Here is a 55755-nt window from a genome sequence, read left to right as displayed (position 1 = left end):
CGGCAAGCCGGTGCGGATGAGCAAGCGCGCGGGCACCGTGATCACGATGCAGGACCTGGTGGACGCGGTCGGCGTGGACGCGGCCCGGTACGCGATGACCCGCTCGTCGGCGGACTCGTCCCTGGACATCGACCTCGACCTGCTGCGCAAGCGGAGCAACGACAACCCGGTCTTCTACGTCCAGTACGCGCACGCGCGGCTGTCGTCGGTGCTGCGCAACGCCGCCGACCTGGGCGTCACGCCCGGTGAGGCGGTCGAGGAGCTCACGCACGACCGCGAGGGCGACCTGATCCGCACCATCGGCGAGTTCCCGCGCGTCGTCGCCACCGCCGGCGAGCTGCGCGAACCGCACCGCGTCGCGCGCTACCTGGAGGAGCTGGCGGGCACCTACCACCGGTTCCACGAGGCCTGCCGCGTGCTGCCCAGGGGCGACGAGGAGACGACCGAGCTGCACCGGGCGCGGCTGAGCCTGTGCGCGGCGACCCGCCAGGTGTTCGCCAACGGCCTCGCGCTGCTGGGCGTGACCGCGCCGGAGCGCATGTGATGCGCGCGCACCCGGCCGGTCCCCGGCACGCCGACGTCCTCATCCCCTCCAACACCGCGGGCAACCGCCCCGCCACGGCCGCCGACCTGGACGCGATGCACCCGCAGGTGTGGCCGCGCCACGCCGAGCGCGGCGACGACGGCGCGGTGCGCCTGGCGGGCGTGGACGTGCGGCAGCTCGCCCAGGACCACGGCACCCCGCTGTTCGTGATGGACGAGGGCGACTTCCGCGCGCGCTGCCGCGAGCACGCCGAGGCGTTCGGCGACCCGACCCGGGTCCACTACGCGTCCAAGGCGTTCCTGTCCGTCGCGGTGGCCCGGTGGGTCGCCGAGGAGGGCCTGAGCATCGACGTGGCCAGCGGTGGCGAGCTGGCCGTGGCGCTGCGCGCGGAGTTCCCGCCCGAGCGGATCGCGCTGCACGGCAACAACAAGTCCGTGGCCGAGCTGACCGCCGCGGTCGAGGCCGGCGTCGGCGTGGTCGTGCTGGACTCGTTCTACGAGATCGCCCGCCTGGACCAGGTCGCCCGCGAACGCGGACGCGTGCAGCCGGTGATGATCCGGGTGACGGTCGGCGTCGAGGCGCACACGCACGAGTTCATCGCCACCGCGCACGAGGACCAGAAGTTCGGCTTCTCGCTGTCCTCGGGCGACGCGGCCGAGGCGGCGCGCCGGGTGCTGAAGTCCGACGGGCTGCGGCTGATCGGCCTGCACAGCCACATCGGCTCGCAGATCTTCGACGCCAGCGGCTTCGAGGTCGCCGCGCGCCGGGTCATCGGGCTGCTCGCGGAGCTGCGCGACGAGCACGGCGCCGGGATCCTCGAGCACGTCACGACCGTGGACCTCGGCGGCGGCCTCGGCATCGCGTACACCGCCGACGACGACCCGCCGCCGCCCGCCGAGCTGGCCCGCCAGTTGCACAACATCGTGGCCAAGGAGTGCGAGCACGCCGAGCTGCCCGCGCCGAAGATCGCGGTCGAGCCCGGCCGGGCCATCGTCGGCCCCGGCACGGTGACGCTGTACGAGGTGGGCACCATCAAGGACGTCCAGCTCGACGCCGGCGTGGTCCGCCGGTACGTGAGCGTGGACGGCGGCATGAGCGACAACATCCGCACCGCCCTCTACGACGCGGTCTACGACTGCAAGCTGGTCTCGCGCGCCGCGGGGGAGGGCGCCCGGCCCGTGCTGTGCCGCGTCGTGGGCAAGCACTGCGAGTCCGGCGACGTGGTCGTGCGCGACTGCTGGCTGCCCGACGACCTCGCGCCCGGCGACCTGATCGCGGTCGCCGCCACCGGCGCGTACTGCTACTCCATGGCCAGCGGCTACAACCGGCTCCCCCGCCCCGCGCTCGCCGCGGTCGTGGACGGCCAGGCCCGGTTGCTGCTGCGCCGGGAGACCGAGGAAGACCTGTTCCGCCTGGAGGTATGAGAAGTGGCAAGCCACGAGGGCAAACCGATCAGGGTCGCGTTGCTGGGCTGCGGCACGGTCGGCACCGAGGTGGTCCGGCTGCTCACCGACCAGGCGGCCGACCTCACCGCGCGGGTCGGCGCGCCGGTCGAGGTGGCCGGCATCGCCGTGCGCAGGCCGAACAAGCACCGGGACGTGCCGGCCGAGCTGCTGACGACCGACGCGGAGGCGCTGGTGGCCTCCGACGACGTGGACGTGGTCGTGGAGGTCATCGGCGGCATCGAGCCCGCCCGCACGCTGCTGCTGGCCGCGCTGCGCGCGGGCAAGTCGGTGGTGACCGCGAACAAGGCGCTGCTGGCCGAGCACTCGGCCGAGCTGTTCGAGGCCGCCGACAGCTCCGGCGCCGACCTGTACTTCGAGGCCGCCGTGGCGGGCGCGATCCCGCTGCTGCGCCCGCTGCGCGAGTCGCTGGCCGGCGACCGCATCACGCGGGTGATGGGCATCGTCAACGGCACCACGAACTTCATCCTGTCGGGCATGGACTCCACCGGCGCCGGTTACGCCGAGACCCTGGAGGAGGCGACCAGGCTCGGGTACGCCGAGGCGGACCCGACGGCCGACGTGGACGGGTTCGACGCCGCGTCCAAGGCCGCGATCCTGGCGTCCCTGGCCTTCCACAGCCGGGTCACGGCCGCCGACGTGCACCGCGAGGGCATCGCCTCGGTCAGCGCCGCCGACATCGCCGCCGCCAAGGCGCTCGGCCGCACGGTGAAGCTGCTGGCGATCTGCGAGCGGGTAGCCGTGGGCGGAGCCGAGGACCAGACGACCGTCAACGGAGCCGAGGACCGGCCGACCGCCGACGGCGCCCCGGCCACCGAGGGGATCTCGGTCCGGGTGCACCCGGCGATGATCCCCACCTCCCACCCGCTGGCGAGCGTGCACGGCGCGTTCAACGCGGTGTTCGTGGAGGCCGACGCGGCCGGCGAGATGATGTTCTACGGACAGGGCGCGGGCGGCGCCCCGACCGCCAGCGCGGTGCTCGGCGACCTCGTCGCGGTGGCCCGCAACCGGGTGCACCAGGGGCGCGGGCCGCGTGAGTCGGCCTACGCGGCGCTGCCCGTGCGACCGATGGGCCAGACGCCCACGCGTTATCACATCAGCCTCGACGTCGCCGACCGGGCGGGCGTGTTGTCGCAGGTGGCGGCGGTGTTCGCGGAACACGACGTGAGCATCGCGGCCGTGCGGCAGGAGGGCCGGGTCGACGACGCCAGCCTGGTGATCGTCACCCACGCCGCGACCGACGCGGCACTGCGGTCGACCGTGGACAAAATCGGCGGGCTGCCCGTGGTTCGGGAAGTGGTCAGCGTGATGAGGGTGGAAGGCGAAGAAACATGACGATCCAAGCAGGCGTGCGACCGGGGTGGCCCGGCATCATCCACGCCTACGCGGACCGGATCGAACTCCCCGAGGGCGCCAAGGTCGTCACCCTCCACGAAGGCGGCACGCCGCTGGTCGCCGCCGGGCACCTGTCGGAGCTGACCGGCTGCCAGGTCTACGTCAAGGTCGAGGGCGCGAACCCGACCGGCTCGTTCAAGGACCGCGGCATGACCGTGGCCATGACGCACGCGCTGGCCAGCGGCATCCGCGCGGTGATCTGCGCGTCGACCGGCAACACCTCCGCCAGCGCGGCGGCGTACGCGGCCAAGGCGGGCCTCACCGCCGCGGTGCTCGTGCCGCGGGGCAAGATCGCGCTGGGCAAGCTCGCCCAGGCGGTCGCGCACGGCGCGCGGATCCTGCAGATCGACGGCAACTTCGACGACTGCCTGGAGCTGGCGTCCAAGACCGCGACCGAGTACCCGATCACGCTGGTCAACTCGGTCAACCCGGTGCGGCTGATCGGCCAGAAGACCGCCGCCTGGGAGATCTGCGACGTGCTGGGCCGCGCGCCCGACGTCCACTGCCTGCCGGTCGGCAACGCGGGCAACATCACCGCGTACTGGCGTGGTTACTCGGACTACTACAGGGACGGTGTCACCGACTCCGCGCCCCGGATGTTCGGGTTCCAGGCCGCGGGCTCCGCGCCGCTGGTGCTCGGGCAGCCGGTGGCGGACCCGGAGACCATCGCGACCGCCATCCGGGTGGGCAGCCCGGCGTCGTGGACCGGTGCGGTGGCCGCCAAGGAGGAGTCCGGCGGGCTGTTCGAGGCCGTGACGGACGAGAAGATCCTGGCGGCCTACCGGCTGCTGGCCTCGACCGAGGGCATCTTCGTCGAGCCCGCGTCCGCGACCAGCGTGGCGGGCTTGCTGGCCACGGTCGCCGACGGTCGGCTGCCGAAGGGCTCCACGGTCGTCTGCACGGTCACCGGCCACGGCCTGAAGGACCCGGACACGGCCCTGCTGGGCATGCCCGAGGTCGAGCCGGTGCCGGTGGACCCCGGCGCCGTGGCGACCGCCCTGGAGCTGGCGTGAGGGCCCTGGCGGCCCGTTGCGTCCGCGTGAGGGTGCCCGCGTCCACGGCGAACCTCGGCTCGGGGTTCGACGCGCTGGGCATGGCGCTGGGCCTGCACGACGAGCTGGAGTTCGCCGTGACCGACGGCGGCCTGGTGGTGGAGGTGTCCGGCGAGGGCGCCGCCGACGTGCCGACCGACGAGCGCCACCTGGTCGTGCGCGCGTTCCGGGCGGCGTGCGAGCTGGTCGGGGTCCAGGCGCCGGGGCTGAGGCTGACGTGCCGCAACGCCATCCCGCACGCGCGTGGCCTCGGCTCGTCCGCGGCGGCGATCGTGGCCGGTGTGGCGGCCGGTTTCGCCCTCGCCGGTCGCGAGTCGGACACGAGCGCGTTGCAACTCGCCGCGGAGTTCGAGGGGCACGCCGACAACGCGGCGGCGGCGATGTTCGGCGGCGTGGTGATCGCGTGGACGCAGGGTGACCGCTACCGCGCGGTCCGTGTGGACCCGCACCCCGGTGTGACGCCGGTCGTGCTGGTGCCTTCGGAGGAGTCGTCCACCCACACGACCCGCGGTCTGCTGCCGTCGAAGGTGCCGCACGAGGACGCGGCGTTCGCGGCGGGGCGGTCCGCGCTGGCCGTGCACGCGCTGACGGCGGACCCGTCGCTGCTGGTCGAGGCGTTGGACGACCGGCTGCACGAGCCCTACCGGGAACCCGCCTGGCCTGCGACGACGCGGTTGGTGCGGTCCCTGCGCGAGGCCGGGGTGCCCGCCGCGGTGTCCGGTGCGGGACCCACGGTCCTGGCCCTGCCACCGGGCGGGGTGCTGCCGCCCCAAGTGGACACGACCGGGTTCGAGGCGCGTCGGGTGCCGGTCGACCTGGCCGGAGTCCGGGTTGCGCCACTCGGCTGAGTGATGCGACGCGCCGCACCCCGGTTGTTGCACCCGGCCGGACCGGCGTCTACCCTCGGGGCCATCAGTCACCGCGCGCACGGGCGCCGGTGTGGTGCCCGGACGTTCGTTCCGGGTCGCATTCCTCCAGTGACCTGGCTCTGTGCCGTATGGACGGGGCCGACGCTGGAAGGCACCCGCTCGCCGTGTGACCGAAGTCCGGTACCGGAGGACTCCGCTTTCGTGCGCGTTCCGCGCCGTCGCCAGGTCCGCCTGAACCGGGACGAAACTGCCGCACCGCATTCCGTCGGACGGCAGGTCCGCTGGAACGCGTAGGAGGCGCGCTCCGGTCAGGAAGGACATGTGTGACCAACACCGATGTACTGAGCAGCCAAGCTCCTGCTGCTCCCAACCCCGCTGCCAGTTCCGGAGCCGAGGAGAACGCTCTGACCACCCCTTCGAACGGCAGCGCCACGCCGCGCAAGCGCGCGGGCCTCTCTGGAATGGTGCTGGCCGAACTCCGTGAACTCGCAGGTCAGCTGGGCATCACCGGCACGGCCGGCCTCCGCAAGGGCGACCTGATCGCCGCCATCAAGGAGCGGCAGGGCGGCACCTCCGGTCGGGGCAGTGCCGCGACGCCGCCCAAGGCCGAGAAGAAGGCCGAGGCTCCCAAGGCGGTCGTCGAGAAGGCGCCCGTGGTGGAGAAGGCCGCCGCGGCCCCCGCTCCGGTGGAGAAGCCGACCCAGCAGCAGCTCGACGTGACCGACCGTCCCGCCGAGGAGGAGGGCGGCCGTCGCGGCAACCGCCGCCGCCGTTCCTCCAACCGGCCGGCGGGCAGCCCCGAGGCTCCCGCCGCGGACGCCCAGCAGGCGCAGGCCGTGGCCGACCGGCCCGCTCAGGCGGACCGCGTCCAGGCCGACCGCCAGCAGGGCGACGGCCGCCAGCAGGGCGAGCGCGCCGAGCGCCCGGACCGCGGCGAGCGGTCGGACCGGGGTGACCGGCAGGACCGCGGTGACCGCCAGGACCGCTCCGAGCAGCGCGAACAGCGCCAGGACCGGGGCGACCGCGGCAACCGCGGCGACCGGCAGGACCGGGGCGGGCGTGACGACCGCGGCGACCGGGGTGGCCGCGACCGCGACCAGAACCGCAACCGCCAGCAGAGCGGTCCGGGCGACGACGACGAAGAGGGCGGCCGTCGCGGTCGCCGCTTCCGCGACCGTCGCCGTCGCGGCGGCCGCGGTGACGAGGGCGGTCCGGCCACGGACACCGAGGTCCGCGACGACGACGTGCTGCTGCCCGTGGCGGGCATCCTCGACGTGCTGGAGAACTACGCGTTCGTCCGCACCTCGGGCTACCTGGCCGGGCCGAACGACGTGTACGTCTCGTTGTCGCTGGTCCGCAAGTACGGGCTGCGCCGCGGCGACGCCCTGATCGGCGCCGTGCGGCAGCCGCGCGACGGCGAGCAGCAGCGGCAGAAGTTCAACCCGCTGGTGCGGGTGGACAAGATCAACGGCCTCGACCCGGAGGAGTCCCGCAACCGGCCGGACTTCACCAAGCTGACGCCGCTGTACCCGAACGAGCGCCTGCGCCTCGAGACGGAACCGCACATCCTCACCACGCGCGTCATCGACCTGGTGATGCCGATCGGCAAGGGCCAGCGGGCCCTGGTCGTGTCGCCGCCGAAGGCGGGCAAGACCTCGGTGCTCCAGTCGATCGCGAACGCGATCACGAAGAACAACCCCGAGTGCCACCTGATGGTGGTGCTGGTGGACGAGCGCCCGGAAGAGGTCACCGACATGCAGCGGTCGGTGAAGGGCGAGGTCATCGCCTCAACCTTCGACCGCCCGCCGTCGGACCACACCACGATCTCGGAGCTGGCCATCGAGCGGGCGAAGCGCCTGGTCGAGATGGGTCACGACGTGGTCGTGCTGCTGGACTCGATCACCCGGCTGGGTCGTGCCTACAACCTCGCGGCCCCCGCGAGCGGCCGGATCCTGTCCGGTGGTGTCGACTCGACCGCGCTGTACCCGCCCAAGCGGTTCCTGGGCGCGGCCCGCAACATCGAGGGCGGCGGCTCGCTGACCGTCATCGCGACGGCCCTGGTCGAGACCGGGTCCGCGGGTGACAGCGTGATCTTCGAGGAGTTCAAGGGCACCGGCAACGCCGAGCTCAAGCTCGACCGGAAGATCGCGGACAAGCGGACCTTCCCGGCGGTGGACGTCGACTCGTCCGGTACCCGCAAGGAAGACCTGCTGCTCTCGCCGGACGAGCTGGCGGTCATGCACAAGCTGCGCCGGGTGCTGCACGCCCTGGACAGCCAGCAGGCCATCGACCTGCTGCTCGACCGCCTCCGCAAGAGCCGGACGAACATCGAGTTCCTGATGCAGGTGGCCAAGACCACCCCGGGCGGGGACAACGACTGACCCCGTCCGACCTCCGAAGGCCCGTCCGGCACCCACGCCGGGCGGGCCTTCGGGCGTCCGGGGTGGTCCTCAGCAGGGCGGCGTGGGCGAGGCGACGCCCGCCTCGACGAGCGCGGCGGTGCGGCGGCGTTCGAGGAAGTAGTGGGCGACCAGCAGCGCCACGACCGGCACGCCGAGGCCGACGACGGCCGCCACGGGCACGCGCACGCCGTCCAGCAGCACCCCGACCACCAGCACGGACGTCAGGTACGGCCAGCGCAGCCACCCGCGCTGCCACCGGGCGGTCCACCCGACCGCACCGGAGGTCGCGACGGCGACGGCGACGCCCGCGCCGACCACGGGGCTCGACAGGGCGGGCTGCCCCGGAGCGCCCACCAGCAGGCCACCCAGCCCGGTGAGGCCCAGGACGGCGATGCTGAACAGGAACGGCACGGCCAGCCACGAGGACAGCGACAGGGGACGCCCGACAGTGCAGAACACACCGACAGTGTTGCGTCCACGCAGCGTGGGCCGCTGCTGTCTGTAGTTCAGCGGTTACCTCGTGCGCCAAATGGTCGACCACCATCGGCGAGCGGTTGTGACCCCGGCCACGGGGAACAAGCGTGCGAAGCCGCGCGTTGCAGTCCGTGACGGCCGATCTGGCACACTGTCTGGTCGAGCCCGGCTCCGGTTCACCTCGCACGATCCCGACGAGGACCCGGCGGCCAATCGAGGAAAGGGACAAGACGTTGAAGACCGGCATCCACCCCGAGTACGTGACGACCGAGGTCACCTGCGGCTGCGGCAACACCTTCAGCACCCGCAGCACCAAGACGTCCGGCGCCATCCACGTCGAGATCTGCTCGAACTGCCACCCGTTCTACACGGGCAAGCAGAAGATCATGGACACCGGTGGCCGGGTCGCGCGCTTCGAGGCCCGCTACGGCAAGCGCGCCAAGTAGCTGCCCCGACGGCGTCCACCCCGAATCCGCGGGTGGGCGCCGTTGTCGTCTCCACACCCCGAAGCACCCTCGCCAGACGTTGAGACCGGAGCAAGATCGTGACGCTGGACGCCCTGCTGGCCGAGCACGCCGAGCTGGAAGCCAGGCTCGCCGACCCCTCGGTGCACGCCGACCAGGCGGGCGCGCGGAAGCTCGGCAAGCGCTACGCCGAGCTGACCCCGATCGTGAAGACCGCCCGTGAGCTGGAGCAGGCGAGGTCCGACCTGGAGACGGCCCGCGAGCTGGCCGCCGAGGACGCGGTGTTCGCCGAGGAGGCCGAGCAGCTGGCCAGGACCGTGCCGGCGCTGGAGTCCAAGCTGACCGAGCTGCTCCTGCCGCGCGACCCGCACGACGGCGCGGACGTCGTGCTGGAGATCAAGTCCGGTGAGGGCGGCGAGGAGTCGGCCCTGTTCGCGGGCGACCTGCTGCGCATGTACCTGCGGTACGCCGAACGGCACGGGTGGAAGGCCGAAGTGCTCGACGGCACGGACTCCGACCTGGGCGGCTACAAGGACGTCACGGTGGCCATCAAGAGCCGCGTGGACACCCCGGACGGCGTGTGGTCGCGGCTGAAGTACGAGGGCGGCGTGCACCGCGTGCAGCGGGTGCCGGTGACCGAGTCGCAGGGCCGCATCCACACCTCCGCCGCGGGCGTCCTGGTGTTCCCCGAGGTCGACGAGGTCGAGGTCGAGATCGACGAGAACGACCTGCGCGTCGACGTGTTCCGCTCCTCCGGCAAGGGCGGGCAGAGCGTCAACACGACCGACTCCGCGGTGCGCATCACGCACCTGCCCACCGGCATCGTGGTGTCCTGCCAGAACGAGCGCAGCCAGCTGCAGAACAAGGCGCGCGCGATGCAGGTGCTCCAGGCCCGGCTGACCGCGTTGGCCGAGGAGAAGCAGCAGCAGGAGGCCTCGGACGCCCGGCGCACCCAGATCCGCACGGTGGACCGCTCCGAGCGGGTCCGGACCTACAACTTCCCGGAATCGCGCATCTCCGATCACCGGGTCGGGTACAAAGCCCATAACCTGGACCAAGTGCTCGACGGCGACCTGGACGCGGTGCTGGACGCCCTGGCGGCGGCCGACCGCGCGGAGCGACTAGCCGCCGGGTGAGGCGAGACGAGGGGGCGCGCGATGGCGGAAATCCTGGTGAACCCGCGGCGCGCCCCGCTCGACGCCGTGCTGGAGGTCCGGGTGGTCGACCTGCCACCGGACGAACGGGTCGAGGTGCGCGCGTCGACGGGCGACTGGTCGTCGTCCGCGGTGTTCGTGGCCGACGAGCGCGGGGTGGTGGACCTGACCCGGCACGCGCCCGTCGAGGGCGGCTACTCCGGCGTCGACCCGATGGGGTTGTTCTGGTCGATGACCCGGACGGGTGAGCCGAGCGGCCCGACGCTGGTCGAGGTCGTCGGGGTCGACAAGGTGGAAGTGGACCGGTTGACCGTGCCCGACGGGGTCAGGCGGACCGAGGTGCGCGAGAACGGCCTGGTCGGCGTGCTGTTCGAGCCCGACGACGACCGGGTCCACCCCGGGGTGCTCGTGCTGGGCGGGTCCGAGGGCGGGGTGCACGAGCTGGACGCGGCCCTGCTCGCCGGGCACGGGTTCGCGGCGTTGGCGACGGCGTACTTCGGCGTGCCGGGCGTGCCGGACGACCTGGTCGAGATCCCGCTGGAGCACTTCGGGACGGCCCTGGAGTGGCTCGGCGCGCGGGCCGGGCAGGTGGGTGTCGTGGGCGGGTCGCGCGGCGGCGAGGCGGCGTTGCTGGTCGGTGCGACGTTCCCGCAGGTCAAGGCCGTGGTGAGCGTGGTGGGCAGTGGTGTGGTCACGCAGTGCATCGGGCCCGGCTCGCGGTTGTTGCGGAAGCTGGACCACGAGGCGGCGTCGTGGACGTGGCAGGGCAGGCCGCTGCCGTACCTGCCGTACTCGGTCCCCGACGAGCTGCGCGAGCAGGTGGTCTCGGGCGAGCCGGTGCGGCTGAGCTCGGCGTTCGACTTCGCCGACGGCATCCCGGAGGACACCGAGATCCCGGTCGAGCGGATCGCGGGCGGTGTGTTGCTGCTCTCATCCGGGCAGGACCGGTCGTGGCCGTCGGCGGAGCTGAGCGAGGTCGCCTGGCGCCGGCTGACCGACCGCGGGCACGCGCACCGGCACGAGCGCGTGGTGTACCCCGAGGCAGGACACCTGATCGCGGGGCCGCCGCACCGGCCCACCACCGACGTCGTCGTCCCGGGGCCCGGCGTGGACTTCGCGATGGGCGGCACGCCCGCCGCCACGGCCGCCGCTCGCGCCGACGCGTGGCGTCGGACGGTTGAGTTCTTGTCGGACCAACTGGGCACCTAATGTGTCGCTCATGAGCGCACACTTTGACGTCGTGGTCCTCGGTGCGGGGCCAGGCGGGTACGTCGCCGCGATCCGGGCGGCCCAGCTGGGGCTGAAGACGGCGGTCATCGAGGAGCGTTACTGGGGCGGGGTGTGCCTGAACGTGGGCTGCATCCCGTCGAAGGCGCTCCTGCGCAACGCGGAGCTCGCGCACCTGTTCACCCACGAGCAGAAGACCTACGGCATCCAGGTCGACGGCACGGTGAAGTTCGACTACGGCGTCGCCTACGACCGCAGCCGCAAGGTCGCGGACGGGCGCGTCAAGGGCGTGCACTTCCTGATGAAGAAGAACGGCATCACGGAGTACAACGGCCGGGGCACGTTCCTCGACGCGAACACCATCCAGGTGGGTGACGAGAGGGTCACGTTCACGCACGCGATCATCGCGGCGGGCGCGACGACCCGGCTCCTGCCGGGCACGAAGCTGTCCGAACGGGTGGTGACGTACGAGGAGCAGATCCTGTCGCAGGACCTGCCGGAGAGCATCGTCATCGCCGGCGCGGGCGCCATCGGCGTCGAGTTCGCGTACGTGCTGCACAACTACGGCGTGAAGGTCACCATCGTCGAGTTCCTCGACCGGGTGGTGCCGCTGGAGGACGCCGAGGTGTCGGCGGAGCTGGCCAAGCGGTACAAGCGGCTCGGGATCGACGTGCGGACGTCCACGAGGGTCGAGTCCATCGACGACTCCGGGCCGCGCGTGCGGGTGACCGTGTCCAAGGACGGCGCCGAGGAGGTCCTGGAGGCCGACAAGGTCCTGCAGGCCATCGGCTTCCAGCCGCGGGTCGAGGGCTACGGGCTGGAGAACACCGGCGTCCAGCTGACCGAGCGCGGCGCGATCGCCGTCGACGGTCGTGGCCGCACGAACGTGGAGAACATCTTCGCGATCGGCGACGTGACGGCGAAGCTGATGCTCGCGCACGCCGCCGAGTCCATGGGCATCATCGCGGCGGAGACCATCGCGGGCGCGGAGACCATGGAGCTGGACTTCGTGATGATCCCGCGGGCGACGTACTGCCAGCCGCAGATCGCCTCGTTCGGGTGGACCGAGGCGCAGGCGCGCGAGCGCGGGTTCGACGTACAGGTCGCGAAGTTCCCGTTCACCGCGAACGGCAAGGCGCACGGCATCGGCGACTCCGCCGGGTTCGTGAAGCTGATCAGCGACGCCAAGTACGGCGAGCTGCTCGGCGGTCACCTGATCGGACCGGACGTGACCGAGCTGCTGCCCGAGCTGACGCTGGCCCAGCAGTGGGACCTGACCGTCCACGAGGTGGCGCGCAACGTGCACGCGCACCCGACGTTGGGCGAGGCGGTCAAGGAAGCCGTGCACGGCCTGGCCGGGCACATGATCAACTTCTGACCGGCTTAGGCTGGGTCCATGACCCGACACCCGCTGCGGACGGCCATCAACGAAGCCGAGCGCCTGCTGGCCGCGGCGGGTGTCGACAGTCCCCGGGTGGACGCCGAGCTGCTCGCCGCCCACGTGCTCGGCGTCGAGCGCTCGCGCCTGCCGCTGATCCCGCTGGTCGACCCGCCGGTGGTCGACGCGCTGCACAAGGCCGTGCGGGAGCGCGCGACGCGCGTGCCGTTGCAGCACATCACCGGCCGGGCCCACCTCGGCGGCGTGGACCTGGAGGTCGGTCCGGGCGTGTTCATCCCGCGCCCGGAGACCGAGCTGGTGCTGGAGTGGGCGCTGTCCACTCTGGAGTCGAAGGACCCGGTGGTGGTCGACCTGTGCACGGGTTCCGGCGCCCTGGCGCTGGCCGCGGCGCACCGGTTGCCGGCCGCGTCCGTGCACGCGGTCGAGCGTGACCCCTCGGCGTTGGCCTGGGCGCGGCGCAACGCGGACGCCCGCGCCGCCGCGGGCGACACGCCCATCACCCTGCACGCGGGCGACGTGACCGAGCCGGACCTGCTGTCCGACCTGGACGGACAGGTGGACCTGGTGCTGTGCAACCCGCCGTACGTGCCGGACGGCACCGAGGTGCAGCCGGAGGTCGCCGACCACGACCCGCGGCACGCGGTGTTCGGCGGTCCGGACGGGCTGGAGGTGATCCGGCACGTCGTGGCGGTCGCCGCGCGGTTGCTCAAGCCCGGTGGGCACGTGGCGATCGAGCACGACGACAGCCACGGCGTGGTCGTGCCCTCGCTGCTCTCCTCGCGCCGGGTGCTCACCGACGTCGCCGACCACCGCGACCTGGCGTGGCGACCGCGCTTCGCGACCGCGCGCCGGGTATGAGCGCGCCTGCATCTTGACGTCATCACTACCAGGCATCATGATGTCCTCATGCGCACGACGCTGACACTCGACGACGATGTCGCCCGCTTGGTGGACGACGCGGTCCATCGCGAGCGACGCCCGATGAAGCAAGTCGTCAACGACGCACTCCGCCAGGCATTGGCGCCACGCCCCTCCCGGCAGGAGCCTTACCGGTTGGTGCCGCACGAATCCGCGTTGCGGCCGGGGTTCGACCTCGCCGGGTTCAACCGGCTGGCCGACGAGTTGGAGGACGAGGCGATCATCGACAGGACGCGGCGTCACCCGTGATCGTTCCCGACGTCAACTTGCTGCTCTACGCGGTCATCTCGGGTTTTCCGCAACACACCCGTGCGCGTGCATGGTGGGAGGAAACCCTCAACAGCCACATCACGGTTGGCCTGACCCAGCCCGCACTGTTCGGCTTCCTGCGCATCGCCACGAACGGGCGCATCCTCGAGTCGCCTCTGCCGGTCGGAGAGGCCGTCGACTACGTGAGCGAGTGGCTGGCCCAACCCAACGTCGAACTCCTCACCCCGGGCGCGGACCACCTCAGGATCGCCCTCGAACTGCTCAAGGACATCGGCACCGCCGGGAACCTCACCACCGACGTCCAGTTGGCTGCCTACGCCCTTGCGCACGACGGCGAGATGCACTCCAACGACACAGACTTCGCCAGGTTCCCCAATCTGAAATGGGTCAACCCGCTCCGGTGATCACGCTGGACTCCCGGCCGTCGCGGGGGCCGGTGACGACCGCGCGCCGGGTCTAAGGGGTGGCGCGCTCGACCATCCCGGCCAGGCGCGACCGGGTCAGCTCCCACTCCTCGGGCGGGCCCGCGGCATAGAGGACGTATTCGACGCCGCCGGTTTCCCAGAACGCGGTGGCGACCCGTTTCGCGCCCGACGGCGTGTTCTCGTCGAATTCCCAGGTGACGGCCGGGTGATTGCGGATCGTCGTCGCGCTGAGCGTGACGCGGCGGTGGCCGGGTTCGCGTTCCCGGTCCGCGGCGGCGCGCGCGATGCGGTCCAGCAGCGGTGTCGACGGGTCGGTGACCGGTGCGCCGCCGAGTCGCAGTTCCCGGCGCGGTGACGTCGGGTCGGTGACGACGAGGGTGGTGGCGACCGTGCCGGTGGCGACCGCCCACCCGGCCGGGATCACGGTGGTGAGGCCGCCCGGCGCTTCGACCCGCCGCAGGTCCGGCGGGAGGGCGGCGGTGGTCGTGGTGGTCGTGGGCGGTGGCGCGGTGGTGGTCGTGGTGATGACGGGCAGGGTGGGCGCCGCCGCGGCGGAGGTGCCGGGTGCGGTCGTCGGGGGACTCCGGTCCAGCGTCAGGTAGCCCGCGGTTCCGGCCAGGACGACGTACGCGGCGGCGGCCGACAGCGCCAGGGGGAGGGCGCCCATCGGGTTTCTCGCATTCACCGGACGCCTCGCCATCGGGATAATCTGGACGTCAACGCTCCGCCGAGTAAATCGGAGAACCCGCGATGGCTGTCAATGGGCCGAACGAGTGGAGCGAACTGCGGGAATGGCTGGCGGCGCGCATCACCCGCGTCGACCTGACCGAATTCGGCGATGCCGACCGGGTGCGCCTGTCCCGCGCGCTGACCGCGCTGACGTCGGCGTTGGGCGAGGGCCACGACGGCGAGAGCCACCTGGCCGCGGCCGTGGTGCGCGCGGAGCTGGCCCGTGGCGGCGCGCCCCGTGCGGACGACGTGCTGCGCACGCACCTCGCCCTCGCGCTCGCGGCCCGGACGGCGGAGGTGCGCGCCGTCACGCCGGGGGGTGCGCTGGTCGTGACGGGCGCGCGTCAGGCGGCCGAGTGCCGTGCGCTGGCCGAGGAGGTCCTGGCGCTCAGCCCGCACCCGGAGTTGATCGCGTTCGCGACCGACCTGTGCCGGAGGTTGGACGAGGCGCGGCGGTGGCGGTGGGTCGAGCCGGACGTGTGGACGGCGGCGGTGGTGGGGCTGGCCGTGCTCGTGCTGCCGTTCGTGGGCAGCGCGATCGGCAACCCGGCGGTGACCGCGGCCGGTGTGCTGGTGGGCGCGGCGCTCGTGTTCGGGTTCGTGGTGGCGCACCGGAAGCGGAAGTGGGCGGTCGACGCGGACGCGGCGTTCGGCCGCGGTGGTTCGTGACCGGGCCGCGGAACGCGCCCGCCGCTCCGTGCCCGCCGCTCGCCGTCCGGGTGTGACCTCGGCCGCTGGGCCCGGTCGCGCTGTGCTTGGATCAGCAGGGTGAGCACGATCTACGATTGTGGTGTCCAGACCGATCGCGCGGCGGGCCTCGAAGCCGCCGCGGGAGCGGTGCGGGGCGGGCGGCTGGTCGTCCTGCCCACGGACACCGTGTACGGCATCGGGTGTGACGCGTTCGACGCGGCGGCCGTTCGTGCCCTGTTGGAGGCCAAGGGGCGCGGGCCCGACATGCCGGTCCCCGTGCTGGTCGGCTCGTGGACCACGATCGACGGGTTGGTCCTCGGGGTGCCCCGGCAGGCCCGCGCGCTGATCGAGGCGTTCTGGCCGGGCGGGCTGTCGCTCGTGCTGCCGCACGCGCCCTCGTTGGCGTGGGATCTCGGTCACACCCGCGGCACCGTGATGCTGCGGATGCCGTTGCACCCGGTCGCGTTGGAGCTGCTCCGCGACGTCGGTCCGATGGCCGTCTCCAGCGCGAACAAGTCGGGCTTCCCGCCGGCGGGCACCGTCCAGGAGGCCTGGGACCAGCTCGGCGAGGAGGTCGGCGTCTACCTGGACGGCGGACCGGCCACCGAGAACACCGCCTCCACCATCGTCGACCTGACCGGACCGGACCCCGTGGTCCTGCGGGAGGGCGCGGTGCCGATCGGCGAGGTCTCGAAGGCCCTCGGCGTCGAAGTCGAGGTCGCCCGCTAGTGGATCTTCCCGATCGGAGTAGCGTGGTACTCCCGTCGCCCGAACCAGCCCGACTGGATCAGCTGCAGCAAGATCCACCCGACACCCCATCGCCGAGGGGCTAGCCTGCCGTGGGCCAGTTGCCTGCCGTGTCCAACGTCCTCCCCGTCCGGGAGTACCTGCTCGTCGCGCTCACCGCCGCCGTCGTGACGTTCCTGCTCGTCGGCCTGGTGCGCGCGCTGGCGTTCCGGATCGGCGCGGTCGCCTACCCCCGCCAGCGCGACGTGCACGTCCAACCCATGCCGCGGATGGGCGGGCTCGCGATGTACGGCGGGGTGCTCGGCGGCATGCTCCTGGCGCACCAGCTGCCGGTGCTGCGCTCGGCGTTCGACTTCTCCTACGACCCGTACGCGGTGATCGTGGGCGGTGGCGTGATCGTCCTCGTCGGGGTGCTGGACGACCGGTTCGAGCTGGACTCCCTGACGAAACTCGCCGGCCAGGTCACCGCGGCGGGCATCCTCGTGCTGTTCGGCCTGCAGTGGCTGCTGTTCTGGGTGCCGTGGGGCGACGACGGCGAGGGCACCGGCTCGCTGCTCTCGCTGGACCAGAACCAGGGCGCGATCCTGAGCGTGCTGCTGGCCGTGACCATGGTCAACGCGATGAACTTCGTGGACGGCCTGGACGGCCTGGCCGCGGGCATCGGGCTGATCGCGGCGGCGGCCACCTGCGTGTTCTCCATCGGGCTGCTGGCCAACAACGGCGGTGACGTGGGCGCGTACCCGCCCGCGCTGATCGCGGCCACGCTCGCGGGCGCGTGCCTGGGCTTCCTGCCGCACAACTTCAACCCGGCGCGGATCTTCATGGGCGACTCGGGGTCGATGCTGATCGGGCTGATGCTCGCGGCGGCGACGATCTCGGCGTCGGGGAAGATCAACTACGAGTCGGTGCGGGCCACGGACGTCCTGGGCCTGCTGTCGCCGCTGGTCGTGGTCGCCGCGGTCCTGTTCGTGCCGTTGCTGGACCTGCTCATGGCCGTGGTCCGGCGGACCCGGCGGGGCGAGAGCCCGTTCTCCGCGGACAAGATGCACCTGCACCACCGGCTGCTCGAGATCGGGCACTCCCAGCGCCGCGCGGTGCTGCTGATCTACTTGTGGGCGGGCGTGCTGGCGTTCGGCGCGGTCGCGTTGACGCTGTTCGACGTCGTCGTCGTGGTGTGGTGCCTGGCCATCGGACTTGTTCTCGCGCTGTTGGTCTCCGCGATACCCAGACTTCGCGAAGTGCGCCGCACATGACCCCCGATGGTGGGGTGAGGACCAAGGCTTCTTTACACTCGGTCTCGACCAGTGGACGGTGTTCGACCCTTTGGGGGTGACATGAGCCAGGACAAGACGGAGTGGACCCACGAAGCCGTCGTGCAGCGACTCGCGGGCGAGATGTACCGCGCGGCGCTGTGGGCGGCGCTCGCGACGGTGGTCGCGGGCGCGATCCTCTGGACTGTGCTGGCGGGGGTCCCCGGCCTGGTCGCGGCGCTGATCGGCGGTGCCATCGCGTGCCTGTCGTCGGCCGCGACGCTGCTGCTCATGCACCGCACCGCCGCGATGCCGCTCCAGGTGATCATGGTCGCGGCGTTCGCCGGGTTCCTGGGCAAGCTCATCCTGCTGTTCGCGGTGATGATGCTGCTGCGCCAGTTCCCCGTGCTGCACACCAACGCGCTGGCCCTGACCATGGCCGCGACCATCCTGGTGGCCACCGCCATGGAGGTGCGCGCCTCCAAGCGCAGTCGCAGTCAGATCGTCATCCCGACCCCTGGAAACACCTGATCTACCGGCTGGTACGGTGCGCGCAGGACGGGACACCCAGGTAGGTGGGGTGCCTCTCGCGGGCGCTTGCGGTCCGTAAGGTACGTTAAGTCCCGATCGTGACGATTCCCCCGGCGGAGTGAACGCCGGCCGGGAGAACCGGAAGGAACACAGTGACCACGTTGGTGCTGGCCTCGGGTGGCGAGTTCGTCGCACCCGGTGTGAAGGACTTCTTCCCCCCGGCGATCTTCGGCTCGGTCGACAAGCCGATGGTGCTGCTGGTCCTGTCGGTCCTCATCATCGGGGCGTTCTTCATCCTGGCGACCCGAAACATGAAGCTCGTCCCGGGTAAGTTCCAGTTCCTCGCCGAGTCGGCCTACGACATCGGGCGCAACTCGATCGCGCGTGAGCAGATCGGTGGCAAGGACTTCAAGCCCTTCGTTCCGCTGATCCTGACCGTCTTCACGTTCATCCTGGTGAACAACCTGTTCGGGCTCATCCCGTTCGTCCAGTTCCCCACGATGGCGCACATCGGCTTCCCGCTCGCCGTCTCGGTCCTGGTCATCTACCCGGTTTACCACTTCGTGGGGTTCAAGCGCCACGGTTTCGTCGGCTACCTGAAGCACGCCACCATGCCCCCCGGCGCGCCCTGGTTCGTGCTCATCCTGCTGATCCCGATCGAGTTCTTCCAGAAGTTCGTCCTGAACCCGCTCACGCTCGCCATCCGAGTCTTCGCAGCGATGTTCGCGGGTCACCTCCTGCTGCTGGTGTTCACCCTCGCGGGTGAGTTCCTGCTGCTCAACGGCGGCATCACGGTGGTGGTGGCCCCGATTGCCTTCCTCTTCGCCATCGCGCTGACGTTCCTGGAAGCGCTGATCATGGTCCTTCAGGCCTACATCTTCGCCCTGCTGAGCGCCAACTACATCGGCGCCGCGCTGGCGGAAGAGCACTGAAAAACATTCAAGCCTCCGATCCGCGATGCCTTTCGCGGACCGAGTTGGAAAGGGAACAGCACAAGTGAGCGCATCCATCGTTCTTGCTCAGGAAGCCGCCTCCGGTGTGACCAACGCGGGTCTCGCCGCGATCGGCTACGGCCTCGCGGCCATCGGCCCGGGCATCGGCGTGGGTCTGATCTTCTCCTCGGTCATCAGCGGGACCGCCCGCCAGCCCGAGGCCCGCGGCGTCCTGCTGAGCCTCGCCTGGACGACCTTCGCCATCGTCGAGGTCCTCGCGCTGCTCGGCTTCGTCGTGTACTTCCTCGCGTCGGCAGCCTGAGCACCCGTTCATCGCATAAGAGAGGTTTGTGATGAAAACCCTCATCGTGGCGGCGGCGGAGGGGGAACCGATCAACCCGGTTCTCCCGCACACTTCCGAGATCATCATCGGCCTGATCGCGTTCCTGCTGCTCTTGTTCGTCATCAAGAAGTTCGTCTCGCCGAAGTTCGAGGCGGTCTACGCGGAACGCGCCGCCAAGATCGAGGGCGGGATCGAGAAGGCCGAGCAGGCGCAGGCGCAGGCGCAGGCCACGCTGGAGCAGTACAAGGCCCAGCTCGCCGAGGCACGTGCCGAGGCGGCCCGCATCCGCGACGACGCCCGCATCGAGGGCGAGCAGATCATCAGCGAGCTGCGCGCCAAGGCGCAGGAGGAGTCCGCGCGGATCGTCGCGCAGGGGCAGACCCAGCTCGAGACGCAGCGCGCGCAGATCGTCGCGGAGCTGCGTGGCGAGTTGGGCCGACTGGCCATCGACCTGGCTGACCGGGTCGTCGGCGAGTCGCTGGAGGACGAGGTGCGCCGTCGGGGCACCGTCGACCGGTTCCTCTCCGAGCTCGACGGCACGTCGGCTCCGGCCGCCAAGTGAGGGAACGCCGATGACGCTGCACGCCGCTAGCCGTGACGCCCTGGCCGCCGCCGAGCTGCGGTTGCTGGAGGTCGTGGACGGCACGACCGGCCCCACCGCCAGCGAGTCCCTGGGCAAGCTGGGCGAGGAGCTGTTCGCGGTCGTCAGCCTGCTGTCGGCGCAGCCCGCGCTGCGTCGGGCGCTGGCCGACAACTCCTCGGGCCCCGAGTCCCGGGAGCAGCTGCTGCACGGCCTGCTCGACGGCAAGGTCGACGACGCGACGGTGCAGGTGCTGGCCACGGTCGTCACCGCGCGCTGGTCCAGCCCGCGCGAGCTGGTCGACGGCATCGAGTCGCTGGCCCGCACCACGCTGCTGGTGCGGGCGGAGCGGGACGGCAAGCTCGACGCCGTCGAGGACGAGCTGTTCCGACTCGGTCGCATCATCGCGGGCAACCACGAGCTGGAGCTGGCGCTGTCCGACCCGGCGGCCGAGCCCGCGGGCAAGGTCGCGCTGGTCGACAGCCTTGTGGCGGGCAAGGTCGACGGGACCACCAAGACCCTGGTGGACCAGCTCGTCCGCGAGCCGCGCGGCCAGGGCGTCGTCAACGGCCTCGGCGACCTCGCGTCGCTCGCGGCCAAGCGCCGGGAACGTTCCGTCGCCTACGTCCGTTCCGCCGTCGAGCTCGACGCGGCGCAGCAGGACCGCCTCGAGGCCACGCTGACCCGGATCTACTCCAGGCCGATCGCGCTGCACGTCGAGGTCGACCCCACGCTGCGCGGCGGTCTGCTGATCAAGATCGGCGACGAGGTCATCGACGGAAGCGTGGCCGGTCGCCTGGCGTCACTGCGCCGCGACCTCGCCGGCTGACCGACCGGAACCGCGGCCCACAAGCCCCTTTCCCAGAACGAAGTGAGAGCAGGAACGACATGGCGGAGCTGACGATCTCGTCGGACGAGATCCGCAGTGCGATCGAGAAGTACGTCTCGACCTACTCCCCGGAAGTCAGCCGGGAAGAGGTCGGCGTCGTCGCGGAGACCTACGACGGCATCGCCATCGTCGAGGGTCTGCCCGGCACCATGACCAACGAGCTGCTGGAGTTCCCCGGCGGCGTGCTCGGCGTGGCCCTGAACCTGGAAGTCCGCCAGATCGGCGCGGTCATCCTCGGCGACTTCGACAAGATCGAAGAGGGCCAGGAGGTCAAGCGGACCGGCCAGGTGCTCTCCGTGCCGGTCGGCGACGGCTTCCTCGGCCGCGTGGTGAACCCGCTCGGCCAGCCGATCGACGGCCTCGGCGACATCGTCGCCGACGACAACCGCGCGCTGGAGCTGCAGGCCGCGACCGTGCTGCAGCGGCAGCCGGTGAACGAGCCGATGCAGACCGGCATCAAGGCCATCGACTCGATGACCCCGATCGGCCGCGGCCAGCGCCAGCTGATCATCGGCGACCGCAAGACCGGCAAGACCGCGGTCTGCATCGACACGATCATCAACCAGAAGAAGGCCTGGGACTCGGGCGACCCGCAGCAGCAGGTGCGCTGCGTGTACGTGGCCATCGGCCAGAAGGGCTCCACCATCGCGGGCGTCAAGGCCGCGCTGGAGGAGGCGGGCGCGCTGGAGTACACCACCATCGTCGCCGCCCCCGCGTCCGACTCGGCCGGCTTCAAGTGGCTCGCGCCCTACACCGGCTCGACCATCGGCCAGCACTGGATGTACCAGGGCAAGCACGTCCTGATCGTCTTCGACGACCTGACCAAGCAGGCGGAGGCGTACCGCGCCATCTCGCTGCTGCTGCGCCGCCCGCCGGGCCGCGAGGCCTACCCCGGCGACGTCTTCTACTTGCACTCGCGCCTGCTGGAGCGCTGCGCGAAGCTGTCCGACGACATGGGCGGCGGCTCGATGACCGGCCTGCCGATCATCGAGACCAAGGCCAACGACGTGTCGGCGTACATCCCGACCAACGTCATCTCGATCACCGACGGCCAGTGCTTCCTGGAGTCGGACCTGTTCAACGCCGGTGTGCGCCCGGCCGTCAACGTGGGTATCTCGGTGTCCCGCGTCGGTGGCGCCGCGCAGATCAAGGCGATGAAGACGGTCTCCGGCTCGCTGCGCCTGGACCTGTCGCAGTTCCGCGAGCTGGAGGCGTTCTCCGCCTTCGCCTCGGACCTCGACGCGGCGTCCCGCGCCCAGCTGGAGCGCGGCGCGCGCCTGGTCGAGCTGCTCAAGCAGGGCCAGTACTCGCCGGTCCCGGTCGAGGAGCAGGTCGTCTCGATCTACCTCGGCACCAAGGGCCACTACGACGACATCGCGGTGGGCGACGTCCGCCGCTTCGAGTCGGAGTTCCTGGACCACGTCCGGCGCAGCCACGAGGTGATCCTGTCCGACATCCGCGAGTCCAAGAAGCTGTCGGACGACACGGAGAAGGGCATCCTCGACGCCGTCGCCGCGTTCAAGCAGCAGTTCACCGCCTCCAACGGCGCGTCGGTCGTCGACGTGCCCGCCGACGCGATGGACGCCGACAAGGTCGGGCAGGAGTCGGTGAAGGTCAACCGGCCCGCTCCGACCGAGAAGTGACGTAGGCATGGCGGCACAGATCCGGGAGCTGCGCCAGCGGATCCGCTCGGTCAACTCGACCAAGAAGATCACCAAGGCGTACGAGCTCATCGCCACGTCCCGTCTCGCCAAGGCGCAGACGAGGGTCGCGGCGTCGCGCCCCTACGCGGAGGAGATCACCTCGGTCCTCTCCGCGCTGGCGACCGCGTCCGCGAACCTCGACCACCCGCTGCTGACCGAGCGCAAGAACCCGCGCCGCGCCGCGGTCCTCGTCGTGACGAGCGACAAGGGCATGTGCGGCGGCTACAACGCCAACGTGCTGCGGGCCGCGGAGGAGCTGCTCTCGCTGCTGCGGTCCGAGGGCAAGGAGCCCGTCCTCTACGTCATCGGGCGCAAGGGCGTGGGCTACTACAAGTTCCGCAAGCGCGCCATCGCGGGCGAGTGGACCGGCTTCTCGCAGCTGCCGCACTACGTCAACGCGGTCGAGGCCGGTGACGCGCTGGTCAAGGCGTTCGTCGCGGGCAGCGACGACGAGGGCGACCAGCCCGGCCCCGACGGCGTGCTCGGCGTGGACGAGCTGCACGTGGTCTACACCGAGTTCAAGTCGATGCTGAGCCAGACGCCGGTCGCCAAGCGGATCGCGCCGATGGTCGTCGACTTCGAGCCGGAGCCGCAGAAGCTCCAGTCGGTGTACTCGTTCGAACCGAGTGCGGAGACCTTGCTGGGCGCGTTGCTGCCCAAGTACGTCAAGACCAGGCTCTTCTCGGCACTGCTGGACGCGGCGGCCTCGGAGTCGGCGGCGCGACGGACCGCGATGAAGGCGGCGACGGACAACGCCACCGAACTGGTCCGCAACCTCAGCCGCCAGGCGAACCAGGCCCGTCAGGCCCAGATCACCCAGGAGATCAGCGAGATCGTCGGTGGCGCCTCCGCGCTTACCGGTGGCGCAGGAAGTGATGAGTGACATGAGTGCTACTGCCACCACCACCCGCACCGGCCGTGTGGTCCGGGTGATCGGTGCCGTCGTCGACGTGGAGTTCCCGCGCGACGCGGTGCCGGAGCTGTTCAACGCCCTGCACGCCGAGGTCACCGCCGAGGCGGTGGCCAAGACGCTGACCCTGGAGGTCGCCCAGCACCTGGGTGACAACCTGGTCCGCACCATCTCGATGCAGCCCACCGACGGCCTCGTCCGCGGCGCCGCGGTGACCGACACCGGCAAGGCGATCAGCGTGCCCGTCGGCGACGTCGTCAAGGGCCACGTGTTCAACGCGCTGGGCGACTGCCTCGACGAGCCCGGCCTCGGCCGCGACGGCGAGCAGTGGGCAATCCACCGCAAGGCGCCCGCCTTCGACCAGCTCGAGGGCAAGACCGAGATCCTGGAAACGGGCATCAAGGTCATCGACCTGCTGACCCCGTACGTCAAGGGCGGCAAGATCGGCCTGTTCGGCGGCGCGGGCGTGGGCAAGACGGTGCTCATCCAGGAGATGATCACCCGTATCGCCCGCGAGTTCTCCGGCACGTCGGTGTTCGCCGGCGTCGGCGAGCGCACCCGTGAGGGCACCGACCTCCTCCTCGAGATGGAGGAGATGGGCGTGCTCGGCGACACCGCCCTGGTGTTCGGTCAGATGGACGAGCCGCCCGGCACCCGCATGCGCGTCGCGCTGTCCGCGCTGACGATGGCGGAGTACTTCCGCGACGTGCAGGGCCAGGACGTGCTGCTGTTCATCGACAACATCTTCCGGTTCACCCAGGCGGGTTCGGAGGTGTCGACCCTGCTGGGCCGCATGCCGTCCGCCGTGGGTTACCAGCCGACGCTGGCGGACGAGATGGGTGAGCTCCAGGAGCGCATCACCTCGACGCGCGGTAAGTCGATCACCTCGCTGCAGGCCATCTACGTGCCCGCGGACGACTACACCGACCCCGCGCCGGCCACCACGTTCGCCCACCTGGACGCGACGACGGAGCTCTCCCGTCCGATCTCCCAGAAGGGCATCTACCCGGCGGTGGACCCGCTGTCCTCGTCCTCCCGGATCCTCGAGCCGTCGATCGTCGGCGAGGAGCACTACCGGGTGGCGCAGGAGGTCAAGCGGATCCTGCAGAAGTACAAGGAGCTGCAGGACATCATCGCCATCCTCGGCATGGACGAGCTGTCCGAGGAGGACAAGGTCCTCGTCGGTCGCGCCCGTCGCCTGGAGCGCTTCCTCGGCCAGAACTTCATCGTGGCCGAGAAGTTCACCGACCAGCCGGGTTCGTTCGTGCCGATCAAGGACACGATCGAGGCGTTCGACCGCGTCTGCAAGGGCGAGTTCGACCACTACCCGGAGCAGGCGTTCTTCTCCTGCGGCGGGTTGGACGACGTCGAGGCCAACGCCAAGAAGCTCGCCGGCAAGTAGGGCCGGGCTTTGCCGAAGGGCCGTTCCCCGCTCGGGGGACGGCCCTTCGGCCGTCGCGGGGCTCAGTGGGAGGCCCAGCCCAGGGCGCGGGAGATGGCCAGGCCGCACGTGCGCACGGCGGGCACGACGGTGTCCGTGCGGGTGCCCGTGGGCACGACGACGGACACCGCGGCCACCACGTCGCCGTCCGGTCCGCGCACGGGGGCGGCGACCGAGTAGGTGATCATCTCGATCTGGCGGTCGCTGATGGCGTAGCCGTCGCGGCGCACGCGGGCCAGGGCCTCGCGCAGTTCCGGCGCCGACGCGATCGTCCTGGGCGTGAACCGCTTGAGCGGCGCGGCCAGCACGGCCTCCTGCACGGCGACGGGCGCGGCGGCCAGCAGCACCAGGCCGACGCCCGTGCAGTGCGTCGGCATCCGGCTGCCGACCCGCGTCACCACGTTGACCGCGTCCCGCGCCGAGATCCGCTCCACGTACACGACCTCCGTGCCGTCGCGCACGGCCAGCTGGACGTTGTGCCGCGTGACCTCGTAGAGGTCCTCCAGGAACGGCAGGGCCCGGTCTCGCAGGTCGAGGCTGCCCGGCGACAGCGCGCCCAGCTCCAGCAGCCTCAGGCCCACGCGGTAGCGGCCGTCGGGCGCGCGGTCCAGGGCGCGCAGCTCCACCAGGGACGCCACCAGCCGGTGCGTGGTGCTCAGCGGCAGGCCCGAGTGGCGGCTCAGCTCGGACAGCGTGACCGCCGACCGGTCCACGGTGAACACCGACAGCAGCGAGAACGCGCGCTCCAGCAGCGACTTCGGGGTGGGCACCGGCCCAGTCTCCCAACGGCCTTCCGCTCATCGGAAACCGCCCTGCCCCGGCCAGGGTGACCCACACCACCCTCCCGGTATGAACAAATGGGTGCTCCCGCTGGGCTGGACGGCGGTACTGCTCGACGGCTTCGACCTCGTGGTGCTCGGCACCGTCCTCCCGGTCCTGCTCGACACGGGGCAGTGGGGCCTCACGCCGGCGTCCGCGTCGGTCGTCTCCACGGCGGGCCTGGTCGGCATGATGTTGGGCGCGATGGCGATCGGCACGGTCACCGACCTGGTCGGGCGGCGCAAGGCGCTGATCGCGTCCGTGTGCGGCTTCTCCTTGTTCACCGTGCTGTGCGCGGCGGCGCCGTCGATCGAGGTGTTCGGCGGGCTGAGGTTCCTCGCCGGCCTCGGCCTCGGCGGCTGCCTGCCGACGGCCATCGCGCTGGTCGACGAGTTCGCGCCGGCGCGGCGGCGCGGCCGGGCCACCACGCTGGTCATGACCGGCTACCACGTCGGGGCGGTGCTCACCGCGCTGCTGGGCATGGCGGTGATCCCGTCGCTGGGGTGGCGGGCGTTGTTCGTGATCGGCGCGGCGCCCGCGCTCGTGCTGGTGCCGCTGATGGTGCTGCTGCTGCCGGAGTCGCGGGCGTTCCGCTCGGCGCCGGTGTCGGCCGGGAGGCTGGTCGGCTCGCTGTTCCGGCCCGGCGTGCGGCGGGCCACGGTGGCGTTCTGGGCGGCGTCGTTCATGGGGCTGCTGCTGGTCTACGGCCTGAACACGTGGCTGCCGCAGATCATGCGCGCGGCCGGGTACCCGCTGGGCGCGGCGCTGGGCCTGCTGCTCACGCTGAACGTCGGCGCGGTGGTCGGGCTGCTGGTCGCGGGCGCGGTGGCGGACCGGGTCGGCGTGCGGCCGTCGACCATCGGCTGGTTCGCCGCGTCGGCGGCGGCCCTGGGCCTGCTCAGCGCACGGCTGCCGACCGCGGGCGTCTACGCGGCGGTGTTCGTGGCCGGGTGCTTCGTGTTCAGCGCGCAGGTCCTGGTGTACGCGTACGTGGGCCGCGTGTACGACGACGGCAACCGCGCCACGGGTCTGGGGTGGACGGCGGGCGTCGGGCGGATCGGGGCCGTCAGCGGGCCCGTGCTGGGCGGGGCGCTGCTCACCGCGGGCCTCGCGCACCCGTGGGGTTTCTACGCGTTCGCCTTGGTGGCGGCCCTGGGCGCGGTCGCGGTGACCGCCGTCGGAGCGGTCTCCGGGCGGGTAGCCGCGGGCCGTGGGAACGACTGAGGGTGGCTGGTGCGGCGGGGTGCACCGGTCACCGTTTAGACTGCGGTGGACTCCAGTCGACTCAGGGAGATGCGCGTGGCCGAGATGACCGTCCAGCTGGTCGCGGTGGAACGCCGCCTGTGGTCCGGCACGGCCACCTCGGTGGTCGCGCAGACCCTCGAAGGCGAGATCGGCATCCTGCCCGGCCACGAGCCGGTGCTCGGCCAGTTGGTCGAGGGCGGCGTGGTCCGGATCCGCACCACGGACAACGAGCTGGTGACGGCGGCCGTGCACGGCGGGTTCCTCTCCGTGACCGGCGACGGCGTGAGCATCCTCGCGGAGGCCGCGGAGCTCGCCCACGAGATCGACGTCGAGCAGGCTCGCTCGGACGTGCAGAACGCGGACGACGTACAGCGGGCCCGGGCGATCGCGCGGCTCCGCGCCGCCGGGCACTCGGCCTGACGCGGACGGGCGGACGAACGCCGTGGGGATCGCCGAACTGGTGGGGCTGGTCCTGTTCGGCGCGGTGGTCGTCCTCGCGTACCTGGCGTGGCGGCGAGTCCGGCTGCTGCGCGCGGGCGGCGTGCACGTCGCGCTGAGGTCCAGGCTCAAGGGCTCCGGCCGGGGCTGGCACCTGGGCGTCGGGCACTACCGGGGTGACGAGTTCACCTGGTTCCGCGTGCTGAGCCTGAGCCCCGGCCCGGACATGGTCATCTCCCGCGAGGGCTTCGAGATCGACGACCGCCGCGAGCCCACCGCACCGGAGGCGTACGCGATGCCCGCGGGCGCGGTGGTGCTCCGCTGTCGCGGCAACAAGGGCGAGGTCGAGATCGCGATGGGCCCGGACGCGCTGACAGGATTCCTGTCCTGGTTGGAGTCAGCGCCTCCGGGCCGATCCATTCCCTGGGCCTCCTAGCGACCACCGTCAGGTGAGGTCGAGGCCTCCGGTGACGGCCGGCCGCACCGCGGTCGTCGAGCTGATCGCCTCGTTGTCCAGCAGGTGGTCGTCGCCCTCGGGCAGGGACGCCACGGCCCGGAAGGTCACCTTCCCGAGCGCGACGTCGTGCGTGCGGACCTGGACCACTCGCGACGTGGTGGCCGAGCGGCCGTCCCCGGTGGTGTGGGTCAGCGTCACGGTGTAGTCGCCGTCGGCCGCGTAGCGGTGGTGCGGTCGCGTCGTGTTCGGCGAACGCGTCGTTCGGGAGCGCGGCGAGCCCGCTCACCGCGAACGTCAGCGACCCGCCCGAGCCGGCGTGGTACGAACCGGCGAGGAAGTGGTAGCTGGTGCCGGCCGTGACCGCGACCTCGACGCGCGACTGGTGGCTGCCGTTCCAGTCGTCGTTGCAGGCGATCGGGGTGAGCGAGCCGCGGAACCCGGTGTGCGCCGAGTGATCGGCGTCGCCTGGTCGAAGTCGTCGTTCGCGGGCGGCGCGGCGTGCGCGATCCCCGGGACGAGCAGACCGAGGAGGACGGCCACCACGACCGATCCGGATCTTCGTGTTCCGCGCACGGCGGGGTACCCCCACGTCGAGTGGACGCTCCCCGGCGTCCGGACCCGGCAGAGTGAACACAAGGACGATCGGTCGTGGTGGCCCATCGGCGGTCCGGACACTCGATCGGTCCGGGGACGTCACCCGGACAGAGTCAGGCGGGCTGCCTGATGCTCTCGAAGATCCTGGCGAAGCCCTCCTTCCCGTGACCGGCGTCGACCTGCCGCCGGATCAGGTTCTGCACCATGCCGACCACCTCGGTGGAGATGCCCTGCGCGGCGCTGGCGTCGAGCATGTCGCCGAGGTCGGAGAACTCCAGGCTCTGCTGTCCCGGCACGGTGTAGTCGCCGCCGTCGACCACGGCCGCGAACCCGGCGAACCCACCCGTCATCGCGGCCAGCCACGGCGCGGCCCGCCCGGCGAACTCGGTCGCCGTCACGCCCGCGCCCGCGACCATCGCGGCGCCGTGCAGGAAACCGGCGAACATCACGTACATGCCGGCGAGCAGGGCCAGGTCGTACAGCGACGCCAGGCCCGCGTCCTCGCCGAAGTACGCGCTCTCGCCCCACAGGTCCAGCAGCGGGCGGTGCCGCTCGAACGCGGTGGCCGAGCCGCTGTAGAGGACGGACGAGCCGGGCCGCCCGATCATGTCCGGCACGGCCATGATGCCGCCGTCGAGGTACACCACGCCGTGCGCCGCCGCCCAGCCGGCGAACTCCCTCGACTGGTCGGGCGTGGTCGTGGTGACGTTGACCAGCGTGCGGCCGGTGAGCAGGTCGGCCACCGGGTCGAGCACCTCGTGGACCGAGTCGGCGTCGAAGAGGCAGGCGATCACCACGTCGGACGCGGTCACGGCGTCGCGGACGGAGCCGGCGGCCGTGGCGCCGAGGTCGACGAGGGCTTCGGCCTTGCCGGGCGAGCGGTTCCAGACGGTCGTGACGTGCCCGGCGCGGACCAGGGCGGTGGCGAGGGCGGCGCCCATCGCGCCGAGCCCGAGGACGGTCGCTTTCGTGTTGGTCATGCCGAGATCGTCACTCGTACCGGTACGGTTGACCAGTACGGACTATTTTGTGCAGTACCCACCTTTTGGTAAGCACCCCCGGGAGGGGCCGATGGCGGCTCGACGTGGTCCCTACTTCTGCGGCATCGACGCCGCGATGGACGTGGTGTCCGGCAAGTGGAAGTCGCTGATCCTGTGGGAGCTGGCCGAGCACGGCGTGCGGCGGTTCGCCCAGCTGCGCCGCGGCCTGCCGGGCGTGAGCGAGAAGATGCTGGTCCAGCAGTTGCGCGAGCTGGAGGAGGACGGCCTCGTGCACCGCGAGGTGTTCCCCGAGGTGCCGCCGAGGGTGGAGTACGAGCTGACCGAGCACGGGGTGTCGCTCAACGAGGCGCTCGCCGCGCTGGGCGTGTGGGGCACCGCGCGGATCGAGCGCATCGGCGCCGAGAAGGTGGTCTACGCGTCCTGAGCGGGCACCCGCTCGGCGGGGCTCGGCCGGCGGAACAGGGTGCCCAGCCTGCGCAGGGCCTCCTGGTCGCCGGAGGCCGAGGCGGCGCCGGAGGCGATCTTGTCCGCCAGGCTCGACCGGCCGTCGGCCAGCGAGGCGAAGACGTCCTCGTCGGTCTCGACCACCGCGTCGGGCCGCCCGGCGGGGCCGTGGCCCGCGTCCACCTCGCCGTCGTCCACGCGGACGTGGAACACCTCGTCGCCGACCCGGAACTCGTAGACGGCCCGCACGCCCGCGGCGGCCTCGGCGTCGAAGAACGCCTCCATCGCCAGCACGGCCCAGCCGGGGTGGAACGTCTCGCCCGGGCGTCGTTCGCCCATGGCCCACCTCGTGCCCCAGCGGGCCAGGGCGAGCACGGCCGGCCCGAGCTCCCGGCCCGCCTCGGTGAGGTCGTAGGCGGGGGTCCGGGCCGGCGCGGGCAGCGTCACCTTGTGCGCGAGGCCTTCGCGTTCGAGGTGCTTGAGCCGGGCCGCGAGCAGCCCGGTGCCGAGGCCGCGCAGGCTCTGCTGGAGGTCGCCGAACCGCTTCGGCCCGGTCAGCAGCTCGCGGACCAGCAGGAGCGTCCAGCGCTCGCCGACGAGGTCGAGCGTCCGCGCGGTCGCGCAGTACTGGTTGTACGTCCGCTGGTCCACCGGCTCATCCTAGGGTCGCCGCCCCCCGGCCCACGACGGCGAGCAGCACGTCCGCGATGCGGCGCGGGTGGGTCAGCGGCGCGTCGTGCGGCCCGTCCACCGGCACGGTCCGGTAGCCGAGGTCGGCGGCGAACCGGGCGAACGGGAACGTCTCCGGCACGCAGTGGACGCCGGTGCCGGGGACGCGGTCGACGGCGCCGGTGAGGCGGGTCGGCTCGGTGAACGTCCGCAGCGCGTGGGTGCGCAGCCGCTGGTCGAGCCAGTGCGCGTCGTCGGGGTCGGTCACGCCGAACGACTCGGCTGCGGGCGGTGCGATCAGGCCGTCGGCGTTCGCGGCGGCCGTGACCCTGGCGGTGAACCAGTCCGGCGCCAGGTCGGTCAGGCTCGCGCCGGCCGGCCCGGCCCAGCCGTCGACCAGCACGAGGTGGGCCACCCGGTGCGGGCGGAGGTCGGCGGCCTGGCGGACCACCAGGCCCGCGTAGCTGTGGCCGACCAGCACCAGGTCCGGGTCCGCGACGGCGTCGACCGCGGCCACCACCTCGTCGGCGTGGTCGGACAGTCCGACGTCGCGGTCGTGCGTGAGGTCGGGCGTGACGACGTGCGCGCCGGTCGCCGTGAGCAGGGGCGCGACCCGTTCCCAGGCCCAGCCGCCGTGCCACGCGCCGTGGACGAGGACGTAAGTGGTCATGGTCGACCTCCGGGTAGGCGAACTTCCTGTTTTCGAAGCTTAGACTTCAAAAACAGGAAGCGCTACCTCCCGGGGTCAGGCGTTGGCGCCCGGCTGCCAGAGCACGTCGCCGTCCGGGTTGGCGACCCTGGCCAGGATGAACAGCAGGTCGGAGAGCCGGTTCAGGTACTTCGCGGTCAGCGCGTTCGTCTGCTCGGCCTCGACCTCGATCAACGCCCACGCGCCCCGCTCGGCCCGCCGGGCGATGGTGCGGGCCTGGTGCAGCAGCGCCGCGCCGGGTGTGCCACCGTTGAGGATGAACGACTCCAGCTTGCCCAACCGGGAGTTGAACGCATCGCACCACGACTCGAGCCGGTCGACGTAGGCCTGGGTGATCCGCAGCGGCGGGTACTTGGGGTCGGGGGCGATCGGCGTGCAGAGGTCGGCGCCGACGTCGAACAGGTCGTTCTGGACCTGCCGCACCACGTCGGCGACGTCGGGTTCCAGCGCGCCGAGCGCCAGGGCGACGCCGAGCGCGGCGTTGGTCTCGTCCACGTCGGCGTACGCCGTGATGCGGGGTGAGGTCTTGGGCACCCGGGAGAAGTCGCCGAGGCCGGTGGTCCCGTCGTCGCCGACGCGGGTGTAGATCTTCGTCAGGTGCACGGCCATGCGAAGCACTGTAGACACCGCGGTGGCCCACCACGGACGGGCACGATTCAGACCGTACGTAGGATTGCGGCACAACGAGCAAGGAGTCCGTTACGTGAGTGAGCACTTCCGGGTTCAGGGCGGTGGGCGGCTCGTCGGCGAGGTCGCCGTCGTAGGCGCGAAGAACAGCGTGCTCAAGCTGATGGCGGCGGCACTGCTGGCCGAGGGCACCACCACCATCACCAACTGCCCGGAGATCCTGGACGTGCCGCTGATGGCGGACGTCCTGCGCAGCCTCGGCTGCGAGGTGGCGATCGACGGCCGGGTCGTCACGATCACCACCCCGAAGGAGCTCAACCACCGCGCCGACTCCGAGGCGATGGGCAAGCTGCGCGCGTCCGTGTGCGTGCTCGGTCCCCTGGTGGGCCGGTGCAAGCGGGCCGTCGTCGCGCTGCCGGGTGGCGACGCGATCGGCAACCGGCCGCTGGACATGCACCAGAGCGGCCTGCGCAAGCTCGGCGCGCACAGCGAGATCGAGCACGGCTGCGTGATCGCCGAGGCCGAGGGCCTGCACGGCGCGCAGATCTGGCTCGACTTCCCCAGCGTCGGCGCGACGGAGAACATCCTGATGGCGGCGGTGCTGGCCAACGGCACCACGGTCATCGACAACGCCGCCCGCGAGCCGGAGATCGTGGACATCTGCGTGATGCTCCAGCAGATGGGCGCGAAGATCGAGGGCGCGGGCACGTCCACGCTCACCGTGCACGGGGTGGAGTCGCTCCAGCCGACCGAGCACCGGGTGATCGGCGACCGGATCGTCGGCGCCACCTGGGCGTTCGCGGCCGTCATGACCCGCGGTGACATCACCGTGCGCGGCGTGGACCCGCACCACCTCGACCTGGTGCTGGAGAAGCTGCGGATGGCGGGTGCGGACGTGACCACGCTCGACGACGGCTTCCGCGTGGTGCAGACCGACCGGCCGCGGTCGGTGGACTTCGTGACGTTGCCGTACCCCGGTTTCGCCACCGACCTGCAGCCGTTCGCGATCGCGCTGTCGAGCGTGTCCGACGGCACGTCGATGATCACCGAGAACCTGTTCGAGGCGCGGTTCCGGTTCATCGAGGAGATGGTGCGGCTGGGTGCGGACGCGCGCACCGACGGCCACCACGCGGTCGTGCGGGGTGTCGAGCGGCTGTCGAGCGCGCCGGTGTGGGCCTCGGACATCCGCGCGGGCGCGGGGCTGGTGCTGGCCGGGCTGTGCGCGGACGGCGCGACCGAGGTGTACGAGATCTTCCACATCGAGCGCGGCTACCCGGGCTTCGTGGAGAACCTGCGCAAGCTCGGCGCGACCGTGGAGCGCGTCGGCGCCTGACCCGCACCCGGTGTCGGGTGTTCGCCGGATACTGCGTGAGCAGCGACCTCCCTAGAGTCAGTGCGCGTTGGCCGACTTCAGGGGGAAGGCACGTGAGAGGATTTTTCGGCGGGTCGGGCCGGCGCGGGAGGGCGCTCGGCCTGGTCGCCTTGACGGTGGGGGCGGCGGCCATCGCGTTCTCCACACCGGCGTCGGCCGCGGAGCCGCCTCGGTGCACCACGATGACGGAGATGGTGCGGTCGGGTCACACGATCGCCGTGCCGACGGCCAAGGGCAGCACCTCGTGCCAGATCGGCCGCGACTACGCGGCGAACGCGACGCTCGTGTCCCGGTTCCAGTTCACGATGCGCCGGTGCTACCCGACGTTGAACCTGGCGTCGCCCTACTCGGACGAGAAGGTGGGCGACCTCTTCGCCGACGGCAGCTTCGGGCCTCGCACCGAGGCCGCGTTGAAGGCCGTGCAGCGCTACATCGGCACCGCCGCGGACGGCATCTACGGCCCGAACACCCGCGATCGGATGAAGTTCACGACGCCGGATCGCGTCTACTGCTACGGCTACTGAGTTCGAGGGGGATCAGCATGAGGGAAGGTTCAGGCTTGCGCCGGTTCGGCGTGGGTGTGGCAGCCGTGCTCATGGCCGTCACCGGGATGGCCGTGTCGGGGGGATCGGCGTCCGCGGCGACCGACCTGTGCGTGAAGATGGTGCCGCGCTACGTCGGCAGCAACATCAGCATCATGGTTCCGGCGAGCAGCGCGAACAGCCAGACGTGCCTGATCGGCAGCGGCCTGGTGGCGAACTACAAGATCGTGACGCTGTTCCAGGCCACGATGATCAAGTGCTACGGCGGTCTCCGGCTGGCGTCGCCGTACGAGGACGAGTTCATCCGCGACCTCGACGCCGACGGCAGCTTCGGCCCGCGCACCCAGGCCGCGTTGAAGGCGGTGCAGAGGTCCATCGGCGCCACGGTCGACGGGTCCTACGGGCCCAACACCCGTGATCGGATGAGGTTCATCGACGACCGCAACCGCTACTGCTACGCCTACTGAGCTGGGCGACGCGCACCGGACAGCCCTCCTGACCAACCGGGCCAGGAGGGCTGTCCGCGTGTCGTCGCCTGACCCCGCGCCCCGGTGTCGGGAGTTCGCCGGACACCGCGTGAGCAGCGACTTCCCTAGAGTCGGGGCATCGTGATGCCGGTGATCTCGGGGGAAGCGCATGAGGCGGTCGACGGGTGGCAGGGGTCTGCGGAGCAGGGCGATCGGACTGGTCGCCCTGGCGGTGGGCACGGCGGTGATCGGGCTCGCCGCGCCGGCGTCGGCCGCGACCCTGCCCCGCTGCACCTCGACCTCGGAGGTCGTGCGGTCGGGCCACACGATCGTGGTGCCGGTGAGCATCAGCAGCACCTCGTGCCACGTCGGCCGCGACTACGCGGCGAACGCGACGGTCGTGGGCCGGTTCCAGCTGACCATGAACCGGTGCTACGCGAGCCTGAACCTGGCCTCGCCGTACTCGGACGAGAAGGTCGGCGACCTCGATGCGGACGGCAGCTTCGGGCCGCGTTCCGAGGCCGCGCTGAAGGCGGTGCAGCGCTACATCGGCACCGCTGCGGACGGCATCTACGGCCCGAACACCCGGGACCGGATGAAGTTCCTGACGCCGGACCGCAGCCGCTGCTACGACTACTGACCTGCGGGCCCGACACGCCTGACTCCGACACTCCCGACGCCGGAGCACGGCGGCGCCTGCCGGCTCAGGGCCGCACGGTGACCGGCACCCGCTGGGCGGTGTTGTTGGCCATGCCCTGCCGGTTCCACGGCTGGTCCACGGGCTGGGTGCGGCCGTCCGCGTCGGTCGCCCGCACCCGCAGCACGTGCTCGCCGGGCGTCGCGTCCCACGCGCACTCCCAGCGCCGCCACGCGTACCGGTCGCCGGCGGGGCCCAGGTCCGCCTCCACCCACGCGCCGTCCAGCTCGACCTCGACCTTCGCCACGGGCGCGTGCCCGCTCCACGCGCGACCGGTGAGCAGCACGCGGCCCGCGTCGACGAACCGCCGGCGGGTCATGAAGTCGGGGAAGCCGGGCGGGACCATCAGGGCCTTGGGCAGGATCCGGGTCACCGGCGTGCCCTCGTCGTCGGCCTCGTGCGTGATCCGGTAGGCGACGGCCTGCTGGAACCCGTCGAACGGCCGGTCCAGCGCGGTGATCGAGCGCAGCCACTTCACGTGCGCCATGCCGTACCAGCCGGGCACGACCAGTCGCAGCGGCGCGCCGTGCTGCGGCAGCAGCGGTTGGCCGTTCATCTCGTAGGCCAGCAGCACGTCCGGCCGCAACGCCTCGGCCACCGGCAGCGCGCGCTCGTAGTCCTGCTCGACGCCCCGGTCCAGCCCGTGGTCCAGGCCGGTGAACACCACGTCCACGGCGTCCGGCGGCAGGTCGGCCAGCAGCGGGGCCAGCGGCGTGCCGGTCCACGTCGCGCAGCCGACCGCCTCGTCCAGCCACGGCTGGCTCACCGGCCTCGGGTGCAGCTTGGCCCGGCCGTTGCCCGCGCACTCCAGCGTCACCTGCTCGGTCACGGCGGGCAGCGCGCGCAGCTCCTCCAGCGTCCACGTGCGGCCGAGCACGTCCAGCGACCACCCGGTGACGTCCGGGATGTCGTAGTGGATCAGCAGGTAGTGCAGGCCGGCCGGCGTCTCGTCGTAGCGCAGCGCCTCCAGCGGCATCCCGTGGTTGCGCGCGGCGAGCCGCAGTTCGTCGATCGAGATGTCCTCGTCGTCGGCGGCGATCCGGGACAGTCCGATGGTCATGTGCTGCTCCGCGGGAGGAAGTCGGCGTGGGGCGTGCGGAGGGCACCTCGTCCGGCGCCGTCCGCCGCACCACTGTCACCTCGACGCGCGCGGCGCGCAAGCGCTTGGCCGATCACCGGCGCGGGGACGGCCACGGCCGAGGCGGTTAGCCGTTGCCCCGCAGCAGGAGCTTGGCGTCGGGCACGTCGGCCGGGAAGACCAGCAGCCGGTGCAGGTCGCCCCGGCGCACGACGGTCACCTTGATGCGGGCGGCGCGCAGGCGTCCGGCGAGGACGGCCGCGGCTTCGGGGGTGGGCACGGCGGACACCTCGGTCAGCAGGCCGAAGTCGTCGCTGGTGTAGTCGGGCACGGCCCGTCGGTCGATGCCGAACGCCCAGAACAGCACGAGGGCGAGCAGCCCGAACACGATCACCAGCAGCAGGAAGGTGGTGAGCGCGGTCACGCCGCCCATCCTCCCGCAGTCACGATTCAGTGAGCAACGGCACGCGCGGGTCGTGTTACTCGTCAGTACGCTACGGGGAACGCGAGGTCGCGAACGTTCCACCGGCGCAAGCCGCGGCCATCGAACACAGGAGGTTGCCGTGCCGTACCCGGCCGACCGAGAGCGCGACCGCCCCTGGGTGATGCGGACGTACGCGGGCCACTCCAGCGCCACCGCCTCCAACGCGCTGTACCGCCGCAACCTCGCCAAGGGCCAGACGGGCCTGTCCGTGGCGTTCGACCTGCCCACGCAGACCGGCTACGACCCGGACGACGAGCTGGCCAAGGGCGAGGTCGGCAAGGTCGGCGTGCCCGTCAGCCACATCGGCGACATGCGGCAGCTGTTCGACGGCATCCCGATGGGCGAGGCGAACACGTCCATGACCATCAACGCGACGGCCATGTGGCTGCTCGCGCTGTACGTGAGCGTGGCCGAGGAGCACGGCGCGGACCGCGCCACCCTCGCGGGCACCACGCAGAACGACATCATCAAGGAGTACCTGTCCCGCGGCACGTACGTGTTCCCACCCGGGCCGAGCCTGCGGCTGATCACCGACATGGTCGCGTGGACCGTGTCGAACGTGCCGAAGTGGAACCCGATCAACATCTGCTCCTACCACCTCCAAGAGGCGGGCGCGACGCCCGTGCAGGAGATCGCGTACTCGCTGTCCACCGCGATCGCGGTGCTGGACTCGGTGTTCGACTCCGGCCAGGTGCCCGAGGAACGGCGCGGCGAGGTCGTCGCCCGCATGTCCTTCTTCGTCAACGCCGGCGTGCGGTTCGTCGAGGAGATGTGCAAGATGCGGGCGTTCGTCCGGCTCTGGGACGAGATCACCCGCGACCGGTACGGCATCGCGGACCCCAAGCACCGCCGGTTCCGGTACGGGGTGCAGGTGAACTCGCTCGGGCTGACCGAGGCGCAGCCGGAGAACAACGTGCAGCGGATCGTGCTGGAGATGCTGGCCGTGACGCTGTCGCGGGACGCGCGGGCCCGCGCGATCCAGCTGCCCGCGTGGAACGAGGCGCTCGGCCTGCCCCGGCCGTGGGACCAGCAGTGGGCGCTGCGGATGCAGCAGGTGCTGGCCTACGAGACGGACCTGCTGGAGTACCAGGACATCTTCGAGGGCTCGCACGTCGTCGGGGCCAAGGTGGACGAGCTCGTCGAGGGCGCGCGGGCCGAGATCGACCGCGTGCAGGCGATGGGCGGCGCGGTCGCGGCGGTCGAGTCCGGCTACATGAAGTCGGCGCTGGTGTCGTCGTTGGCCGACCGGCGGCGGCGGGTGGAGTCCGGCGAGGACGTCGTGGTGGGCGTGAACAAGTTCGCCACCACCGAGCCGTCGCCGTTGCAGGCCGAGGGCGCGAACGCGATCGAGCAGATCGACCCGATCGTCGAGCAGCACGCGGTCGAGGCGATCCGGGCGTGGCGGTCCTCTCGGGACGACGCGCTGGTGAAGTCCACTTTGGATGACCTGCGGGCGGCGGCGAAGACCGACCGGAACCTGGTCGAGGTCACGATCGCGTGCGCGAAGGCCGGCGTGACGACGGGTGAGTGGTCGCAGGCGTTGCGCGAGACGTTCGGCGAGTACCGCGCGCCGACCGGGGTCTCGGCGGCGTCGGCGTCCGGTGAGGCGGGCGCGGAGATCGCGCGGGTGCGCGAACGCGTGCGGGCGACCGGCGAGGAGCTGGGTGAGCGGCTGCGGATCCTGGTCGGCAAGCCCGGTCTCGACGGGCACTCCAACGGGGCCGAGCAGGTCGCCGTGCGCGCCCGCGACGTCGGCTTCGAGGTGGTCTACCAGGGCATCCGGCTCACGCCCGCGCAGATCGTGGCCGCCGCCGTCCAGGAGGACGTGCACGTGGTCGGCCTGTCGATCCTGTCCGGCTCGCACCTCGAGGTCGTCCCCGCGGTGGTCGACGGCCTGCGCGCGGCGGGCGCGGGTGACGTGCCGGTCGTCGTCGGGGGGATCGTCCCGCCCGACGACGCCGACGAGTTGCGCGCACGCGGTGTGGCCCGGGTGTTCACGCCCAAGGACTACGAGCTGACCCAGATCATGGACGAGATCGTGACGGTGGTCCGGGCCGCGGTGCTGCCCGGCCGCGCCTCCGGGGACGGCGACCCGGTCGCCTGACCGGGGTCGGATCGGCGCGCGCCCCGTGGCCGAACGGCGCCGACCCGGTCAGCGCGTCACCACGGGGATCACGCCGTTGTCCTCGTCGAGCAACAGCCGCGAGCCCAGCGGCGCCGCCAGCTTCACGGGGTAGGACTGCGACCGGGGGAGCAGGCGGTGCAGGCAGTCGCCGAGCGGCCCGCCGGTGATCCGCACGGTGATCCGCACGGACGTCTCGCTCTCGACCGCCACCGGCTCCTTGAAGACGGGCTTGCCACCGGGGCAGGGTTCGAACGGCGCGCCCAGCTCCACCGACAGCTCCACCCCGTCCGACGTGGTGGCGGACCGGTTCGAGTGCGGGACCCCGCCCGGCTTCCAGAACGCCTCGGGGGTGATCGCGGGCCACGCGAACACGCTCCCGAACACGCTGCGGAACCGCCACGCGGGCAACTGCACCGGACCCCGGTCGGTGTGGAACGACGCCGTGCCGAGCTCGACGCTCACGAGGTCCAGCGGCACGCCACCGCGCCCTTCCGCGGACATCGCGGCCACCGCGTCGGCCACGCCGATCAGCGGGAGCGTCGCCGGGCCGTCGGGCAGCACCACGGGCGCCGAACCGGGCGACGGCGGCGCGACGCCGGTGAACCGGAACTCGCCGGCGAAGCCGAGTTCCTCCGCCTTCACCTTCTCCCCCTCGGCTCTCTCCACCGTCTCCCGTTGCGGGCCGGTCAGCACGATCGGCCGGGGGACGGCGGTCACGGGGAAGTCCACCCCTGGCCCGGCGGGAGCGGCGGCGGGCAGGTCGGACCCGATCGACACGGGTGGCGCGGCCGGTTCCCCACCGCCGGCGCAACCGGCGACCACCAGACCGAGGACCACGACTAACGGGCGAAGTCTCATGCCACCGGGACGGAAGCCCACCGGCAAGCGGTTGCACGCGCGGTTGCCGCGGACGTCCACCGGCGCGCGGTCGCCCGGCCGGTTACCGTCGGAACATGGCCGAATACCAGCACATCCGCGTCGACCGCACGGATGACGTCGTGCGGATCACCATGGACCGCGCCGCCCGGCGCAACTCGCTGTCCGCCGAGCACCTGGCGGAGCTGCTGACCGCGTTCCGCGAAGTCGCCGCGTCGGACGCGGTGGGCGTGGTGCTCGCGGGCGAGGGGCCGGTGTTCTCCGCCGGGCACGACTTCGCCGACGTGTCGTCCCGCGACCTGGAGGGCGTGCGCGAGCTGCTGACGCTGTGCACGGACCTGATGCGCACGATCGAGTCCGTGCCGCAGGTCGTGATCGCGCGGGTGCACGGCCTGGCCACCGCGGCGGGCTGCCAGCTGATGGCGTCGTGCGACCTGGCGGTGGCCGCCGAGGAGGCCGGGTTCGCCCTGCCCGGCGGCAAGGGCGGCTGGTTCTGCCACACCCCGGCGGTGCCGGTGGCCCGCGCGATCGGGCGCAAGCGGCTGATGGAGATGGCGCTGACCGGTGACACGGTGGACGCGCGCACCGCCGAGCAGTGGGGCCTGGTGAACCGCGTCGTGCCGCTCGCCGAGCTGGACGACGCCGTGGACGAGCTGATGCGCCGGGCCACCCGCGGCAGCCGGGCCGCCAAGGCGTTGGGCAAGCAGACGATCTACGCCCAGCTCGACCGGCCCGAGGCCGACGCCTACGGCATCGCGGTCGAGGTGATGGCGGCGGCGTCGCAGACCCCGGCGGCCAAGGAGGGCATGGCGTCGTTCCTGGAGAAGCGCCCGCCGGTGTGGACCGACTAACGCGCGAGGCCGAGCACCAGGGAAGCGGCGGCGAGGGCGAGGAACGCGCCGGGGAAGGCGATGTTGTGCCACACCCCGGCCCGCACGTGGGCGACGACCGCGCCCACGAAGAACGCCGTCAGCCCGACCGCCGCCGCCACTCCGACGACGGGCACGCCGACCAGGCCGAGCAGCAGACCCGCCGCGCCCGCGCCCTTCAGCACGCCCAGCACGGGCAGCCAGGACGGCGGCACGTCGACCTCGGCCGAGTTCGCCAGGACGAACTCGGCCTTCAGCAGGTCGGCGACGGCGATGCCGGCGTTGGCCAGGATCGCGAGGACGGTGACGACGACGTGCGCGGTGGGCACGGGAACCTCCAGGCGGTGCGTGGTCTCTACCTGCTCGACGCGCCGCCGCCGCGGGAGGTGACCGGTCAGCCCACCCGCTTGTAGAACAAGGTCGTCGGCCGCGGCACGCCGTCGGGGTCGGCGGCGTAGTCGGGGATGACGCCCGCCTCCGTCCAGCCGGCCCGCCGGTAGAGCCGCTCGGCGGCCGACCCCGTCTGCGTGTCCAGCACGAGCAGGGTCGCGCCGCGCTTCGCGGCCTCCTGCTCGGCCACGTCCAGCAGCGCCCGGCCCAGCCCGGCGCCGCGGGCGTCGCGGCGCACGATCAGCTTGGCCACCTCGGCGCGGTGCGCGCCGTTGGCCGTGTCGGCGAACCGCAGCTGGACGGTGCCGAGCACGCGTTCGCCGTCCCGCGCGACCCACAGCGCCAGCACGCCGTTCGCGACCGGCGCGGCCTTGGCCCGCCACCACTTGAGCGCCTGCACGCGCGACAGCGGCTTGACGAAGCCGACGGACGCGCCGCCCTCGACCGCGTCGGCCAGCACGTCGGCCAACGCCTCCGCGCACGCCAGCACCTCGGCGGAGGTCAGCTCCGCGATCACGGCGGTCACGGCTGCGCGTGCTCGTGGAGCAGGAGCAGGGTGTAGGCGGCGATCGACTGGGCGTCGGTGATGTCGCCCCGCGCGATCATCGCCTCGAACTCCGCGCGCGGGAACCACGCCGAGCGCATGTCCTGCTCCTCGTGCTCGCGCTCGTGGAAGCCCTCGCGCAGGTCGGTGGCCAGGAACACCCGGCCGCGCTGGCTGGACATGCCCGGCGCGACGTCCAGCATGCCGAGCTGCACCAGCTTGCCCGCCCGCAGGCCCGTCTCCTCCCGCAACTCGCGCTCGGCCAGCACCAATGGGTCCTCGACGGCGCGTTCGGGCGCGGTGCCCTGCGGGAACTCCCAGCGCCGCATGCCGATGGGGTAGCGGAACTGCTCGACCAGCCGCAGCCGCTCGCCGTCCAGGGGGATCACCAGCGCGAAGTCGGGCTTGTCCACCACGCCGAAGATGCCGGTGGTCCCGTCCGCCCGCCCGATGGCGTCCTCCCGGACCACCATCCACTGGTTCGCGTACACCTCACGCGATCCGAGGGTCTCCACGATCACTCTCCCTGTGCCGAATGCTCCGGGCCGCGGCGCGACCGGGCCACTTCCGACCGACGCCGCCCCTACCCGAAGTACACCACCAGCCGCGCGGCCGACCGGACGCCGACCACCTCGCCGGGCGGCACCCCGTGCGGCCGGAACACGGCGCGGCGACGTGTGCGCGCTCTCGCCGGTGATCAGGGGCGACGGTCCCGGCGCGCGTGAGCGGCCGCCGCGGTGACACGTCGGCCGACGGTCCCTGCCGGTGCGCCGGGGTCCGCACCCCGTAGCCTGTCGGCCGTGCGCCTCGTCATCGCTCGCTGCCAGGTCGACTACGTCGGACGTCTCACCGCCCATCTGCCGATGGCGCAGAGGCTGCTGCTGATCAAGGCGGACGGCTCGGTGTCGATCCACTCCGACGACCGCGCGTACAAGCCGCTGAACTGGATGAGCCCGCCGTGCTGGCTGATCGAGGACCCGGACATGTGGGTCGTGCAGAACAAGGCGGGCGAGAAGCTGATCATCACCCTGGCCGAGGTGCTGCACGACTCCAAGCACGAGCTCGGCCCGGAGCCCGGCCTGGTCAAGGACGGCGTCGAAGCGGACCTGCAGAAGCTGCTGGCCGAGCACGTCACCACCCTCGGCGACGGCTGGACCCTGGTGCGGCGCGAGTTCCCGACCCCGATCGGGCCGGTGGACCTGATGTGCCGCGACGCGTCCGGCGCCTCCGTGGCGGTGGAGATCAAGCGCCGCGGCGAGATCGACGGCGTCGAACAGCTGACCCGCTACCTGGAACTGCTCAACCGCGACCCGCTGCTGGCGCCGGTGCGGGGCGTGTTCGCCGCGCAGCAGATCAAGCCGCAGGCGCGGACCCTCGCCGAGGACCGCGGCATCCGCTGCGTCGTGCTGGACTACGACGCGCTGCGCGGCATCGAGTCCGACGAGTTCCGCCTGTTCTGATCGCGACCGGCCAAGGGCACCCGCAATATGCGGGTGCCCTTTGCTGTTTAGGCTCTCTGTCGTTCGTGACACGTAACGTGGAATAGTTGCCAGTTGACGTCCACTGTTCCGGTGATTTGCCGAATGGTGGACTGGTCAGTTTGATGACACCTTTCACATTACTTGTCGGTAGGGCTGGACATCGCGCCTTGCCCTTTGCCAGGGTCTTCACCCATCATCGCTCGCACCCCGTGCACTCTCGCTGATGCAGTGAGTGCTGCCGTGTGTGCGGCCCCCGAGAGGTGAGGTTTCCCGTTGGTGCGCAAGATCTTCATCAATTACCGGAGTAGTGACCTCGACTTCGGGGCGTCCTTGCTCGACACCGCGCTGTCCGGCGAGTTCGGGCCCGACCGGGTCTTCCGGGACGCGCGGTCGCTGCGCTTGGGCGACGAGTTCCACCCGGAGATCATGGGCGCCATCCGCGAGTCCCTCGCCATGATCGCCGTCATCGGTCCCCGCTGGGCCGGCGAGGTCGACGCCCGCGGGCGTCGACAGATCGACCGCTCCGAGGACTACATCCGACGGGAGATCATCGAGGCGTTCGACCACGACGTCCCGGTGATTCCGGTCCTGGTCGACAGGTCGAGGCTGAAGCCTGCGGAGCTGCCTGCCCCACTGCGCGCCCTCGCGGCGCGGCAGTACCTGACCCTGCGGACCAGGAACAGCCACGTGGACCTGGCCGTGCTGATCGGCGCGCTGGCCGAGCGCCTGCCCGAGCTGCGCCGCGTCGAGCGGCGGGCCGACCGGTCCGGTGCGCTCCTGGGCGGCATCACCGCCCAGGAGGTCGGTGCGATCTTCACCGATCGCGTCGACGTCGCGGGCGACCTCACCATCGGTGGCCCGGGGTCGTGGCGAAAAGGCGAGCGCTGACCACGTCCCTGCTCGATATTCCAGTTCACCTCGATTCATGGCCGGTGTAGGACAATGACCATGCCTGTGCCCGAACCCGAAGTCGGTTCGGGTCATCCCCGTCCCATCCGAAAAGCCGGAGAGGATACCGGTGTCGAACGCGGCCCGGTCACCACTCCGGTGTCCGATCGCGATGGCGCATTGCGTGCGTTGCGGGAGGCGGAACTCGACCCGTTGGACAACGGGCGGTCGTCGGAAATCGTCGGCAAGTTCCTCCGCGGCGCGGAGGTCCGGAACCTCACGGTTATCGCCGGTCCGCTCACCGTTGCCGGCGACGTGAATACCGGTGGCGCGGCCAAGGGGAGAACGGCGCCGCGGTCCGGGCGTGCGGCCGGCCGGCCGTTCGCCTACTCGAAGGCCCACCTCGACAGCTACACCGCCGGTTTCGTGAGACCGGACTGGTTCGAGGACGCTCACGACGTCCTGGCCGAGCGGCACCTCGTGGTGCTGTCCGGTCAACCGGGTGCGGGTCGGGACGCCGCGTCACTCGCCCTGCTCGTTGAGGTCCTGCGCGGTGCCGGTCCGGCGCAGGTGACCCAACTCCCGCCCGAGGTGCTGGGAGACGTGACGTGGACCGTCCCCGACAAGGGCTGCGGCTACGTCATCCCGGACAACCTGGTGGTGCGGGCGACGCGCTACCGCGGCGCCAAGCCACCCGTGACCGCCGAGGCGATCGACGACGTCTGGCTCACCAGGATGAGTGAGCAGCTGCATGACGCCGGCAGCTTCCTCGTGGTCGTCACGGGCCCACCCGCAGGACGACTGGCGGTGGCCGCCCGACGCCACGAGTTCGTGATGGAGCAGGTGAGCGCCCCGGACCCGTACGAGATCTTCTATGCCAGGCTGGAGGTCTCCGACCTCGACGTGCCGCTGGACGCGGTGCGCAGGCGGCTCGAGGACACCGAGGTGGCGGCTCTGGTGGCCGAACGGCCGCGGCCGAGCTTCGCGGTGCGGGTCGCGGACGCGGTGGTCGCCGCGATCAACTCCGGGACCTCGCTCACCGAGGTCGTCCGCGAACTGCGCGACCCCCGCGAACAGGTCAGCGAGTGGTTCGGCGACAACGTCGACCCGGCGGAGATCGCGTTCGCCATGGCCACGGCCGTCCTCGAAGGCTGCGGCTACCTCACGGTGTCCGACGCCGCCGGCGACCTGCACCGCGCGCTCGCCGGCAAGTCGGCCGAGCCCGCCACGCACTTCCGCCGCACCCTGCGCACGGCCCACACCTGGATCCAGCTCGCCCGGCCGGAACGAGGGGATGGCGGCGGGGCGCCGGTGGACGAGGTCGTCGTCTTCCGCAACCCCTACCTGCGACTGGCCGTCCTGACCCACGCCTGGCACGAGCTGGACGGCATGCGCCCGGCGATCCAGGAGTGGTTGCGCCGCATGGCGGGCCACTCCGATGTCGAGGTGCGCGCTCGTGCCGCGACCGCCGCCGGGGTTCTCGCCTCAGGCGACTTCCAGCACAGCCTGCACGGTTTGATCCTGCCTTGGGCGGGCAGCGACTCCGGTTCGGAGCGGCAGAGCGCCGCGCTGGCGCTCGGGGTCGTGGGCAGCCAGGCCGTGCACACCGGTCGGGTGTGGCGGCTGCTGCGCGAGTTCGCCGCGGACAGCAGGACCGGCCCGGACCGGCCGCTGCCGAAGACCGCGGCCATGGCGGCGGGAGGGCCGCTGGGACTGGCCGACCCGGATTCGGCGGTGCACCTGTTGCGCTCGCTGCTGGAGGCGGACGACTGGAACCTGGTGCACCCCGCGGCGTGGAGCTTCGCCCGCCTCGTAGAGGAGGGCGCCGACCGCGTGGTCGTCGCGGCGCTGCGTGAGTGGAGCGACGCGGCCCGCCGCGGTGACTTCGCCGTCAAGGTGCTCACCGCGTTCGTCATCGCGGCACGACCCCATGCCGCGATGGTCGGGCGGTCGACCTGGGACACCCCGGCCGTGTGGCCGGTCCTCCTCAAAGAGGCTGCCCGTCACCACGACGACCTGCCGGTGCTGTGGGCGCGGGCGCTGGCGGAGCGCCGGGTCCGCGAGCTCGCGCTGCAGGCGCTGCGCGGGTGGCTGGGCGTCGCGGACGACGATCCGGCGGCGTACCCGGTGGTGCTGGACGTGCTGGCGGGGATCGTCGACCTGGGCGAGCGCGCAGCCGACGACCTGGAACACCAGCTCGAGGTGTGGGCGAGCGACCGGCGCGACCCGTCCCGCGCTGCGGCGTACGCCCACGACGATCTCGTGCACGCTGAGGAGGCGCTGCGGTGAACCCCACCTACGACCCGATCAAAGAGGTCGTCAAGCCGCGCAGGATCCGCTTGGTCAACCGGCTCACCAGCCCGTCGATCGACACGGCCCTCGTGCTCGAACCGTTCACCGGTGAGCGGAAGCTCGTGCGGTCGGGCGAGCCCGTGCCCGGGGCGTGTGTGGGCCGGTACCGGCATGCCTACGTCGTGGACCTGCGGATGTACTCGTTGACGCTGTCCGTCGAGGACCTGCCCGCGTCCGACCCGTCCTTCACCTTCTCCGTCGACGTGATCTTCAACTGTCGAGTGGTCGACCCGATCGCCGTGGTCAACAGCGGTATCCGGGACATCGTGGCGGCTGTCCGCCCGAGCCTCACCGGGCTGATGCTGGACATCGCGCAGGACCACGACATCTCGCAGTTCAAGGCGTTCGCGACGGCGTTGCGTCGGGAGCTGGACCGCAGCACGGTGGCCTCCGGCTTCGAGCTGAGCGCTTACGTCGTCCGACCGCGCAGCGTGTCGGAGTTCTACGACGCCACGCGGGGCATCCGCGTGGACCGGGTCAAGCGGGCCGCTGCGCGCGAGGTCGTCGACGGCGGGCACGCGGAGATCATCGCCCAGGTCATCGCCAAGCGCGACGGCGATCCGTCGGCGCTGGTGGCGGCGCGCACGGAGTCAGAGCACCGGGACAAGGACCGCTTGCTGGACATGGTGCGCATCGCGTCCGAAGAGGACGCCGACCCGGTGGAGGGCAGGGCCGTGCGATCGAGGGTGGTCGGCGCGCTGCTCGGCGACTCCGAGCCCGCGAGGGCGCCCGAAGGCGTCCGGCCCTCCCGCCGCAAGTACCTCACGGACAAGTACACCGGCGCCGAACGGGCGGCAGTCGAATCGGCGAAGCCCGAGCCCGGTGACCGCCGCCCACCTGCCGACCGGGACGTGCCGTCCGCCACCACCGGGAGCGCCGGCGTGACCCCGCCTGGCCCCCGGCCGAGCAGGTTGCGCGGTTCCGGTCTGCGCCGTGACGAGGCGAAGGGGGAGAGCTGAGTGGACCTGCGCACGTCAGAGCAGTCCGATCGCGGTCATGCCTGGCACCTGGAGCAGCCGCCGTTGATCGTGACGGCCGTCTGGGCGGAGAAGAAACCCGATCAGGGCGAGGACGCCGAACCCCTCTTCGTGCACCGGGTTTCGTCCCGCGCCGGCATCTTGGCGGTGTTCGACGGCGCGGGTGGCGCCGGCGCGTCAAGCGCGGGCCGTCCCGACGACGGCCCCGAGCGCACGTCGGCCTGGGTGGGTTCGCGGTTCGTCCGCGCGCTCGTCGAGCAGTGGTTCGTCCGCGAGGTGGCCGATGGGACGGGAGCCGGCGAGAGCCTCCACGAGCACCTCGCCGCGGAGCTGACCCGCCTGCGGGGCACCGCGAAGCGCAAGATGCGCAGCTCCATGCAGCGGGAGTTCCCGACGACCATGGCCGGGCTGCGCTACCGGCTCGGCGACGACTCGGTGTCTTGGGAAGCGCTCTGGGCGGGGGACTCCCGCGCCTTCCTCCTCGACGTCTCCACGGGCCTGCACCAGCTCAGTCGTGACGACACCGTGTCGGACGACGCCCTCGTGCTGCTCAACGAGGACCCGCCCATGACCAACATGATCTCGGCCGACCGGCGGTTCGACCTCAACTCCGCGACGGGCGAGGCGGACTTGCCCTGCGTGCTCGTGTGCGCGACGGACGGCTTCTTCGGGTACGTCACCACCCCGGCCGAGTGCGAGCACGTGCTGCTGGACACGTTGGAGAGGTCCGAGACCGCCGGTGACTGGGGCAACGCACTCATCGAGGACATCGCCGGCTACACCGGGGACGACGCCTCGCTCGTCGTGCTCGCGGTCGGGTTCGAGGACTTCGCCTCGGTCAAGGACCACTACCGCTCGCGCACCCGTGAGCTGCGGACCCAGCACATCGAGCTGATCAACGCGCTGGACTCGCGCGACCGGGAGCAGGTGGTGCGGGCGCGGGAGGACTCCTGGGCCCGTTACCGCGCCGGTTACGAGCGGCTGATGCCACTGCGTCGGGAAGGGAAAGGCGCGTGAAGCTGGGTGCGGACGTCGGCGGCTACGAGATCGTGACGAAACCCACGAACGCGGGGGCGGGCAAGTGCCTGTGGGCCTTCGCGACGAAGGACGGCGCCGAGTACTTCATCAAGGAGTTCCTCGAGCTCAAACGCCCACGGCCGGACGGGCCGGGTACCCCGGAGCAGAAGAAGGTCATGCTGGCGCAGTGCGAGGAGTTCGAGCTGCGGCACCGCACCATCATGGACCGGATCGACCCGATGGCCCCGGACGCCGGCAACCTCGTCGTCGCCCGTGACTTCTTCTGCGAGGGCACGCGGTACTACAAGGTCACCGAGCGGCTGCACCCGGCTGAACTGGTCGCCCCGCACGAGCTGCCACCGCGGCAGATGCGCGTCCTGCTCCTCACCCTGGCCGCGAGCCTGCAGTTCCTGCACCGGATCGGGATCGTGCACGGCGACCTCAAGCCGGACAACATTCTCCTGCACAACCCCTCGGCACGGGGCCTCTACACGGCGAAGCTGATCGACTTCGACGACGCCTACCTCGCCGGCGCGCCGCCGGCCAGGGACGTCATCGGCGGAGACCACGTGCACGGTGCCCCGGAGTGGATCCGCTACCTGCACGACGGCGGGGTCGGACCGGAGCGGCTGACGACGGCGGTGGACGTCTTCGCGTTCGCCCTCGTCGTCCACACCTACCTGACAGGCGCGCTGCCGGTCCACGACGGGTCCTTCACCTCGACTGCGGAAGCCGTCAACACCGGCGTGACACCGGTGCTGGACGAGCGGCTGGCGCCGGCCACCTCGGCGCTCCTGCGGCGGGCGCTGTCGGCCGACCCCGCGGTGCGGCCCGCCATGGCCGAGATGCGGGAGGTCCTCGACGACGAAGCCGCCCTGCGGCTCACCGTGCCACGAGCGGGTGGGAGCCGCCTGCGCAGCAGCTTCGGATCCCGCCCACCGGTCGCCGCGGAGACTTCCCGCGCCACCACGCGGCACGCCGACCGCGGCTCCCGGCTCCGCATCAACCTGACCGGTCGTCCTGGCGGCACGGACTGATCTTCGACAACACCTCCGGAAGGGAATCCTGGATGAACGAGCGGGCGAACGGGAACTTGCAGTACGCGGTCGACATCGTGCTGTGCATCGACGCGACGATGAGCATGAACGGCACCCTGGAGAAGGTTAAGGAAAGCGCCTTGTCCTTCCACGAGAGGCTCGCCTCCGCGATGGAGGAGAAGGGCCGGTCGATCAGCCAGTTGCGGCTCAAGGTCATCGCGTTCCGCGACTTCGGTGACCGGGCCGACGACGCGATCGACGAGACGCAGTTCCTCACCTTCCCGGAAGGCGCGGTGGAGTTCGAGCGCTTCGTGCGCGGGCTGACCGCACGAGGGGGCGGTGACATCCCCGAGTCGGGCCTGGAAGCGCTGGCACTCGCGATCCAGTCGCCGTGGGAACGAGGGCTCGACCGGCGCAGGCACGTCATCGTGCTGTTCACCGACGCGCCCGCGCACCCTTTGGGATCGCCGGCGCAAACCCGGGCGGAGACGTACCCGCAGTCGGTGCCCGGCTCCATGGACGAGTTGTTCTCCCAATGGGGCTTTCCCCAGAGCCAGACGGCGGTCATGGAGAACTCGGCGAAGCGCCTGTTGCTGTTCGCGCCGGAGACCGAGCCGTGGGAGGACATCGTCGAAGACTGGAACAACACGCTCTTCTTCCCGTCGAACGCCGGTGAAGGGCTCGAGGAGTGGGAGATGGACGAGATCATCAACACCATCGCGCACAGCCTCTGAGGAGCGGGTCGTGCGTCGCTTCAGGTGGAGGAACGACTCGTCCGATCCGGGGTTCTACGCGGACCAGCTGGACAGGTACGAGGCGCGCTGGATCGGTGAGGACGGTCGCAAGACCGGCTTCGTCTACGACACGGAGTGGGATCCCGGGTTCGGGGCACACCCGGAGTCGCAGTTCTGGATGAGCGGAAGCGGTGGTGCGTTCGGCATGGTGGAGGGGGTTCTCCTCGTCGTGACGCACGAGGTGCCGCATCGGCGTGCGTCCCGGCTGAGGTTGCCGGTCGAGGCGTGCACCCTCCGGCTGCACCACCGGCCGGAACGGTCCGAAGTGTGCCTGCGCATCCGGGTCGACCTCGGGCGAGGCGAGGCGCCGACCGATGCCTGGGCCGAGATCACGTTGCCGTTCACCGAGCTGCAGGGTGACGAGCTGGCCGACCTCATCGTCAGGCACCGGCTCGGGCCGGCGCCGGAACGCCCACGTCGGCCAGTGCCCGCCGGGTCGATGCCCGAACGGGAGGCGAGGCGCGAACCTGCTCCGGTGGCCTCCGACCCGGATTCGGACTCGGCTCCGGTGTCGGCGAGCTTCGAGCTGCATGCCGATCCGGTGCCGCGGGATGCGGTCACGCCGGTAGCGGACGTGCAGGACACGACGCCGAACCCGTGGTCGTACGACGCGCCGCCCGCGGTGGAGCCGCCTGGTCGCGAACCGGTCCGGGACTCGCACGACGTCGCGGCGGTCTTCGTTCCGCTCGACGCGGCGGAAGTCGCTTCGGCGGAGGTCGCTTCGGCGGTGTCACCCGGGGATCCCGTCCCCGGGCCGGTCACCGCCGCGCCGGGGCGCGGCAACCTGGCCCGGTTGGCAGTCGTCTCGGCACCGGACGACGACGACTGGATCTGCCTCCGGCCCATGCCGTCCGACCAACGGATCATCACGCGCGTGCCGTGGGCGCCACCGAGGGGTGGGCGATGAGCGGCTCCCGGTGGATCTGCGCCGACTGCGACACCACGAACGACTCCACTGCGCGCAAGTGCGGAGTGTGCGCTGGGACGTCACGACGAGCCTCGACGGTCAACGACCCGGTGACGTCGTCACCCAAGTCCGCTTCCACTCGATCCACCGAGCGGGAGCCGCCGCAGACCTCGGCCACCACGATCCGGTCGACCATCAAGACCGTGCCGCCGAAACCCGCTGCCACGCGCCCGATCGTGCCCAGTCCGACACCGTCACCCCCGCCACCATCACCTGTCCCCGCACCGCCCAGGACCGTCAGCGCGCCACCCGTGAAACCGCCACGATCGGGGCCACCGGCGCCGCCCCGGTACACGCCGAAGAGCAGTCGATCGTGGTGGACCCGTCGGCGCAAGCGGGCCGCGAAGACCGCGGCGAAGGTCGTCGGGGCGTTCCTGCTGCTCTTCTACGGGGTGGACGCGTGCGCGGACATGCGGCCACCGACGACCGGCGAGCTGGGCGCCGCGCCGGGCGGTGCGGCGCCGTGCCCGTGGTCGGTGGGGCGGTGGCTGCCCGCCGGCGGTGGGGGTGCCACCCTCGTCGGCGCCTACCAGACCGGGAAGCACCTCGTCACGCTGTGTCGAACGGCCTCGGGACAGGTCTACTACGACGGTCAGGTGAAGGGGAAACCTGCCGACACGGTGAACCACATCTCTCTGCCCGCCGAATCCACCGGCGGAGGGTGGGAGGCGCGCAACGGCAACTTCACCTACCGGGTCGCCGATGGCCGGATCACGGTTCGGGAACGCGGATCCGTGGTCCTCGACGAGCCGTTGCAATCGGCGTGAGCGGCCAGGGGCACCAGGTGTTCGCGCCGCGTCGGCGTCGACGACCCGGGTGATCGCGGTCGGTGTCGATCCGCATTCCACGGGTCGGCGGTAAGCCGTTCGGGCGCGTGGCAGGCCGGTTTTCGCGATATAGGCTGACTTCCCCCCTCAACGGGCTTGGAGGCGCGTGGTGCGAAGATCGCGAAGACGAAGATCCGGCTCACCCCTGGTCCTGTCGGTTCTCCTGGCCCTGCCGGCGGCGGGCTGCGCGTCGCAGACGCCCGCGTTGTCGCCGCCCGATTTCGCGGTGATGAGCTCGACCGCCGCACCTTCTTCCGCCGCGCACCTCGCGGCGCACCCCCTCTCCGGCCACGCGGGTGGTGAAGTCCTGCTCAGCGGCCAGGGTTACCCGGCACACGGTCGAGTGGTGTTCACCTTCCACGGTCACCGGGTCGGCGACACCACCGCGGACGCGATCGGCCGGTTCGTCGAGGTGCCGGTGCGCGTGCCCGACGCGTTCGGCAGTTCCGCCCCCGGCACGCCGTTCACCATCGGCGCCACCTCCGGCCCCGTCTACGCCGAGACGCCGTTCGTCCTCACCCGCTGACGCGGCCGCGTTGCCCACCTGAGGTTTAGCCCTGGGTAGTTCAAACCGGCGGAGCGCGTCGAGGTGCACTACCGTCGGCTTGATCGGCTGTGCGGTAGTGCCTGGTCACGCGTGGTGGCGCGGGATTGTGTTCGGGGTTGTTCGGATCAGGGGAGGTGGGCGGAGGTGCCCGTACTGGCCCAGGTGGACCTCAGGCTGGATGCCGGTCCGTTGGACTACACCTTGCTGGCGGTCTACTTCGTGTTCGTCCTCGGCATCGGCTTCCTGGCCCGCAGATCCGTCTCCTCCAGCCTCGACTTCCTGCTCTCCGGCCGCTCGCTGCCCGCGTGGGTGACGGGTCTGGCGTTCATCTCAGCCAACCTCGGCGCGATCGAGCTGCTCGGCATGGCGGCCAACGGCGCGCAGTACGGCATGGCGACGGTGCACTACTACTGGATCGGCGCGATCCCGGCCATGGTGTTCCTCGGCCTGGTGATGATGCCGTTCTACTACGGCTCGAAGGTGCGCAGCGTCCCGGAGTTCCTGCGCCGACGCTTCGGCAAGGGCGCGCACCTGGTCAACGCGATCAGCTTCGCCGTCGCGCAGGTGCTGATCGCGGGCGTGAACCTGTACGCCCTGGCGTTCCTGCTGAACCTGATGCTCGGCTGGCCGATCCCGCTGTCGGTGGTCATCGCCGCGGCGATCGTGCTGACGTACACGGCGCTGGGCGGCCTGTCGGCGGCCATCTACAACGAGGTGCTGCAGTTCTTCGTGATCGTGGCCGCGCTGCTGCCGCTGACGATCGTCGGCCTGCACAAGGTCGGCGGGTGGGACGGGCTGGTCGAGAAGGTCACCGGCGGTCCGGGCGGCGCCGAGCAGCTCTCGGCGTGGCCCGCGACCGAGCTGACCGGCATCCAGAACCCGGTGCTCAGCGTGATCGGCATCGTGTTCGGCCTCGGCTTCGTGCTGTCGTTCGGGTACTGGACGACGAACTTCGCCGAGGTGCAGCGGGCGTTGTCGGCGAAGAGCATGTCGGCCGCGCGGCGCACGCCGATCATCGGCGCGTACCCGAAGATGCTGATCCCGTTCGTGATCATCATCCCGGGCATCATCGCCGCGCTGGTGGTGCCGGAGATGGCCGCGCTCAAGGCCGGCGAGGAGGGCGGCGGCGTCGTCTACAACAACGCGCTGCCCGCGTTGATCGGCGAGCTGCTGCCCAACGGCATGCTGGGCATCGCGATCACGGGTCTGCTGGCGTCGTTCATGGCGGGTGTCGCGGCGAACGTGTCGTCGTTCAACACGGTGTTCACGTACGACCTGTGGCAGGACTACGTGCGCAAGGACCGCCCGGACGAGTACTACCTGCGGATCGGGCGGCTGGCCACGATCGGCGGCACGGTGGTCGCCATCGGCACCGCGTTCCTCGCGGCCGGCTACGGCAACATCATGGACTACATCCAGGCGCTGTTCTCGTTCTTCAACGCGCCGCTGTTCGCCACGTTCATCCTGGCCATGTTCTGGAAGCGGATGTCGGCGGCGGCGGGGTGGGCGGGCCTGGTCGCGGGCACGCTCGGCGCGGTGGCGGTGTTCGTGCTCGCCGAGACCGGCGTGCTGGACCTGCCGGGGCAGGGCGCGAGCTTCCTCGGCGCGGGCGTGGCGTTCGTGGTCGACATCGTGGTCAGCGTGGTCGTGACCACGTTCACCCGGCCGGTGCCGGAGGAGCGGCTGGTCGGGCTGGTCTACAGCCTGACGCCCAAGGCGGACCGCAAGCACTCCACCACGGGTGAGGACGCCGGGTGGTACCGGTCGCCGCTGCTGCTGGGCATCGGCGTGCTGGTGCTGACCGCCGTGCTCAACATCATCTTCGGCTGAGGGAGGTCGTCGTGGCGCACAAGGCCGGTCTGTTCGACCTGCGACTGGTGATCGCGGTGCTGTTCGCCGTGTACGGCGTCGTGCTGCTGGTGGTCGGACTCGGCTTCACCGAGGAGGCCGACCTGGCCAAGGCGGACGGGCTCAACATCAACCTGTGGACGGGCGTCGGCATGGTCGTGCTGGCGGCGGTGTTCGCCGCCTGGGCGACGTGGCGGCCGGTCGTCGTGCCCGACCGGCCCGACGCGTCCGACCTGCCGTCCGGGCAGCCGCCGGGGACGGAGGGGTGAAGCCCCGGTCAGCGCTTCGGGTAGACCGGGTTGAAGGCCTCGACCGTCCAGGTGTCGAGCCAGCGGACGGCGCGGCGGATGCCGGGTCGGATTCGGGTGCGCATGCGGTGGTCCTCTCGGTTCGGTTCATCGGGTCCACCAGGTTCAGCGCGTCGATCTTCTGAATCGTTCCCGATGACTGTCGTGAGGACGGACACAGGGTTCGTGCCACGAATGGAGCACTCGGTCGCTACCGTGCACCTCGTGCCCCGTCTCGTCGCCGTGTTGAGCTTGATCCTGCTGCTGGCCGGCTGTGCCGGGGCGGATCTGGCCAAGCAGAAGTTCCCGCGCACCACGATCCCGGCCGACGCCGAGAACGTCTCCGACCCGGGCGGGTCGAGTCAGAAGTCGCCGCCGCCCGCGAACGGCCAGCCGGTCGACCCGGCGTTCGCGCCGGACAAGCTGCGGCTGATCGACCCGTGCGAGCTGCTCGACGAGGACGTGCTGAAGCGGTTCGGCACGCCCGGCGACCGGTCGCGCAGCGGGTTCAGCCGGTGCTCGAACTTCATGAAGGACAAGGGCGGCAAGGACCTGGCCGTCACGGTCGAGGTCGGCCAGACCATGACCAGCGAGCTGAAGAAGGCCGACAAGCAGCTCGCCGGCCTGCGCAGCTACGAGCAGGTGCTGGAGAACAGCGCGTGCTTCGTCTCGGTGATCACGCAGGAGGAGCCCGGGCTGGGCCTCACGGTGCAGATCGGGTACGAGGACGGCGACGCGTGCGCGCCGGGGCGTGAGATGGCCGAGGCGGTGGTCGAGCAGATCAAGGAGCGCTCGGCGACCCGGACGCCCGCCAAGGGCTCGCTGATCACGCTCGACCCGTGCGCCCTGGCGGACAAGGCGGCGGTCGACGCGGCGGCGGGCCCTGATTACCGTGTGTACCCGTACGGGCTGCACAACTGCGCCTGGGTCGGCGACGACCGCGAGCTGTCGCTGGCGTTCCGCGAGACCTACATCCCGAAGGACCGCTCGTTCGACGACAAGCAGACCGAGGTCGACCTGGGTGGCGGCGTGGTCGGCTACCAGGTGTCCAACAGCACGGCGTTCCCGTCGTGCGAGGTCAAGTGGGTGCAGCTGGCCGGCTCGGACAACGAGGGCGAGATCGTCCAGGTCAAGTCGGGCGCGCCGAAGGCGACCGAGTTCGACCGGTGCGCGGCCGCCGTGGCGTTCGCCAAGTCCGTCCTCGGCAAGATCCCGAAGGGCTGAACGGGGGCTGACATCACCCCCCGTTACCCGTTACTGTCGAGTAACCCCCGTGTTCGTGCTTGTGCTAGGAGGGTCCGATGACGCAGACCGTTCCCACCACTCCGGCGCGGGCCGACGACGGGCAGCGGAGGTTCGCCTCGCTCGACCCCCGCACGGGTGAGGTCGTCGACCACCACGTGGTGAAGTCGGCGGACGAGGTCCGGGAGGCCGTGCGGGTGGCTCGGGACGCCTCGGTGTTCTGGGCGGGGTTGGGCTTCGAGG

The 55755-nt window shown here is 71.4% G+C and carries 63 protein-coding genes (2 of these 63 only partly in view); 48 read left to right on the top strand and 15 right to left on the bottom strand.

The window, feature by feature from the left end; all coding sequences use genetic code 11:
- The 6 genes from argS to rho form a co-directional block, all read left to right on the top strand.
- Positions 1-544, top strand: partial view of an arginine--tRNA ligase gene (gene argS, locus ABTZ99_RS01405; RefSeq protein ID WP_499607265.1) — the 3' end only. It extends 1100 nt beyond the left edge of the window; only the last 544 of its 1644 coding nucleotides appear in the window; the start codon falls outside the window, past its left edge; its stop codon occupies positions 542-544.
- Positions 544-1968 carry a diaminopimelate decarboxylase gene (lysA, locus tag ABTZ99_RS01400; protein WP_498775174.1) on the top strand — a complete coding sequence of 475 codons (1425 nt, stop codon included), beginning with the start codon at positions 544-546 and terminating at the stop codon, positions 1966-1968. Before argS ends, lysA begins: the two co-directional genes overlap by 1 nt.
- A 3-nt stretch (positions 1969-1971) precedes the next feature.
- On the top strand, positions 1972-3342 hold the full coding sequence (locus ABTZ99_RS01395; protein ID WP_499607262.1) for a homoserine dehydrogenase: 1371 nt from the start codon (positions 1972-1974) through the stop codon (positions 3340-3342).
- Positions 3339-4415: a threonine synthase gene (gene thrC / locus ABTZ99_RS01390; protein ID WP_499607259.1), complete on the top strand. Its 1077-nt coding sequence runs from the start codon at positions 3339-3341 to the stop codon at positions 4413-4415. Before ABTZ99_RS01395 ends, thrC begins: the two co-directional genes overlap by 4 nt.
- Positions 4412-5302 carry a homoserine kinase gene (thrB, locus tag ABTZ99_RS01385; RefSeq protein ID WP_499607255.1) on the top strand — a complete coding sequence of 297 codons (891 nt, stop codon included), beginning with the start codon at positions 4412-4414 and terminating at the stop codon, positions 5300-5302. Before thrC ends, thrB begins: the two co-directional genes overlap by 4 nt.
- A 344-nt stretch (positions 5303-5646) precedes the next feature.
- On the top strand, positions 5647-7704 hold the full coding sequence (rho, locus tag ABTZ99_RS01380) for a transcription termination factor Rho (protein WP_499607253.1): 2058 nt from the start codon (positions 5647-5649) through the stop codon (positions 7702-7704).
- 69 nt (positions 7705-7773) lie between these two features.
- On the opposite strand, the gene ABTZ99_RS01375 is transcribed toward rho, so the two are convergent.
- Positions 7774-8184: a hypothetical protein gene (locus ABTZ99_RS01375; protein ID WP_498775164.1), complete on the bottom strand. Its 411-nt coding sequence runs from the start codon at positions 8182-8184 to the stop codon at positions 7774-7776.
- A gap of 248 nt (positions 8185-8432) precedes the next feature.
- Here ABTZ99_RS01375 and rpmE point away from each other — a divergent pair, with 248 nt between their 5' ends.
- The 7 genes from rpmE to ABTZ99_RS01340 all read left to right on the top strand — a co-directional run bounded on the left by rpmE (position 8433) and on the right by ABTZ99_RS01340 (position 14035).
- Complete coding sequence (gene rpmE, locus ABTZ99_RS01370) at positions 8433-8645, top strand: 50S ribosomal protein L31 (protein WP_230572533.1); 213 nt, start codon at positions 8433-8435, stop codon at positions 8643-8645.
- Between the two features lie 98 nt (positions 8646-8743).
- Entirely contained in the window at positions 8744-9799 is a 1056-nt protein-coding gene (prfA, locus tag ABTZ99_RS01365; protein ID WP_498775161.1) for a peptide chain release factor 1, read from the top strand.
- Between the two features lie 21 nt (positions 9800-9820).
- Positions 9821-11026 (top strand): acyl-CoA thioesterase/bile acid-CoA:amino acid N-acyltransferase family protein, encoded by a 1206-nt coding sequence (locus tag ABTZ99_RS01360; protein ID WP_498775159.1) that lies wholly within the window; start codon positions 9821-9823, stop codon positions 11024-11026.
- 10 nt (positions 11027-11036) lie between these two features.
- Entirely contained in the window at positions 11037-12422 is a 1386-nt protein-coding gene (lpdA, locus tag ABTZ99_RS01355; protein ID WP_499607248.1) for a dihydrolipoyl dehydrogenase, read from the top strand.
- A gap of 18 nt (positions 12423-12440) precedes the next feature.
- Positions 12441-13301 carry a peptide chain release factor N(5)-glutamine methyltransferase gene (gene prmC / locus ABTZ99_RS01350; protein ID WP_498775155.1) on the top strand — a complete coding sequence of 287 codons (861 nt, stop codon included), beginning with the start codon at positions 12441-12443 and terminating at the stop codon, positions 13299-13301.
- A gap of 48 nt (positions 13302-13349) precedes the next feature.
- Positions 13350-13610, top strand: coding sequence for a hypothetical protein (locus ABTZ99_RS01345; RefSeq protein WP_499607245.1), 261 nt, complete (start codon positions 13350-13352; stop codon positions 13608-13610).
- Positions 13607-14035, top strand: a complete 429-nt coding sequence (locus ABTZ99_RS01340; protein ID WP_499607242.1) for a type II toxin-antitoxin system VapC family toxin — start codon at positions 13607-13609, stop codon at positions 14033-14035. Before ABTZ99_RS01345 ends, ABTZ99_RS01340 begins: the two co-directional genes overlap by 4 nt.
- Positions 14036-14087: 52 nt before the next feature.
- On the opposite strand, the gene ABTZ99_RS01335 is transcribed toward ABTZ99_RS01340, so the two are convergent.
- Positions 14088-14723 carry a serine/threonine kinase C-terminal domain-containing protein gene (locus ABTZ99_RS01335; RefSeq protein WP_499607239.1) on the bottom strand — a complete coding sequence of 212 codons (636 nt, stop codon included), beginning with the start codon at positions 14721-14723 and terminating at the stop codon, positions 14088-14090.
- A gap of 83 nt (positions 14724-14806) precedes the next feature.
- Here ABTZ99_RS01335 and ABTZ99_RS01330 point away from each other — a divergent pair, with 83 nt between their 5' ends.
- From ABTZ99_RS01330 to atpD, 11 genes are all read left to right on the top strand, one after another.
- Positions 14807-15454: a hypothetical protein gene (locus ABTZ99_RS01330; protein WP_499607237.1), complete on the top strand. Its 648-nt coding sequence runs from the start codon at positions 14807-14809 to the stop codon at positions 15452-15454.
- Between the two features lie 99 nt (positions 15455-15553).
- The gene (locus ABTZ99_RS01325) at positions 15554-16204 is read left to right on the top strand and encodes an L-threonylcarbamoyladenylate synthase (RefSeq protein WP_498775149.1); all 651 of its coding nucleotides are present in this window, start codon (positions 15554-15556) and stop codon (positions 16202-16204) included.
- A 110-nt stretch (positions 16205-16314) separates the two neighbouring features.
- On the top strand, positions 16315-17475 hold the full coding sequence (locus ABTZ99_RS01320; protein WP_082404575.1) for a glycosyltransferase family 4 protein: 1161 nt from the start codon (positions 16315-16317) through the stop codon (positions 17473-17475).
- Between the two features lie 81 nt (positions 17476-17556).
- Complete coding sequence (locus ABTZ99_RS01315; protein ID WP_499607233.1) at positions 17557-18003, top strand: Cg1360 family ATP-synthase-associated protein; 447 nt, start codon at positions 17557-17559, stop codon at positions 18001-18003.
- 152 nt (positions 18004-18155) lie between these two features.
- The gene (gene atpB, locus ABTZ99_RS01310) at positions 18156-18935 is read left to right on the top strand and encodes a F0F1 ATP synthase subunit A (protein WP_498775145.1); all 780 of its coding nucleotides are present in this window, start codon (positions 18156-18158) and stop codon (positions 18933-18935) included.
- Between the two features lie 76 nt (positions 18936-19011).
- Positions 19012-19257 carry an ATP synthase subunit C-like protein gene (locus ABTZ99_RS01305; RefSeq protein WP_121231937.1) on the top strand — a complete coding sequence of 82 codons (246 nt, stop codon included), beginning with the start codon at positions 19012-19014 and terminating at the stop codon, positions 19255-19257.
- A gap of 31 nt (positions 19258-19288) precedes the next feature.
- On the top strand, positions 19289-19840 hold the full coding sequence (locus tag ABTZ99_RS01300) for a F0F1 ATP synthase subunit B (RefSeq protein ID WP_141980869.1): 552 nt from the start codon (positions 19289-19291) through the stop codon (positions 19838-19840).
- Positions 19841-19850: 10 nt separating this feature from the next.
- Complete coding sequence (locus tag ABTZ99_RS01295) at positions 19851-20687, top strand: F0F1 ATP synthase subunit delta (protein ID WP_498775142.1); 837 nt, start codon at positions 19851-19853, stop codon at positions 20685-20687.
- A 59-nt stretch (positions 20688-20746) separates the two neighbouring features.
- The gene (atpA, locus tag ABTZ99_RS01290) at positions 20747-22390 is read left to right on the top strand and encodes a F0F1 ATP synthase subunit alpha (protein ID WP_498775140.1); all 1644 of its coding nucleotides are present in this window, start codon (positions 20747-20749) and stop codon (positions 22388-22390) included.
- A 7-nt stretch (positions 22391-22397) separates the two neighbouring features.
- Complete coding sequence (locus ABTZ99_RS01285; RefSeq protein WP_498775138.1) at positions 22398-23333, top strand: F0F1 ATP synthase subunit gamma; 936 nt, start codon at positions 22398-22400, stop codon at positions 23331-23333.
- A gap of 1 nt (position 23334) precedes the next feature.
- Positions 23335-24762 carry a F0F1 ATP synthase subunit beta gene (gene atpD / locus ABTZ99_RS01280; RefSeq protein ID WP_498775136.1) on the top strand — a complete coding sequence of 476 codons (1428 nt, stop codon included), beginning with the start codon at positions 23335-23337 and terminating at the stop codon, positions 24760-24762.
- Between the two features lie 62 nt (positions 24763-24824).
- On the opposite strand, the gene ABTZ99_RS01275 is transcribed toward atpD, so the two are convergent.
- Complete coding sequence (locus ABTZ99_RS01275; RefSeq protein ID WP_498775134.1) at positions 24825-25571, bottom strand: IclR family transcriptional regulator; 747 nt, start codon at positions 25569-25571, stop codon at positions 24825-24827.
- Positions 25572-25650: 79 nt separating this feature from the next.
- On the opposite strand from ABTZ99_RS01275, the gene ABTZ99_RS01270 reads away from it, so the two are divergent.
- The 3 genes from ABTZ99_RS01270 (at position 25651) to ABTZ99_RS01260 (ending at position 27739) form a co-directional block, all read left to right on the top strand.
- Positions 25651-26844 (top strand): MFS transporter, encoded by a 1194-nt coding sequence (locus tag ABTZ99_RS01270; protein WP_499607226.1) that lies wholly within the window; start codon positions 25651-25653, stop codon positions 26842-26844.
- A 75-nt stretch (positions 26845-26919) separates the two neighbouring features.
- Positions 26920-27285, top strand: coding sequence for a F0F1 ATP synthase subunit epsilon (locus ABTZ99_RS01265; protein WP_498775130.1), 366 nt, complete (start codon positions 26920-26922; stop codon positions 27283-27285).
- Between the two features lie 22 nt (positions 27286-27307).
- Positions 27308-27739 (top strand): DUF2550 domain-containing protein, encoded by a 432-nt coding sequence (locus ABTZ99_RS01260; RefSeq protein WP_498775128.1) that lies wholly within the window; start codon positions 27308-27310, stop codon positions 27737-27739.
- A 9-nt stretch (positions 27740-27748) separates the two neighbouring features.
- Here ABTZ99_RS01260 and ABTZ99_RS01255 read toward each other — a convergent pair whose 3' ends face one another.
- Together ABTZ99_RS01255 and ABTZ99_RS01250 are read right to left on the bottom strand one after the other, a co-directional pair.
- The gene (locus ABTZ99_RS01255) at positions 27749-27958 is read right to left on the bottom strand and encodes a hypothetical protein (RefSeq protein WP_498775126.1); all 210 of its coding nucleotides are present in this window, start codon (positions 27956-27958) and stop codon (positions 27749-27751) included.
- Between the two features lie 509 nt (positions 27959-28467).
- The gene (locus tag ABTZ99_RS01250) at positions 28468-29334 is read right to left on the bottom strand and encodes an NAD(P)-dependent oxidoreductase (RefSeq protein ID WP_498775124.1); all 867 of its coding nucleotides are present in this window, start codon (positions 29332-29334) and stop codon (positions 28468-28470) included.
- A gap of 91 nt (positions 29335-29425) precedes the next feature.
- Here ABTZ99_RS01250 and ABTZ99_RS01245 point away from each other — a divergent pair, with 91 nt between their 5' ends.
- The gene (locus tag ABTZ99_RS01245) at positions 29426-29779 is read left to right on the top strand and encodes a winged helix-turn-helix transcriptional regulator (protein WP_498775122.1); all 354 of its coding nucleotides are present in this window, start codon (positions 29426-29428) and stop codon (positions 29777-29779) included.
- On the opposite strand, the gene ABTZ99_RS01240 is transcribed toward ABTZ99_RS01245, so the two are convergent.
- From ABTZ99_RS01240 to ABTZ99_RS01230, 3 genes are all read right to left on the bottom strand, one after another.
- Positions 29767-30450 carry a winged helix-turn-helix transcriptional regulator gene (locus ABTZ99_RS01240; protein WP_499607220.1) on the bottom strand — a complete coding sequence of 228 codons (684 nt, stop codon included), beginning with the start codon at positions 30448-30450 and terminating at the stop codon, positions 29767-29769. The genes ABTZ99_RS01245 and ABTZ99_RS01240 overlap by 13 nt on opposite strands.
- Before the next feature lie 4 nt (positions 30451-30454).
- Positions 30455-31138, bottom strand: coding sequence for an alpha/beta fold hydrolase (locus ABTZ99_RS01235; protein ID WP_499607217.1), 684 nt, complete (start codon positions 31136-31138; stop codon positions 30455-30457).
- Between the two features lie 75 nt (positions 31139-31213).
- Entirely contained in the window at positions 31214-31786 is a 573-nt protein-coding gene (locus ABTZ99_RS01230; protein ID WP_498775116.1) for a cob(I)yrinic acid a,c-diamide adenosyltransferase, read from the bottom strand.
- Between the two features lie 94 nt (positions 31787-31880).
- Here ABTZ99_RS01230 and murA point away from each other — a divergent pair, with 94 nt between their 5' ends.
- From murA to ABTZ99_RS01210, 4 genes are all read left to right on the top strand, one after another.
- On the top strand, positions 31881-33137 hold the full coding sequence (murA, locus tag ABTZ99_RS01225; RefSeq protein ID WP_499607213.1) for a UDP-N-acetylglucosamine 1-carboxyvinyltransferase: 1257 nt from the start codon (positions 31881-31883) through the stop codon (positions 33135-33137).
- 92 nt (positions 33138-33229) lie between these two features.
- Positions 33230-33700 (top strand): peptidoglycan-binding domain-containing protein, encoded by a 471-nt coding sequence (locus tag ABTZ99_RS01220; RefSeq protein WP_499607210.1) that lies wholly within the window; start codon positions 33230-33232, stop codon positions 33698-33700.
- 17 nt (positions 33701-33717) lie between these two features.
- Positions 33718-34185 (top strand): peptidoglycan-binding domain-containing protein, encoded by a 468-nt coding sequence (locus ABTZ99_RS01215; RefSeq protein WP_498775110.1) that lies wholly within the window; start codon positions 33718-33720, stop codon positions 34183-34185.
- 169 nt (positions 34186-34354) lie between these two features.
- A complete protein-coding gene (locus tag ABTZ99_RS01210; protein WP_499607208.1) occupies positions 34355-34825 on the top strand; it encodes a peptidoglycan-binding domain-containing protein in 471 nt (156 codons plus the stop codon).
- Positions 34826-34889: 64 nt separating this feature from the next.
- On the opposite strand, the gene ABTZ99_RS01205 is transcribed toward ABTZ99_RS01210, so the two are convergent.
- The gene (locus ABTZ99_RS01205; RefSeq protein ID WP_499607205.1) at positions 34890-35942 is read right to left on the bottom strand and encodes a sulfite oxidase; all 1053 of its coding nucleotides are present in this window, start codon (positions 35940-35942) and stop codon (positions 34890-34892) included.
- Between the two features lie 145 nt (positions 35943-36087).
- The gene (locus ABTZ99_RS01200; RefSeq protein WP_499607202.1) at positions 36088-36393 is read right to left on the bottom strand and encodes a hypothetical protein; all 306 of its coding nucleotides are present in this window, start codon (positions 36391-36393) and stop codon (positions 36088-36090) included.
- Positions 36394-36523: 130 nt separating this feature from the next.
- Here ABTZ99_RS01200 and ABTZ99_RS01195 point away from each other — a divergent pair, with 130 nt between their 5' ends.
- Entirely contained in the window at positions 36524-38548 is a 2025-nt protein-coding gene (locus ABTZ99_RS01195) for a protein meaA (RefSeq protein ID WP_498775102.1), read from the top strand.
- Between the two features lie 48 nt (positions 38549-38596).
- Here ABTZ99_RS01195 and ABTZ99_RS01190 read toward each other — a convergent pair whose 3' ends face one another.
- On the bottom strand, positions 38597-39406 hold the full coding sequence (locus ABTZ99_RS01190; RefSeq protein ID WP_498775100.1) for a hypothetical protein: 810 nt from the start codon (positions 39404-39406) through the stop codon (positions 38597-38599).
- 116 nt (positions 39407-39522) lie between these two features.
- On the opposite strand from ABTZ99_RS01190, the gene ABTZ99_RS01185 reads away from it, so the two are divergent.
- Positions 39523-40296: an enoyl-CoA hydratase-related protein gene (locus tag ABTZ99_RS01185; RefSeq protein ID WP_498775098.1), complete on the top strand. Its 774-nt coding sequence runs from the start codon at positions 39523-39525 to the stop codon at positions 40294-40296.
- Here the strand turns inward: ABTZ99_RS01185 and ABTZ99_RS01180 are convergent.
- The 3 genes from ABTZ99_RS01180 to ABTZ99_RS01170 form a co-directional block, all read right to left on the bottom strand.
- Positions 40293-40643: a DoxX family protein gene (locus ABTZ99_RS01180; RefSeq protein WP_499607197.1), complete on the bottom strand. Its 351-nt coding sequence runs from the start codon at positions 40641-40643 to the stop codon at positions 40293-40295. The genes ABTZ99_RS01185 and ABTZ99_RS01180 overlap by 4 nt on opposite strands.
- 65 nt (positions 40644-40708) lie before the next feature.
- The gene (locus ABTZ99_RS01175; RefSeq protein WP_498775094.1) at positions 40709-41230 is read right to left on the bottom strand and encodes a GNAT family N-acetyltransferase; all 522 of its coding nucleotides are present in this window, start codon (positions 41228-41230) and stop codon (positions 40709-40711) included.
- The gene (locus tag ABTZ99_RS01170; RefSeq protein WP_498775092.1) at positions 41227-41763 is read right to left on the bottom strand and encodes an NUDIX domain-containing protein; all 537 of its coding nucleotides are present in this window, start codon (positions 41761-41763) and stop codon (positions 41227-41229) included. The genes ABTZ99_RS01175 and ABTZ99_RS01170 overlap by 4 nt, the downstream gene beginning before the upstream one ends.
- A 285-nt stretch (positions 41764-42048) precedes the next feature.
- Between ABTZ99_RS01170 and nucS the strand changes: the two genes are divergently transcribed.
- From nucS to ABTZ99_RS01130, 8 genes are all read left to right on the top strand, one after another.
- Positions 42049-42708 (top strand): endonuclease NucS, encoded by a 660-nt coding sequence (gene nucS / locus ABTZ99_RS01165; protein ID WP_230572499.1) that lies wholly within the window; start codon positions 42049-42051, stop codon positions 42706-42708.
- A gap of 297 nt (positions 42709-43005) precedes the next feature.
- Positions 43006-43617 carry a toll/interleukin-1 receptor domain-containing protein gene (locus ABTZ99_RS01160; RefSeq protein WP_498775089.1) on the top strand — a complete coding sequence of 204 codons (612 nt, stop codon included), beginning with the start codon at positions 43006-43008 and terminating at the stop codon, positions 43615-43617.
- Between the two features lie 180 nt (positions 43618-43797).
- Entirely contained in the window at positions 43798-45906 is a 2109-nt protein-coding gene (locus ABTZ99_RS01155) for a hypothetical protein (protein WP_499607192.1), read from the top strand.
- Complete coding sequence (locus ABTZ99_RS01150; RefSeq protein ID WP_498775085.1) at positions 45903-46928, top strand: hypothetical protein; 1026 nt, start codon at positions 45903-45905, stop codon at positions 46926-46928. The genes ABTZ99_RS01155 and ABTZ99_RS01150 overlap by 4 nt, the downstream gene beginning before the upstream one ends.
- Positions 46929-47963 (top strand): protein phosphatase 2C domain-containing protein, encoded by a 1035-nt coding sequence (locus tag ABTZ99_RS01145; protein ID WP_499607189.1) that lies wholly within the window; start codon positions 46929-46931, stop codon positions 47961-47963.
- Positions 47960-49000 carry a protein kinase domain-containing protein gene (locus tag ABTZ99_RS01140; RefSeq protein ID WP_499607186.1) on the top strand — a complete coding sequence of 347 codons (1041 nt, stop codon included), beginning with the start codon at positions 47960-47962 and terminating at the stop codon, positions 48998-49000. Before ABTZ99_RS01145 ends, ABTZ99_RS01140 begins: the two co-directional genes overlap by 4 nt.
- 32 nt (positions 49001-49032) lie before the next feature.
- Entirely contained in the window at positions 49033-49734 is a 702-nt protein-coding gene (locus ABTZ99_RS01135; RefSeq protein WP_498775079.1) for a vWA domain-containing protein, read from the top strand.
- A 10-nt stretch (positions 49735-49744) separates the two neighbouring features.
- Complete coding sequence (locus ABTZ99_RS01130; RefSeq protein WP_498775077.1) at positions 49745-50701, top strand: hypothetical protein; 957 nt, start codon at positions 49745-49747, stop codon at positions 50699-50701.
- On the opposite strand, the gene ABTZ99_RS01125 is transcribed toward ABTZ99_RS01130, so the two are convergent.
- On the bottom strand, positions 50661-50927 hold the full coding sequence (locus ABTZ99_RS01125) for a hypothetical protein (RefSeq protein ID WP_498775075.1): 267 nt from the start codon (positions 50925-50927) through the stop codon (positions 50661-50663). The two genes, ABTZ99_RS01130 and ABTZ99_RS01125, sit on opposite strands and share 41 nt — an antisense overlap.
- An 85-nt stretch (positions 50928-51012) precedes the next feature.
- On the opposite strand from ABTZ99_RS01125, the gene ABTZ99_RS01120 reads away from it, so the two are divergent.
- The 6 genes from ABTZ99_RS01120 to ABTZ99_RS01095 all read left to right on the top strand — a co-directional run.
- A complete protein-coding gene (locus ABTZ99_RS01120) occupies positions 51013-51528 on the top strand; it encodes a hypothetical protein (RefSeq protein ID WP_498775073.1) in 516 nt (171 codons plus the stop codon).
- Between the two features lie 169 nt (positions 51529-51697).
- Entirely contained in the window at positions 51698-52114 is a 417-nt protein-coding gene (locus ABTZ99_RS01115; RefSeq protein ID WP_498775071.1) for a hypothetical protein, read from the top strand.
- Between the two features lie 165 nt (positions 52115-52279).
- Entirely contained in the window at positions 52280-53965 is a 1686-nt protein-coding gene (locus ABTZ99_RS01110) for a sodium:solute symporter family protein (protein ID WP_498775069.1), read from the top strand.
- Positions 53966-53976: 11 nt separating this feature from the next.
- Positions 53977-54252 (top strand): hypothetical protein, encoded by a 276-nt coding sequence (locus ABTZ99_RS01105; protein WP_498775067.1) that lies wholly within the window; start codon positions 53977-53979, stop codon positions 54250-54252.
- A 243-nt stretch (positions 54253-54495) separates the two neighbouring features.
- A complete protein-coding gene (locus ABTZ99_RS01100; protein ID WP_498775065.1) occupies positions 54496-55494 on the top strand; it encodes a DUF3558 domain-containing protein in 999 nt (332 codons plus the stop codon).
- A 77-nt stretch (positions 55495-55571) separates the two neighbouring features.
- A protein-coding gene (locus ABTZ99_RS01095) for an aldehyde dehydrogenase family protein (RefSeq protein WP_499607178.1) crosses the window boundary here: on the top strand, positions 55572-55755 show its 5' portion. Its footprint extends 1322 nt past the window's final position; only the first 184 of its 1506 coding nucleotides appear in the window; it begins with the start codon at positions 55572-55574; its stop codon lies off the right edge, out of view.

The organism is Actinosynnema sp. NPDC002837, from assembly GCF_040295345.1.
In the GTDB taxonomy this organism is placed as follows: Bacteria; Actinomycetota; Actinomycetes; order Mycobacteriales; family Pseudonocardiaceae; genus Actinosynnema.
The sequence above is the reverse complement of the archived record's forward strand: the minus strand, read 5'-3'. Positions and strand labels throughout refer to the sequence as shown.

Coding starts and splice junctions, on each gene's coding strand:
- ABTZ99_RS01245 (WP_498775122.1), top strand. CDS start 29,426: ATGGCGGCTCGACGTGGTCCCTACTTCTGCGGCATCGACGCCGCGATG.
- ABTZ99_RS01315 (WP_499607233.1), top strand. CDS start 17,557: ATGAGCCAGGACAAGACGGAGTGGACCCACGAAGCCGTCGTGCAGCGA.
- thrC (WP_499607259.1), top strand. CDS start 3,339: ATGACGATCCAAGCAGGCGTGCGACCGGGGTGGCCCGGCATCATCCAC.
- atpA (WP_498775140.1), top strand. CDS start 20,747: ATGGCGGAGCTGACGATCTCGTCGGACGAGATCCGCAGTGCGATCGAG.
- ABTZ99_RS01250 (WP_498775124.1), bottom strand. CDS start 29,334: ATGACCAACACGAAAGCGACCGTCCTCGGGCTCGGCGCGATGGGCGCC.
- prmC (WP_498775155.1), top strand. CDS start 12,441: ATGACCCGACACCCGCTGCGGACGGCCATCAACGAAGCCGAGCGCCTG.
- ABTZ99_RS01185 (WP_498775098.1), top strand. CDS start 39,523: ATGGCCGAATACCAGCACATCCGCGTCGACCGCACGGATGACGTCGTG.
- ABTZ99_RS01330 (WP_499607237.1), top strand. CDS start 14,807: ATGGCTGTCAATGGGCCGAACGAGTGGAGCGAACTGCGGGAATGGCTG.
- ABTZ99_RS01285 (WP_498775138.1), top strand. CDS start 22,398: ATGGCGGCACAGATCCGGGAGCTGCGCCAGCGGATCCGCTCGGTCAAC.
- ABTZ99_RS01270 (WP_499607226.1), top strand. CDS start 25,651: ATGAACAAATGGGTGCTCCCGCTGGGCTGGACGGCGGTACTGCTCGAC.
- atpD (WP_498775136.1), top strand. CDS start 23,335: ATGAGTGCTACTGCCACCACCACCCGCACCGGCCGTGTGGTCCGGGTG.
- ABTZ99_RS01135 (WP_498775079.1), top strand. CDS start 49,033: ATGAACGAGCGGGCGAACGGGAACTTGCAGTACGCGGTCGACATCGTG.
- ABTZ99_RS01360 (WP_498775159.1), top strand. CDS start 9,821: ATGGCGGAAATCCTGGTGAACCCGCGGCGCGCCCCGCTCGACGCCGTG.
- ABTZ99_RS01215 (WP_498775110.1), top strand. CDS start 33,718: ATGAGGGAAGGTTCAGGCTTGCGCCGGTTCGGCGTGGGTGTGGCAGCC.
- lpdA (WP_499607248.1), top strand. CDS start 11,037: ATGAGCGCACACTTTGACGTCGTGGTCCTCGGTGCGGGGCCAGGCGGG.
- ABTZ99_RS01345 (WP_499607245.1), top strand. CDS start 13,350: ATGCGCACGACGCTGACACTCGACGACGATGTCGCCCGCTTGGTGGAC.
- ABTZ99_RS01205 (WP_499607205.1), bottom strand. CDS start 35,942: ATGACCATCGGACTGTCCCGGATCGCCGCCGACGACGAGGACATCTCG.
- ABTZ99_RS01295 (WP_498775142.1), top strand. CDS start 19,851: ATGACGCTGCACGCCGCTAGCCGTGACGCCCTGGCCGCCGCCGAGCTG.
- ABTZ99_RS01335 (WP_499607239.1), bottom strand. CDS start 14,723: ATGGGCGCCCTCCCCCTGGCGCTGTCGGCCGCCGCCGCGTACGTCGTC.
- ABTZ99_RS01300 (WP_141980869.1), top strand. CDS start 19,289: ATGAAAACCCTCATCGTGGCGGCGGCGGAGGGGGAACCGATCAACCCG.
- ABTZ99_RS01210 (WP_499607208.1), top strand. CDS start 34,355: ATGAGGCGGTCGACGGGTGGCAGGGGTCTGCGGAGCAGGGCGATCGGA.
- ABTZ99_RS01235 (WP_499607217.1), bottom strand. CDS start 31,138: ATGACCACTTACGTCCTCGTCCACGGCGCGTGGCACGGCGGCTGGGCC.
- ABTZ99_RS01230 (WP_498775116.1), bottom strand. CDS start 31,786: ATGGCCGTGCACCTGACGAAGATCTACACCCGCGTCGGCGACGACGGG.
- lysA (WP_498775174.1), top strand. CDS start 544: ATGCGCGCGCACCCGGCCGGTCCCCGGCACGCCGACGTCCTCATCCCC.
- ABTZ99_RS01200 (WP_499607202.1), bottom strand. CDS start 36,393: ATGGGCGGCGTGACCGCGCTCACCACCTTCCTGCTGCTGGTGATCGTG.